The sequence below is a fragment of the Streptomyces endocoffeicus genome (assembly GCF_016741935.1).
GTDB classification, from domain to species: Bacteria; Actinomycetota; Actinomycetes; order Streptomycetales; family Streptomycetaceae; genus Streptomyces; species Streptomyces endocoffeicus.
Genome location: NZ_JAERRG010000005.1, coordinates 396,702 through 452,516, shown reverse-complemented (window position 1 = coordinate 452,516; position 55,815 = coordinate 396,702). Strand labels below are relative to the sequence as shown.

The window sequence follows — 55,815 nt, the reverse complement described above, 5'->3', positions numbered from 1 at the left end:
TACTCGAGGAGCGGGGCCTCACCTGACATCAGACCGCCTATGGGCAGTCCGACAGACGGGTCTCAGCGCATCAGTGCGCCATCACCGGAACAGCGTCCTCCGCCGCACCGTCACCGGAGCCGGCGACCGCGCCGCCGCCCTCCGGCTGTCCGGCGTTGATGAACGTGATGGCGATGACCGCGGCCAGCACCAGGATGCCGACCGCCCACCAGATGGCGGCGGTGTAGCCGTGCACCATCGACTGCAGCTGCAGCGCCGTGCGGGAAGGGGCCCCCGCCGCATGCGACTTCGCGTACTCGGTGGTGGCGCTCGCCGCGATCGTGTTCAGCAGCGCGGTGCCGATGGCGCCGCCGACCTGCTGCGAGGTGTTGACCATCGCCGAGGCGACGCCCGCGTCACGCGGCTCGACACCATGCGTGGCCAGGCTCATCGCCGGCATGAAGGCGGTACCCATACCGAGGCCGAGCAGCAGGAACCCGGGCAGGATCAGCGCCGGGTACGAGGTGTCCAGGTCGATCTGGGTCAGCAGCAGCATGCCGACCGAGGCGACCAGGAAGCCCGGCCCCATCAGCCGCCGCGCCGGGACGCGGGTCATCAGCCGGGCGCCGATCTGCGTCGAGCCGGTGATCATGCCCGCGACCATCGGCAGGAAGGCGAAGCCGGTCTTGACCGGGCTGTACCCCTTCACGATCTGCATGTAGTAGGTGAGGAAGAGGAACAGGCCGAACATGCCGATGATGGCGAGGGCCAGCGAGGCGTAGACACCGCCGCGGTTGCGGTCGGCGACCACGCGCAGCGGCAGCAGCGGCGCCTTCACCCGCGACTCGACGACCACGAAGGCGACCAGCAGCACGGCCGCGGCGACGAACAGACCGATGGTCGGGCCCGCGGACCAGCCGTCGGACTCGGCGCGGGTGAAGCCGTAGACCAGCGAGACCAGACCGGTGGTGGCCAGGATCACGCCGGGGACGTCCAGCCGGGACGAGTTGTGGCTCTCCACCGGCTCACGGATCACGGCGACCGCGCCGATCGCGGCGACGATGGCGAACGGGATGTTCACGAAGAAGGTCCAGCGCCAGTCCATGTACTCGGTGAGCACACCACCGAGGATCAGACCGACGGCGCCGCCACCACCGGCGATGGCACCGAAGACACCGAACGCCTTGGCGCGCTCCTTGGCGTCGGTGAACATCACCGCGAGCAGCGAGAGCGCGGAGGGGGCGAGCAGCGCGCCGAACACACCCTGGAGGGCACGCGCGCCCAGCAGCATGGGGGTGTTCAGCGCGGCACCGCCGACGGCCGAGGCGGCGGCGAAGCCGATCAGACCGACGATGAAGGTCTGCTTGCGTCCCCACAGGTCGGCGATCCGGCCGCCGAACAGCAGCAGTCCGCCGAAGGCCAGGGCGTAGGCGGTGATGACCCACTGCCGGTTGCCGTCGGAGATGCCGAGATCGGCCTGGGCGCTGGGCAGCGCGATGTTCACGATGGTCGCGTCGAGCACGACCATCAGCTGGGCGAGGGCGATGAATATCAGCGCTTTCCAGCGCCGGGGATCCACGAATTGAGCCGTTTCAGGCATGGAAGAGCCTACCTAGCGGTGCGGAGAGTGAGAAATGGGACGTAAGGGGCCGGTCATGGTCAGACCGGCACAGGCCGTTGGGTAAGAGGTAGCGAGAGGCGACGACGCACGTAAGGAAGACGTGTGAACGTGCGCGGAATAAGCGGTGCTCCGGGATCGGCCGGATGCGATCTATGTCACGTCACGGCCGGTGCTGCAGATCCTCCAAGGTCACGGACTTTCCGGGTAGTTCCGAGCGCGCCGGGGTGTGCAGTCCGTCCAGGAACAGCTGCAGATGCCGGTGCACAAAGGGCTCGAAGTCCACACAGGCGCTGCCGGGCAGCGGCCGGGTGAGCTGATTGAGCGCGACCATCAGGTCACCGACGCCGATGTCGGTGCGCAGTTTGCCGTCGGCTTTCGCGGCCCCCATCAGGGCTTCGACAGCGTCCGCCAGACGGTCGCGGGTGGCGATGAGATCAGGGTGCTCCTTGTCGAGGCCGTCGGAGAGCAGCAGGCACAGCGCGCCTATGTGCTCGTCCGCCGCGGCGTGGACGAAGCGCCGCAGCGCCGAGAAGGTGTCGTCCTCCTCGGCCAGGGCGGATTCGGCCTGGTCGGCGACACAGGACATCACCGAGAGCGCCACATGGTGGATCAACTCACGGCGGTCCGTGAAGTGCCGGTAGATCGTGGCATTGCCGACCCCCGCCCGTCGAGCGATTTCATCGAGGGGGATGTGCGCCCCGCTCTCGACGATCACCTCTCGGGCGGCCGCGACAATGCGCTCCCGGTTGCGCAGGGCGTCCGCGCGCAGCCGGGGCTGTGCGGACTTCGCGGTCATCGTGTCGGCGGTCATGACAGCACTCCCTTCTGCGTACGGCTTCCACGCGTACTGTTCTCCGGTGGCCGGTGCTCCGGCGGCTTGGCGGCGGCGCCGCGCCCCGGCCTTGACGTTCGAGCTTCAACTTTTCCGGGGAGTGAGTCCCCGTTTATGCGTTCACTCGGTTAAACGGGGAATGAGTCCCCGGAATTTCTGCGTCCGTACGTGACCTGCCTCACACCTGTCCGGCACCCACCGCCGCCCGGACGGAGCAGGTCATTCCACCGTTCGGCGGCACCCCACGGGCGCCCCGGTCCGCGCCGTCACACCGTGGTCGGCAATGGACCAGACGCATGGGACCACCCGCCCCCGCATACGAATACGCCGACCCCGCAGAGCCGGCGCGTTCGCCGCCGCCGCCGTGCTCACGGTGGCGGTGGTCGCCCCGGCGGCGGCCCCACGTCCCGCGCCCCCCACGCGCCCCGAGCTCGCCCCGGCGCCCTCCGCGCGCCCGGCCTTCGGCTCGCTCGCGCCCTGCGCCCTCGCCTCGGGGCCGGGGCTCCAGATGGCCGAGGGCATACCCACCGGCCGTGGCTACAGCCGCAGCACCGGCACCGTCCACGCCCTCAACCTCATGATCGACTTCCCCGACGTCCGCGGTCAGGGCACCGCCCGCCAGCGCTTCGAGGAGTTCTTCCCCCAGACCTCCCGGTGGTTCGCGCAGAGCTCGTACGGGCGGCTGGACTACCGCCCCGAGATGCCGATCACCCACTGGCTGCGGATGCCGCGACCGTTCCGCGCGTACGGCATCAAGCGCGGCAGCCCCTTCGACCCGGGCTATCGCAAACTCGTCGCCGACATCGCCAAGTCCGCCGACCCCAAGGTCGACTTCCGCCGCTACGACCTGGTGAACGTCCTGGTCACCCCGAACGCCGGGCCACCGGCCGCGCATGCCGTGCTGTCCGTCACCTACGCCGACAACCAGCACGCCCCGACCGCCGACGGCGTTCCGCTGGCCAATGTCTCCTTCGTCTACAGCCGTCAGGACGACGGCTCCGGCTCGCTGCGCCGCACCGGCTTCCGCGTCCTGCCCCATGAGAACGGCCATGTCTTCGGGCTGCCCGACCTCTATACCCACGGCGGCGGCGACAAGGCCGGCCACTGGGATGTGATGTCCGAGGACTGGGGTCCCGGCAACGACCTGCTGGCCTGGCACAAGTGGAAGCTGGGCTGGCTCGGCCCGCGGCAGATCGCGTGCGCCGCCCGCTCCGGGGTCTTCGCCCACACCCTGTCCCCGCTGAGCCGCACCGAGGGCACCAAGCTGGTCTTCGTCCCCGTCTCGCCGTCCACCGGCTACGCCATCGAGGCGCGGGCGACCGGCGGCAACGACGAGGCCATATGCAAGCCCGGGGTCCTGATCTCCCGGGTGAACACCGGTGTCGACTCCGGCGGCGGCCCCGTCACCATCGTGGACTCCACCCCCCACGGCCGCGGCTGCACCCGGGAGCGCAATGTCCACCCCGGACTCAGCGACGCGGCCTACGCGCCCGGCGAGACCTTCGACACCGCGGCGAACGGCATACGGATACGGGTCCGGGTCACCGGCCGGGACGCGGCCGGTGACTACGGCGTGGAGATCACGCGTCGTGCCAGTGGTGGCGCCCGAGGCTGATCAGCAGCAGCTGTTTGCGCGCCGTGGCGGCCACCCGCCGCTCGTCCGCGGCCTCGGTGTGATCGGCCTGCGCCTCCAGGAACGCCGTCGCCGTCATCACCATGTGGTCCACATACAGCTCCGCAAGCATCCGGACATCTTCCGGTGGCCAGGATTCCGCCGGGAGCTGCGGGCAGAAGGCGGTGGCCACCTCGTCCGCGAATCGGTCCAGCTCGGCGGCTATGGCCTGGCGCACGGGGCGCACCCCGCCATGCCGCTCACGTGCGATGAAGCGGATATGCGCGGGGTAGCGCCGGACATGCTCGGCGACCGCGTCGACGGTGGCCTCGATCCGCTCCTCGTCACCGTCCTGACCGGCGAGGATGGCGCCGATCATGTGGTGCAGGCTGCTCAGGCACTCCTCGACCAGCGCGACACCGAGATCGCTCAGATCCCGGAAGTGCCGGTAGAACGCGGCCGGCGCCACCCCCACCGCCCGGGTGACCTCGCGCAGCCCCAGACTGCTCAGGCTCTGGTCCTCCAGCAGCCGCAACGCCGCGTCCATCAACGCGCGCCGGGTCTTCTCCTTCTGGGCCTGCCGGACCCCGGACGTGTGACTCATATCATTCAGTAAACAGCCGTTCGCTGAATTTTTCCAGGGTCCGGCGGAGTACTCTGGAACTCAGTGAACAGTTGTGAATCCAACTGTTCACTGAACAATTACCATCCGCACGCCAACTGCACTGTCATCCGCACGCCAACCGCATCCGGATCGTCACTTCGAGAGAGGCACCCATGCTCTTCATCGTCGCGGCACTCGCCCTGATGGGAGTTCTTCTGGGGGCGGCGGCGCACACTCCGCTCCCCCTGTTCCTCGCCGCCGCGGGCGCCATCGGCGCCTGGCTGCTGATCTTCTTCATCCGCGAACGCACCGGGCACAGCACCGGTCACAAGGGGAGCTGAGACCCATGGCAATCACCGCACCGTCCCGCACCTCACCGGTCCGCACCGCACCGTCCCGCACCTCACCGGTCCGGGCGCGCCGGGACGCCGACGGCATGGCCGTCGCCTCCTTCGTGCTCGGTCTGATCGGTCTGCTGCTGTTCAACGCGGTCTTCGGGCCCTGCGCGATCGTCCTGGGGACGCTCGCCATCGCCCGGGACACCCACCGCAGGGGCCGGGCGCTGCTCGGGATCACCCTCGGCATCGCCGATGTGGTCCTGCTGATCGTCCTGCTGACGCTGAATCACTCCGTCTTCTGGCAGTTCGGCGGCTGACCCGCCCGGCGGTCCACCGGCAGCACACCACCGGAGGTCCACCGCGGCCCACCTCCCCGCGCGGCCCTTCCACCCAGTGGAAGGGCCGTTGCCCGTGCATGACGGGCGTCACCACGCTGGCACGCATGACCGCCTTCGCGAAAAACCAGTGGTACGTCGCCGCCTACGGCCGCGAAATCGGCCGCGAGCTGTTGGGGCGCACCATCCTCGACGAGCCCATCGCCTTCTACCGCGCCGAGTCCGACGACAAGGTCATCGCGCTCGCCGACCGCTGTGTGCACCGCCGCTATCCGCTCACCGCCGGCCGTCTCGACGGTGACACGGTCGTCTGCGGCTACCACGGCTTCACCTACGACACCGGCGGCACCTGTGTGTTCGTACCGGGCCAGAAGCGCGTCCCGCGCACCGCCCGGGTCCGCTCCTACCCCGTCGTCGAGCAGGACTCGCTGGTGTGGGTGTGGATCGGGGACCCGGCGCTCGCCGACCCCAGCACGGTGCCGCGCGCCCCCTGGCTGGCCGATCCGCGCTGGACGACGGTGGGCGGCATGGAGCCGATCGACGCCGACTACGGACTGCTCGTGGACAATCTGCTGGACCTCTCCCACGAGACGTATCTGCACGGCGGCTACATCGGCACCCCCGAGGTCGCCGAGACCCCGATCACCACGGAGGTCGACGAGGGCGCGGGCGTCGTCCGGGTCAGCCGGCACATGGACGACGCCGAATGCCCGCCCTTCTACGCCCGTTCCACCGGCATCGAGGGCCGCATCACCCGCTGGCAGGACATCGAGTACCACGCGCCCTGTCTGTATCTGCTGCACAGCCGGATCGCCCCGGTCGGGGTACTCCCGGAGCCGGACGGCTCCGATCCGAACGCCTTCCATGTAGAGATCACCTACGCCATCACCCCGTCCACCGACCGCCATGTGTACGACTTCTGGGCCGTCTCACGGGACTTCGCACAGGGCGACGAGGAGGTGTCCACGTTCCTCCACGACCTCAACCGGACCGTGGTGCTCCAGGACGTGGCGGCACTGAACGTGCTCCAGAAGGCGCTGGACACCGAGCGCGAGGGCTACCAGGAGCTCAGCATCAACATCGACACCGGCGGACTGGCCGCGCGCCGCATCCTCGCCCGCCTCGCCGCCGAGGGGGAGAAGAGCGCGCCCGTGGTGGCGTCCCCGTGAGCGGCACGCCCACGGCGGAGGTGTACCGGATCGACTGGCTGCCCGGCACCGATGTGCTGCACGGGGTCTGCCACTGCGGCGCCGAGCGCACCGCGGAGGACCCGGTCGAGCTGTGGCAGTGGATGCTCGCCCATCCCAACGGGCACCACCCCGCCGGTCCCTCTGAACACCAGCCCACCGGCCACCGGAAGGAGCCCCGTTCATGAACCCCGGCGGCGAGCACGAGGACACCCTGCTCGTGGCCCGCAGGGAGCAGGTGGCCTCGGACGTGGTGGCGCTGACGCTGCGCCACCCGGCGGGCCGTGACCTCCCCGCCTGGGAGCCCGGCGCCCATCTCGACCTCGTCCTCGGCACGGGCCTGACCCGGCAGTACTCGCTGTGCGGCGACCCCGCCGACCGCGCCTTCTGGCGGATCGCGGTGCTCCGCGCCCCCGCCGGGCGCGGCGGCTCCGCCCAGGTGCACGACACCCTCACCGAGGGCAGCACGGTGCGGGTGCGCGGGCCGCGCAACCACTTCGCGCTGCGCCCGGCGGCCCGCTATCTGTTCATCGCGGGCGGCATCGGCATCACGCCCCTCCTCCCCATGACGGCAGCCGCCGAGGCCGCGGGCGCCGACTGGCGGCTGCTGTACGGCGGGCGCACCCGCGCCTCGATGGCCTTCGCGGACGAGCTCGCCGACCGTCATGGCGGCAAGGTGCGCCTGGTGCCGCAGGACGAGGAGGGGTTGCTCGACCTCATGCCGTATCTCACCACCCCGGCCGGTCCCGGCACCCTGGTCTACTGCTGCGGCCCCGAGCCACTGCTCCAGGTCGCCGAGGAGGCGTGCCGCGACTGGCCGGAGGGGTCCCTGCGCACCGAGCGGTTCCAGCCCCGTACGGACGACGCGGGCGGTGAATCGGGAGGCCGGGCCTTCGAGTTGGTGCTCACCCGCTCCGGGCTGACGCTCACCGTGGAGCCGGAGCGCAGCGTGCTGCGCACGGTCGAGGCGGCGGGGGTACCGGTTTTGTACTCCTGCGAAGAGGGCACCTGTGGGACGTGTGAGACGGATGTCGTCGAGGGAGAGGTGGACCACCACGACTCCGTGCTCACCGACGAGGAGCGGGCCTCGGGCGAGACGATGATGATCTGCGTCTCACGCTGCCATGGCCCGCGATTGGTGCTGGACCTGTGAATCCGCCCTGAACGGCCGTATGAGCCCCTCGATGTGCGGTTCGGAACGACCCCACCCACTGGACAAGCAGGTTGGTTAGGCTAACCTAACTACGTCCTCGGGTTGCCGTCCCGTGACCACGTCCCCGTATGCATCGAGAGAGAGCACCATCATGCGCCAGGCCAGAGCACTCCCCCTCTCCCGCCGCGGTCTGCTCACCGCGGGCGGCGCCCTCGGCCTCGGAGCCCTGGTCACCGCCTGCGGGGACAACGGCGGTTCGGGCTCCGGCGGTGACGGCGACGGCGGCTCCTGGTCGTTCACCGATGACCGCAAGAAGAAGATCAGCCTCGACGGCAGGCCGCGGCACATCGTCGCCTACATCGCCTCGGCGGCCGCGCTCTACGACTTCGGCATCGAGAAGCAGATCACGGGCGTCTTCGGCCCGACCACGCTGAAGAACGGCAAGCCCGACGTCCAGGCGGGCGACTTCCCCATCGACCAGGCCACCTCCCTGGGCAACACCTGGGGGCAGTTCAACGTCGAGAAGTACGCCTCGCTCAGCCCCGATCTGCTGATCACCAACATGTACGACCCGGGCGCGCTCTTCTACATCCCGGACGACAGCAAGAAGAAGATCCTGCAGCTGGCCCCCAGCGCCACCATCACCACCGGCCGGGTCTCCATGCTCGAGCCCATCAAGCGCTACGCCGCGCTGGCCGAGGCGCTCGGCGCCGATCCGAAGGCCAAGAAGGTCACCGACGCCAAGGCGCGGTTCGAGAAGGCCGCCGAGACCCTGCGCAAAACCGCCAAATCGCACAAGATCAAGGTCATGGCCTGCTCCGCCAGCGCCGATCTCTTCTATGTCTCCAACCCGAAGATCAATGCCGACCTGATCTACTTCAGCGAGCTCGGCGTCGACTTCGTCGTCCCCGAAAAGCCCGACAAGGGCGGCTACTTCGAGAGCCTCAGCTGGGAGAACGCCGACAAGTACGACGCCGATGTGCTCTTCCTCGACAACCGCACCGCGACCCTCCAGCCCGAGGCCCTGACCTCCAAGCCGACCTGGTCCAAGCTGGCCCCGGTCAAGGCCGGTCAGATCACCCCCTGGAGCAGCGAGCCGCGCTTCTCGTACGCCGGCGCCGCCCCGCTCGTCGAATCCCTCACCAAGGCCATCCAGGACGCGAAGAAGGTCAGCTGACGGTCAGTTGACGGCCAGACGGCCAGCTGACGGCCAGTCGACCGGCTGGCCCCCGGCCTCCCCCCGGCAAGCGAAGGGAAGACCCTCCTCCCATGACCACCGCAGCCATCAAAACCGCCACCCCCACCGCCATCCCGTTCCGGTTCTTCGACGCGCGGGTCGTACGGACCCGCTCGCTCGGACCGTCCATGGCGCGGATCACCTTCGGCGGCGCCTGTCTGAAGGGCTTCACCAGCGGAGGCCGCGACCAGCGCTTCAAACTCTTCCTGCCGCACCCCGGCCAGACCGCCCCGGTGGTGCCGGTCGAGGCCGGGGACGGCTGGTTCACCTCCTGGCGGGCGATGGACCCGGCCGAACGCGGCATCATGCGCTCGTACACGGTGCGCCAACAGCGCCGCGACCCCGACGAGATCGACGTGGACTTCGCGCTCCACCACGACAGCGGCCCGGCCGCCCGGTGGGCCGCGCGCGCCGAGGCCGGCGACCGCGTCACCCTGCTGGGCCCGGTCGTGGAGGACAACGGCGGGGTGGACTTCCGGCCGCCGTCCAGGACCGACTGGGTGCTGATCACCGGCGACGAGACCGCGCTGCCCGCCATCGCGGGCATCCTCGAATGGCTGCCCGCCGACTTCCCCGTCAAGGTGTGGCTCGAGGTCCAGCACGCCGAGGACATCCAGGAGCTGCGCACCGAGGCGAAAGCCGAGATCACCTGGCTGGTCCGGGACGCCGTGGCCCCCGGCACCCCGCGCTCCGCCCTGCTGCTGAACGCCCTGGGCGCCACCGAGCTGCCCCACGGCACGCCGTACGCCTGGATCGCGGGCGAGGCGGGAACGGTCAAGGCGCTGCGCCGCCACCTGGTGCGCGAGCGCGGCTTCGACCGTAAGGCCGTCACCTTCACCGGCTACTGGCGGCTGGGCGCCTGTGAGGAGCAGCTCGTCGAGGAGGCCGTGTCGGGCACCGGCCCCGCGACCGACGACTGACCCCCGTCGCCGTACCCGCTCTCCATCCCCGCAGCTGAATCCACCACCGCGGCGCACCGCTGAATCCACCACCGCGGCGCACAACTGGATCCTTCGACAGGACCCCACAGGACCGACCACTGGACGCCAGGCGGCCGACCGCTCGGCGCGCCCCCGCGCGCCCTGCCGCCACCTCCAGCGCCCCCGCACGCCCTCCCGCCGCGTCCAGCGCCCCCATCGCGCCCACCAGGCCGTCAGACCACCAGGCCGTCAGACCAGCAGGCCGTCAAGCCGCAGCCCGCCAAGCCGCAGGCCACAGGCCGCCCCTCCCCCACCCAGCCGCATGCCCGCCGCGCCGTCCGCACGCCCGCATGCTCGTTTCCAGAAGGGACAGACCGTGAGTTTCCTCGCGCAGACCGCTGAGGACCCGTCGCCGGAGCCGATACCCGGGGCGGCGGATGGCAGGGCCCACCTCTTCAACGGCCGTACGGCGGAACGCTATCGGCGCTCCGTGACCGACGGCGTCGGCCTGGTGGCCGCCACCGTCGCCCGCGCCGAGCGCCCCTTCACCGGCATCACCCCCGCCGAACTCGCCCCCGAGATCTCCGGAATCGACCTGGAGCGCCCGCTCGGCGATCCGGACGCCGCGCTCAAGGAGCTGGAGAGCGTCTACCTCAAGGACGCCGTCTACTTCCACCACCCGCGCTACCTGGCCCACCTCAACTGCCCCGTGGTGATCCCCGCACTGCTGGGCGAGGCCGTCCTCTCCGCCGTCAACTCCTCGCTCGACACCTGGGACCAGAGCGCCGGCGGCACCCTGATCGAGCGCCGGCTGATCGACTGGACCGCCGAGCGCATCGGCCTCGGCGACGCCGCGGACGGCATCTTCACCAGCGGCGGCACCCAGTCCAACCTCCAGGCGATGCTGCTCGCCCGCGACGAGGCGTGCACCCTGGTCGAGAAGGAGGCCATCGCCGCCGGCGAGACGATCGCCAAATCCGCGATCCTGCCCCGGCTGCGCATCCTCACCTCCCAGGTCAGCCACTTCTCCATCCAGAAGGCCGCCGCCATCCTGGGGCTCGGCTACGAGGCCGTCATCCCGGTCCCCTGCGACCGGGACCGCCGGATGCGGACCGTCTCCCTCGCCCATGAGCTGGACCGCTGCCGCCGCGAGGGCCTGATCGTCATGGCCGTCGTGGCCACCGCGGGCACCACCGACTTCGGCTCCATCGACCCGCTGCCCGAGATCGCCGAGCTGTGCGCCCGGCACGGCACCTGGCTGCACGTGGACGCCGCGTACGGCTGTGGGCTGCTGGCCTCCCCGACCCGCCGCCACCTGCTGGACGGCATCGAGCGCGCCGACTCGGTGACCGTGGACTACCACAAGTCCTTCTTCCAGCCGGTCAGCTCCAGCGCCGTCCTGGTCCGCGACCGCGCCACGCTGAGCCACGCCACGTACCACGCGGACTACCTCAACCCCGAGCGCAGCGTCGAGAAGCTGATCCCCAACCAGGTCGACAAGTCCATCCAGACCACCCGCCGCTTCGACGCGCTCAAGCTCTGGCTGACGCTGCGGATCATGGGCTCGAACGCCCTCGGGGCACTCTTCGACGAGGTGGTGGAGCGGGCCGCCGGGGCATGGGCCCTGCTGGACACCGATCCGCGCTACGAGGTGGTCACCGAGCCCCAGCTGTCCACGCTGGTCTTCCGCTACGTACCGCCCACCGGCGACGGGTCCGTCCCGGACCTGGTCGACCGCGCCAATCTGCATGCCCGCGAGGCCCTGGCCGCCTCGGGCGAGGCAGTCGTGGCGGGCACGGTCGTGGACGGCCGCCACTACCTCAAGTTCACGCTGCTCAACCCGGAGACGTCGCTGCGCGACATCGCGTTCGTCCTCGACCTCCTCGCCGAGCACGCCGGTCAGTACCTGGCCCTGCACATCGAGCCCGAACTCAGCCACTCCCGCGCCAGCTGAGCCGCTGACCGCACGTCCCCCTCGGAGAAACCCGTGTCCACCCCGCACACCCACGACTTCATCGCGGTCGGGCTCGGCCCCTACAACCTGGGCCTCGCCTGCCTCACCGAGCCGATCGACGAACTCGACGGGCTGTTCCTGGAGAGCAAGCCCGACTTCGACTGGCATCCGGGCATGCTGCTGGACGGCGTCACCCTCCAGACCCCGTTCATGGCCGACCTGGTGACCCTGGCCGACCCCACCTCCCCGTACTCCTTCCTCAGCTACCTCAAGGAATCGGGGCGGCTGTACTCCTTCTACATCCGCGAGATCTTCTATCCGCTGCGCGCCGAGTACAACGACTACTGCCGCTGGGCCGCCGCGCAGCTCCCGTCCGTCCGCTTCGGCCACCAGGTGACGAGCGTCGAGTACGACGAGGCCGACGGCCTCTACACGGTGCGCGCCCTGCGTCCCGCGAGCGGCGAGACCACCACGCACCGCGCCCGCCATCTGGTGCTGGGCACCGGCACCCCGCCGTACCTGCCCGAGGTGTGCCGGGGCCTGGGCGGCGATCTGCTGCACAACACGGACTACCTGGGGAACAAGCAGGCGCTGCAGGCCAAGGAGTCCATCACCGTCGTCGGCAGCGGCCAGAGCGCCGCCGAGATCTACCAGGACCTGCTCGCCGACATCGACTCCTGTGGCTACCGGCTGAACTGGGTGACCCGCTCCCCGCGCTTCTTCCCGCTGGAGTACACCAAACTCACCCTGGAGATGACCTCGCCCGAGTACGTGGACTACTTCCACGCGCTCCCCGAGGACACCCGCTACCGGCTGGAGAGCGAGCAGAAGGGCCTGTTCAAGGGGATCGACGCCGACCTCGTCAACGGCATCTTCGACCTCCTGTACCAGAAGAGCGTGAGCGGCCCGGTGCCCACACGGCTGCTGACCAACACCGCGCTCACCGACGCGGCGTACGACGAGCGGTCCGCCACGTACACCCTCGGGCTGCGCCATACGGAGCAGCAGCGGGACTTCTCGCTCACCACCCAGGGGCTCGTCCTGGCCACCGGCTACCGCTACCAGGTGCCCGCCTTCCTGGACCCGGTGCGCGACCGCATCCGCTGGGACCGCCACGGCCGCTTCGACGTCGCCCGCAACTACAGCGTCGACACCACCGGACGCGGCATCTTCCTCCAGAACGGCGCCACCCACGCCCACAGCCTGACCTCCCCTGACCTGGGCATGGGCCCGTACCGCAACTCGTGGATCATCCGTGAGCTGCTGGGGCGGGAGCACTATCCGGTGGAGAAGTCCATCGCCTTCCAGGAGTTCGGCGCACCGGACGGAGCCGTGTCATGACGCCTCCACCGATCTTCGAGCACAAGGACGCGCGCCTGGGCACCTTCGCCCTGCTCGACCTGGACCCGGCGGCCGACGCCGCGCTGCTGCACGGCTGGGTGACCCACCCCAAGGCGTCCTACTGGATGATGCGGGAGGCGGATGAGGCGGAGGTCGCCGCCGAGTACCGCAGGATCCACGAGCATCCGCACCACGAGGCGTTCATCGGCCTGCACGAGGGGCGCCCGGCGTTCCTGGCCGAGCGCTACGACCCGTCGCGCGTGGAACTCGCCGGTCTCTACCCCTCCCGGCCCGGCGACGTCGGCATGCACTTCCTGTGCGCGCCGACCGACACCCCGGTGCACGGTTTCACCCTCGCCGTAATCACCGTCGTCATGGAGTTCTGCTTCTCCGATCCGGCCGTCCGGCGCGTGGTCGTCGAGCCCGATGTGCGCAACGACGCGGTGCACGCGCTCAACGCGGCCGTCGGCTTCGAGATCGTCGAACAGATCGCCAAACCCGAGAAGGACGCCTACCTCAGCATCTGCACCCGCGAGCGGTTCGAGGCGGCGCGCACCGCACTCGCGGCCGATGCCGCCCGGACCGAACAGACCGCCCGCACCGCCCGCGCCGAAGAGCCCGCCCGGCCCGAAGAAGAAACCGCCCGGACCGCCCGGACCGAAAAAGAGACCGACCGGACCGACCGGACCGCCCGGACGGCCCGCGACGCCCAAGGAGTGACCCGATGAGCCCCCGCGACGCCGTCGCCCACCTCACCCCCGACCTGTGGGACCGGGCAGGCCGCCTCCTCATCCGCAAGGCCCTCGCCGAGTTCACCCACGAGCGCCTGCTCGCCCCCGAGCTCGCCCCCGACGGCCGCTACGCCGTGACCAGCGACGACGAGGCGGTGACCTACCGCTTCGCCGCCCAGGTCCTCTCCCTGGACCACTGGCTGGTCGAGGCGGACAGCATCACCCGCCACGACCGGACCGGCGCCGAACTCCCCCTGGACGCACTGGACTTCTTCATCGAGCTGCGCGGGCGGCTCGGCCTGAGCGAGGACGTCCTCCCCGTCTACCTCGAGGAGATCAGCTCCACCCTCTCCGGGACGGCCTTCAAACTGGCCGGCGAGCCGGAGGCCGCCGCCCAGCTGGCCAAATCCGGCTTCCAGGAGATCGAGACGGGGATGACCGAGGGCCACCCCTGCTTCGTCGCCAACAACGGCCGCCTCGGCTTCGGCATCCACGAATACCTCTCGTACGCCCCCGAGACCGCGAGCCCCGTCCACCTGATCTGGCTCGCCGCCCGCCGCGACCGCTCCACCTTCACGTCCTCCACGGACCTGGACTACGACGCTCTGGTCCACTCCGAACTGAGCGAGGAGACCCGGGCCCGCTTCGCGCGGACCCTCACCAGCCTCGGCCTGGACCCGGCCGACTACCACCTGCTACCGGTGCACCCCTGGCAGTGGTGGAACAAGCTGTCGGTCAGCTTCGCCGCCGAGGTCGCCCGGCAGCACCTGGTGTGCCTGGGCCCCGGCGACGACGAGTACCTGGCCCAGCAGTCGATCCGGACGTTCTTCAACACCAGCGACCCGTCCAAGCACTATGTGAAGACCGCGCTGTCGGTGCTGAACATGGGCTTCATGCGGGGACTGTCGGCGACGTACATGGAGGCGACACCGGCCATCAACGACTGGCTGGCGTCTCTGATCGCCTCGGACGAGACCTTCCGTGCCGCGCGCTTCTCCATCATCCGAGAACGAGCGGCGATCGGCTACCACCACCGCCAGTACGAGACGGCCACGGCGAAGGGCTCGCCGTACCGCAAGATGCTGGCGGCCCTGTGGCGCGAGAGCCCCGTCCCGTCCCTGGAACCCGGCCAGCGCCTGGCCACGATGGCGTCCCTCCTCCACACCGACCCCGACGGCACCTCCCTCGTCAGCGCCCTCATCGAGGAATCCGGCCTCACCCCCGCCGCGTGGATACGCCGCTACCTGGACGCCTACCTCACCCCGGTGCTGCACAGCTTCTACGCCTACGACCTGGTCTTCATGCCGCACGGCGAGAACGTCATCCTGGTGATCGAGGACGGCACCGTCCAGCGCGTGATCTTCAAGGACATCGCCGAGGAGATCGCCGTCATGGACCCCACCGCGGTCCTCCCCCCGACCGTGGAACGCATCCGCGTAGACGTCCCCGAGGACAAGAAACTCCTCTCGATCTTCACCGACGTCTTCGACTGCTTCCTCCGCTTCCTCAACGGCATCCTCGTCAGCGAGGGCCTCCTGGAGGAAGACACCTTCTGGCAGACGGTCGCCGACTGCGTCCTGTCCTACCAGCACTCGGCCCCCCACCTCGCGGACAAATTCACCCAGTACGACATGTTCGCCGAGGACTTCGCCCTCTCCTGCCTCAACCGCCTCCAGCTCCGCAACAACCGCGAAATGGTGGACCTCCAGGACCCGGCGGGCGCCCTCCAGCTGATTGGCACACTGAAGAACCCGATCGCGGGATTGGGCGCAGGAGTCTGAGCCACCCGACACCCCCGAGCGAACCACCTCGCCCCCCCGGACCTCCTCAAACCGGCCCCCGGCCCAAGCCCCCGCCACCCCGGAGCACCCGAACGCCCACCCACCCGACCCGCTACACTGTGACGGCGCGCCGCGGCGGCACCACCATGCCGCCCTGACGCCGGGCCTCCGTAGCTCAGGGGATAGAGCACCGCTCTCCTAAAGCGGGTGTCGCAGGTTCGAATCCTGCCGGGGGCACAGAGAAACACCTGGTCAGAGGCCCTTCCGCCCGTCGGACGGGAGGGCCTTCTTCCTCGCAGCACACATATGGCACACATGCGGCTGCGGGCAGAGGTGGGGAGCTGTGCGATATGCCCGCGAAGGACGAGCTGGCCCGGCGCCGGTACGAGAAGCTGGTTGAGCGGCTTGAGTCGCTGATGCGAGGCGCTCTGAAGCCCGAGTATGAGGGCTACTACGGACAGCTGATCCTCGGCGCGGACGATCTTGCAGAGATGGGCGAGCTCAAAGACGTCCGGCGTGCCGCCAGGGAGGCGGGACGGCGTCTCGACTGGAAGACGACCACGCACCTCGTCGACGGGAGGCTCTTCGTCCTCGACGAGCGCGAGGTGCCCGAGAGGATCGAGCGGTTGGCTGGGGATGCGGCCGCTGCTGCGATGGACCGGTTCTGGGAGGAAAGCCGTCGACCGCGACTGACCTGATCCGAGGAAGACGCAAGGGGGCACCCCACCGCATCAGCGCGGTGGGGCGCCCCCTTCGGTTACGGCGCCCCGGCACGGGTTAGGCACACATCACGCGGCGTCTTCCTCCAGGGCGGCCACGGTCTCAGCGGCCTCACGGGCCTTCCGCTCCGCCTTCTCCAGCTTGGCCTTCGCCTTGGCCAGTTGCTTGGAGCGGCGCTTGTGCATCTTCTTCGAGACCTCGTCCAGGCGGTCGGGAAAGAGGTGCCCGTAGGTGTCCAGGGTCAGCGTCGCGGACTTGTGGCCCAGCATCGTCTGTACGACGTTGACGTCCGCGCCGCTGGCGATGGCGAGCGAGGCTGCCGTGTGCCTCAGCTTGTGCGGGGTGACCTTGAGGTGCCCCAGTCCGGCCTTCACGACCGCCGGCGCGAAGAACCGCTGACGGAAGTTGCGGGCCCGCAGAGGCCCGCGCTGCGGGGCGGTGAAGAGCAGTTCCTCATCTCCCCGCCCGTGGACGTGAGGCTTCAGCTCCTCGGCCAGGAACCGCGGGATCGGTACGGAGCGACGCTCGTGGTTCTTGGGGGTGTCGAGGTAGAGCTTGCCGTTGTCCTCGACGTACGCCTCGACGATGTGCGCCCGGCAGGCATCCAGGTCGACACGTCCCACCTTCAGCGCGGACGCCTCACCCCAGCGCAGACCCGTGTAGGCCAGCAGCAGGATGAACACCCGGTAGGCGCCTGCCGCGTTGGCCAGCCCGTCGACCTGCATGTCGTCGAGGTACACGTGGTCAGCGGGCATCACCTTCGGCAAGGGCACGCCGACAGCCGGGTTGACCGCCAGACGACGGGCCTTGACCGCGTAGCCGAGAACACGGCTGAGAACGACGTACGCCTTGCGGACCGACCGAGGGCTCAGCTTCCTGCCGCCGGTCGCCTCGCCGGACAGCAGGTCCGCGAGCCACTCGGCGATGTCCTCGAAATGGATGCGGTCCAATGGCGTGGTGCCCCACTTGGGGATCACGTGGACGTCGAGAACACCGCGATAGCGGCCTCGGGTTGAACGCTTGAGATGGAGCTGCGCAGCCAGCCAGGACTCCGCTATCTCTGCGAACTTCGCCCGCGCGGCGGCTGGATCACGGTAGGAGCCGTTGCTAAGGCGGGACTCCATCTTCGTCCGCTCCGCCTCGGCATCGACCTTGCGGGTGAAGGTCTTCATCTTCGGCTTGCCGTCAGGGTCGTACCAGCGCACGCGGTAGCGCCCCGGTGGCGTACGGCCCGCCCGCTTGGCTTCCGCCGCAGCGCGAACGTAAGCCGCGTGCCCTATGCGGTCCTCAATCCAGACCCGCGCCAACTAGCACCCCCTCCGGTCATCACTGGGCCCTGACGGGAGTGGCAGGAGCAGGGTCGCGGGAGGAACGCCGAGCGCGGTGGCGATGGCGACGAGGTCGTCGATGTCGCAGCGGCGGCGGGCGCGTTCGGTGCGGCTGAGGGCGGTGTTGGCCATCGGGCGGCCCAGTGCGGTGCAGCGGGCGCCAAGCTGGTGCTGGGTCAGCCCGCGCACGAGGCGTAGGTGCTCGATGGCGCGGGCGGTGTGAAGGCCGGCGGGGCCTATTTCGACAGGTCGGTTGGACATGACAGATAGCTGTAACTTGCAGCCGACCGTTATGGCAAGAGTTAGTTCTTAAACTCTCCAAAAGTCGTTCGGGGGCGAAGTGGTGTTCGTCTCGTCGAATTCCGGTACATCACGAGCCGTTTCAGCGAGGAGGTTGTGCTACCTTCCCTCCGCGTCAGAGAATTGGGCGATTTGAGCACCTATCAGATGAGGTGTCCGGCGGGCTGGCCGCGTCACTTCTGACTGCTTGACACCGCTTCTGAGCTGCCGAGGTACCGGATTCCGGCACCTCGGCCGGTTGCTTCGCCGTAGAAAATTTCGGCTTCCACAAGAGCGATTTCGGCAACCGGCGATCCGCCCTTACAGTTTTGGTCTTCCCCGGCGACGCCGAGGGAAGTAACCGGGAGTTTCAGAATTCACTCTGGACGCTTCCCAAGTGGTGTGGCTGTGTCGCCCACGCCTGCCATCAAAAACCCTGATTCCGATATGGAGACCTCATTGCCGAACCACTCCCCGCGCCTTGCCGGCACCGAGCGTGACCAGCTCGCCACTCCCACCGACGTGGCCGCGTACCTCGGGGTACCGGTGAAGACCCTCTACCAGTGGAAGTACCGGGGCATCGGCCCCAGCGTCCACAAGGTCGGCCGTCACCTGCGCTACCGCTGGCGGGAGGTGGACGCGTGGCTGGATGCCCAGACGCCGTACGACCTCACGGCCTGACCCCGCGTCTGGCGCGGACAACGAAGCGGCCCCCGGCGCGCCAACGCCGAGGGCCGAAGACTTCCCAGCTGATTGCCCATCCCTGAACGAATGAGCTGGTGAGGGGCGGGACCTTGCCCGTCCTGCCCCTCACCGGAGAGGAACGCCTATGGAGGACTCTACGTCCCCCAGCTCCACGAACACCTCCCCGCCCGGCTGGCCCACTCCGGCGGTCCCCGGCGAGGGCGTCCCCTGGCGCCGCCGGGATCAGACGGACACACGGTCCCCGGCGTCGGGGACCGTCGAGCATCCGGCGGAGGCGGAAGCATACGGGGACCGTCCCCGGCCGTCTGTCGATGCGGTGTTGGGGACCGTCCCCGCGACGTGCTTGGGGACCGTCCCCACGACGTGCCCGGTACTCGTTCCCCGCACGTCCCGGCCCCCGTATCGGCATCCAGTGCAAACTCGCAGGTCAGCGGCAGGAAATCGGGGACCGGTCCCCAAGAGGCTGCAGTTGCACCAGGGGACCGCCACGGGGACCGTGATCACGGTCCCCGCCAGTCGCCAGCGTCTGACAACCCCGTGGCGGGAACCGCCCAGCAGGAGGGGACCGGTCCCGTCGACGCACGGGGACCGGATCACGGGACCGGCTCCCAGCCTCCTCAGGGACCGGCAGACCCTGAGGAACGAGGTTCCGGTGAGGGTGCGGAACTGCTGGATGAGTTGCGGGCGGCCATCGGCAAGTACGTCGTACTGCCCAGTGACGAGGCACTGACAGCGGTCACCCTGTGGGTGGCGGCCACGCACATCCAGACCGCGTTGCAGCACGCGCCGCGCCTGGCAGTCGTCGGCCCGACGAAGGGCTGCGGCAAGTCCCGGGTACTGGACGTGCTCCACGAGACCGTCCACCAGCCGATCATGACGGTGAACATGTCCACGGCGGTGCTCTTCCGCGTCATCGGCAAGAACCCGCGCACGATCCTGGTGGACGAGGCCGACACCATCTTCAGCAAGGCTGGCGAGAACGAGGAACTGCGCGGCCTGCTGAACGCCGGACACCAGCGCAACCGGCCCGCCTGGCGCATCTCCGGTCCGGAGCACAAGCCGACCCCGTATCCGACCTTCGCGATGGCCGCACTGGCCTCGATCGGCGACCTGCCCGACACGATCACGGACCGGGCGGTCGTGCTCCGCATGCAAAAGCGCAAGCCGGGCGAGAAGGTGACCCCGTTCCGCTCGCGCTACGCCACACCGGAGCTGAACGCACTGCGGGACAAGCTGGCCGCCTGGCTGGGCCCGCTGCGCGGCACGGCCGGCCGCATGGCGCCGACGATGCCGGTGGAGGACCGGGCGGCGGACACCTGGGAGCCGCTGGTCATCATCGCCGACCTGGCCGGCGGCCACTGGCCAGCCAGCGCCCGTGCGGCCTGTGTCGCGATGACCCGGTTCGAGGCCGTCCAGGACGAGCAGACCAACCTGAAGACAAGGTTGCTGCGCGACATCCACCGCGTCTTCGAGGCATACGGCAACCCCGAGGCCCTGTCCTCCCTGGATCTGGTCACCGCCCTGCTCCAGGACCCCGACGCCCCCTGGGCAGAGCACGGCACCAACGGGCTCAACGCCTACCACCTGGGCAGAATGCTCCGGGACTTCGACATCCGCCCGGCCAACTACCGGTTCGACAAGGGCAGGCAGGCCAAGGGGTACGCCCGTAACCGGTTCCTCGACAGCTGGGCCCGACACTGCCCCGACCTCACCGAGACGGCGCCCGCCCCCACACACGACGCCACGCCCCCGCACCGGACGGCTCAGGGCAAGCCGCCCGCCGCCCCGGCGGGCTCGCTGCCCATAAGCCCGCCGAGCGGCACCGCCGGCCCCAAACGCGCCCGCTGACCCGCCTCCCCCTGGGTCCGTATCACTGCGTCGCATCCGTCCCCGCGCAGGTCAGCGCGGGGACGGATGTCCTCACCGGGACGGACTTCTCCGTACCTGCCCGAGTGTCCGTACCTGTCCTGACCAGGCATGGGACGGATGCGACGCACGTGACACATCTCCCGCCCCCTCACCGCCGGAGCATCACCATGCACGAACAGCACCACGAACTCCCCAGAGCTCAACAGCAGACGCCCACCACCTCAGCCCCAGACAGCGCAGCAAGTTGTCGGGTAAGGAGTCCTTACCCGGCCTCCGCCCCTCAGGTGGCGGAGGCACCCGGCGCCGAGGGGGCACCGAGGTCGGTCGGCCCGGGGGTGCCGACCGAGACGGGAACCACCAGACCGTCGCCGAACGCCGCGCAGACGCCGAAGCCGCAGCGCCGCCTGCGTCAGTCGCGCCTGCGTGAGCGCCGCGTCCACCCCCGTTACAGCGACAGCGAGTTCACCGACCTCGCCCACGCCGCCGCACTCAGCCGTATGCAGATCGGCGGCTACGTCGCCGAGGCGTCGCTCGCCGCCGTCCGCGCCGAGGACCCCACCGCCGCGATCGCCGACTACCGCGCCATGGTCAAGGCGCTGATGGCCGCCAACCGCCAGCTGGGCATGATCGGCAACAACCTCAACCAGCTCACCTGGCACCTCAACAAGGACGGCGCCTGGCCCGAGCCGAACGTCGTCCACCGGCTCCTGGCCCGCATCGAAACGTCGATCGCCGACGTGGACACCGCCGTCGCCCAGGTCACCGAGGGAAGGCAGGGCCGGTGATACCGAAGATCATCACCGGCAAGGGCAGCACCCGCCGCCTGATCGCCTACCTCTTCGGCAAGGGCGACGCCAACGAGCACGTCGACCCCCACCTGGTCGCGTCCTGGAACGACTTCGCCCCCGACCCGGGTCGCAGCCCGCACCGCAACCCCAAGGAGGTGGAGAAGCAGCTCTACACGCAGCTCGACCAACCGGTGGCCATGCTCGGGCGCCGGGCTCCCCAGACCACGGTCTGGCACTGCCCGGTCCGCGCCGCCCCCGAGGACCCCATCCTGTCCGACGCCCAGTGGGCGGAGATCGCCCGCCGGATCGTGGCCGCCGCCGGCATCGCCCCCGCCGGAGACACCGAAGCCTGCCGCTGGGTGGCCGTACGGCACGCCGACGATCACATCCACATCGCCGCCACCCTCGTCCGCCAGGACGGCCGCCGCCCCAAGAGGGATTACGACATCCGGGCCGTCCAGCGCGAGGCCCGCCAGATCGAAATCGACTACAGGCTACGGCGCTTGAAGCCGGGCGACGGCACCGCCGCCAAACGCCCCACCAGCAAGGAACACTTCAAGGCCAAACGCCAGGGCCAGGACGCCACCGCCCGCGAGATCCTGCGCATGCGGGTGCGCCGCGCGGTCGCCGCCGCGGCCGACGAGGCCCAGTTCTTCTCGCTGCTGGAGGCGACCGGCGTGGACGTGCGCCTCAAGCTCGCTCCCTCCGGCGACGCGCTCGGCTGCAACTTCGCCCTGCCCGGCAACGTGAACGAGGAAGGCGACCCGGTGTGGTTCGCGGGCTCCACCCTCGCCCCTGACCTTTCCCAGCCCAAGATCCGCGAAAGCCTCGCCACCACCAGCCCCGAGCCGGCCACCATCCAGCCTGGCAACCCGTGGCACCAGGCCACCGCCGCCACCAAACGCATCCCCCACCACCTCACGAAAGGCGACCAGCAGACGGCCCAGGGCCAACTCGTCGCGCTCGGCACGACGCTGGACCTGCTGCCCGTCATGGCACCGACCGTGGCGCGGGCCGAACTCGAACAAGCCGCCGCTGCCTTCGAGCGCGCCACCCGCTCCCGCATCGCCGCCGACCTCGACAGCACCCGCGCCCTGCGCCGCAGCATCCAGACCATCTGGCGCGAGAGGCCACAGGACAGTGACCGCACCGGGCTCACCATGCTCCTGGACGCCGCACTCACCGCGGTCGCCTTCGCGCTGCACTGGCACCGCACCCGCCAGCACGCCCAGCAGGAGGCGGCAGCCGAACAGGCCCTCCTCCACCTGCAGACCGCGTACGCGCAGACCGCCGAGCCCGTCCTGGTCGGCCTCGCCAGCCGGGCACCCGGCCCACAGACCAAGCGCCGCTTCGCCCACCACCTTCAGGATCTGGTTCCGGACCATGCCGAGCGCATCCTCAACGACCCCGCTTGGGACGCACTCGCCACCGTGCTCGCCGAGGCAGAGGCAGCAGGACACAACGCAGCCACCGTCCTCGGCCAAGCGCTGCACCAACGCGCTCTGGACGACGCCCGCAGTCCCGCCCGCGCGCTGACCTGGCGCATCCGCCGCCTCGGCGAGCGCCACGTTCCTGGTCCTTGGGCCCAGGCAGCCAGGGCCCACAGTGCCATGCAACGGCCCAGCGTGCCGGTCCACCCCACGGCAGCTATCGGCCAGCCACCACAGGGGTCACCGACACGGCGGCGCTGATCAGGCGGGGGCGGACAGCTTGGGCGCGAGGAGCTCCAGGGCTTCCTCCCAGCGGTAGCGGTCGGCCCCGCCGCCGGCCTTTGGCCGGTGCGGTTCGTACGAGCCGATCAGGACGCCCATCTCGCGTAGCCGTTCCAGACTCTGGCGGTACGCGGGGTGGGCGGCCTGGGCTGAGTTCAGGTACGGCAGCACGGCGACCGGGATGTCCATGGCGGGTGCTTCGCACAGAACGCCGAGGGCGAGATTGTCGGAGATCCCGGCGGCCCACTTGTTGATGGTGTTGAAGCTGGCCGGGGCCACCGCGATCGCGTCCGCGGGCCGGGTCGGGCGCGGTTCGCCCGGTGATCGCCAGGCCGAGCGGATGGGGCGGCCGGTCTGGGACTCGACCGCCTCCACGTCGAGGAAGCCGTGTCCTTGTGGGGTGGCAATGACGCCGACGTCCCAGTGCCGTTCCTGTGCTGCGGTGATCAGGCGGCCGACATCGGCGGCGACGCCGGCCGCACAGACCACGATCTGGAGGAACGGCTTGTCGGGCTGATCACTCACGCGGGCACTCCCAGTTGGCGGCTGAAGTGGTGCAGCTCGGGCAGTGCCCGGCGGCGGTCGCGGGCTGCCATGTCGGCGACCAGTTCGCGTACGGCCGGGCGGCGGATGTCCTGTGCCGCGCAGCTCTCGGCGATACGCAGGGCCTGGTAGCCGTCGGCGAGCCTGCCCTGCTGACTGTAGGCGCGGGCGGTCTCCACCCACAGCGCGGCCCGGCGCTCGGGGACGGGAATGTGCCGCCGCATGAGCGGCCGTGCGGTTTCCAGGGCGATGCCGGCGTCACCGAAGGAGACGGCTGCGCTGATCTCGTGGAGTGCGACGTTGGTGGGGCTGAAGTTCGCCCAGGCGTCCGGCCGGTCGAAGTCGAAGGCGACGTAGCGGGCCACTTCCTTGGCTTCGGTGAGGAAGTCCTGGGTGGTGTCGCGGTCGCCGTTTCTGCTGGCGGCGGTCGCCCCGCGGAGCAACAGCAGACCGACCGCTGCCAGGTACCGAGGCGAGCGCTGGTCGTAGGAGCCGGTGAGCTGGTCGGCAGTGTGGCGGACCATGTTCACGGCCTGGGCCGTGTGCTTCTCCCGCACGAGGACGTGAGCGTGGACGCGGACACTGGCGGCGAGGACGACAGGGTCCCCGGACCGTTCCGCCTCGGCCATGGCCCGACCGGCCGCGAGCCAGGCGTTGCCCTGATCGGCTCGCTTCAGCAACAGGCTCACCGACGTCTGGTAGGCGGTCGCGAGCAGCCCGGACACCTCTGCCGAGCCGGATGAGCCTCCGGCGGCCTGACGCAGGTCGGCGATCAGATCCGGCAAGGTCTGCTCCAGTTCCGCGTAGTCGCACGTGCAGAACATCCGGCGTACGGCCCGTGCCCGGTCCCGCAGCTCGTCGAGGCCCAGGGCTTGCCCGGTGGCCGCGGGGCTCGTGCCTGGCAACAGGACTTGGATCAGGTCGTGATGTGCCGCGCTCGACGACGGCGGAGCCGCGAGCGCGGCGACGCTCGCGGCAAGGAAGGTACGGCGGTGCATGTCCTCTGTTCCGGGCTCGGCGGGGCTGGCATCAGAAGCGGCGGCGAGGCCGAGACGTTGCGGCGGTATCTCCAGCACCTGCGCGATCTCGCGCAGCACTCGCACCTCCGGTACCCCTGCCGCTCTCCAGGCGGCTCACCTTCGACTGGTGATACCCAAGCGCGGCGGCAACGTCCCTCTGCGAGCGCCGCTGTAACACGCGTGCCTGACGGATCACTTCGCCGATCCGTCTCGCTTCACTCTGTGCCTCGGCCATCTGTGCCACGGCCCCTTCTGCCGTCGCCGATCCTGCCTGCTCAACCGAGAGTAACTGAGCGGCATTTGGCAGTGATGCAGCTCCTGCATAAGTGATGCAGCCCCGGCACACCGACTGGTTCCGCTTACCTCCGGAGCGGTTGCGTGGAGTGGCCGAACCGACCAGGAGGCCGCTCATGGAAGCGCATCACATCCGGATTCCCGTTTCCGGCACGCCAGCTGCCGCAGCGTCCGCGCGCCAGCAGCTCGCGGACGGGATACGGAGTTTCGGCGCCTTCCTCGGCCCCGAACTCCTGGACGCGGCAGAGTTGGTGGCCGCAGAGCTCATCGCGAACGCGGTCCGGCACGCAAACGGCGGCCCGATCACGGCCGGCGCCTGCCTGAGCGACAAGGGACTGCGGATCGAGGTGAACGACGCCAACCCCGCCGTCCCACGGGTCGGCCTGTCGGATGTGGACGAGGAAGGCGGACGCGGGCTGTTCCTCGTCGCAGCGCTGGCGGACCGCCACGGCTTCGATCCGCTGCCGCCCGGCAAACGCTGCTGGGCCGAGTTCAAGGTCAGCACCCCACTACCCACCGCATCACACCTGCCCTTGCAGAGGAGTTGACCGTTGACAGCCGTACGCATTCCCCCCGTCGCCGCAGAAGTGGTCGCCGTGCGACCCGGCAGCCCACTCGCCGGCACCATCACCGTCGACGGCTCCAAGAACGCGGCCCTGCCCCTGCTGGCCGCCGCCGCGGCCCTGCACCGCCCGGTGCATCTGAGCAACGTCCCGTCGAACACGGACGTCGAGACCATGCTCGCCCTGCTCCAACAGGCCGGCTGGCACACGGCCCGTCCGGTCAGCGATCCGCACACCATCGTGATCCTGCCGAGCGACAAGCCCCAGCCAGGCCCCGATCCCGAGGTCGCCGCCCGCATCCGGGCCTCGTACTACCTCGTACCAGCCCTGCTCGGCGCGTACGGGCGCGCCAGACTGCCCTGGCCGGGCGGCTGCCGGATCGGTGAACGCGGGATGGAGCAGCACTTCAAGGTCTACGAGCGCTTCGGTGACCGCACAACCGTAGACAGCCACGGGTACGTCGTGGAAGCAGCCACTGGTGGGACCGAAACGGTGTCCGTGGTGCTGCCTTTCCGTTCTCGCGGGGCGAGCATCGCCGCCCTCCTGCGCGCGGTCGTAGCCGGTCGGCCCCTGCGCCTTGGCCACCCCAATCTCTCTCCTGAAGTCATCAGCGTCGTAGAGGCGTTGCAGGTGGCGGGATGGGCGTGCCGGGTCAGTGAGTCGGTCCTGACGCTGTCACCACCCACTTCAGTCTCGACGGAGACCACCGTCTGGGCGGTGCCCGGCGACAAGGTCGAAGCCGGGACGCTGGCCTGTGCGGTCGCGGCGACCGGCGGGAATGCACAGATCCGTGGGGTACGCGGCGTCGATGTCGCTCCCCTGGTCTCTGCCTTGAACTGGCTCGGAGTGCCTGCCGATGCCGAGGGCGATGCCCTCATCGTCCGGGCCCACGACGCCGAACCGACCGGGCGATCGCTACGCGCCATCGCCTCCCTCTCTCCCGACGGCTTGGACGCCGACTTCGAACCACCGCTGATGGCTCTGGCCCTCGGTCTGCCCGGCACTCACCTGTTCGCCGACGCCATCAACCCCGGCCGTCACGGCAACCTGCTCCCCCAGCTCGCCCGCCTCGGCGCCGAGATCCACGAGCTCTCGCCCACCGAATGCCGCCTCACCGGGCCGCAGCAACTGACCGGCGCCGGCGTGGAGGCCACCGGCATCCGCACGGGCTCGGCCCTGCTCATCGCCGGCCTCACCGCGAGCGGCGTCACCACCCTCGGGGGCCTCGAACAGCTCCGGCGCGGCCACGCCGACCTGCCCACCAAACTGCATGCCCTGGGCGCCGACATCTGCGAGGTCACGCCATGACCCGGCAGCTTCAGCGGATCACCGCCACGACCGACGTCCACTCTTCCTTCGCCCAGGCCACTCCGATGCTCGCCTACCTCCACGCGGCCAGGGCCGAGAGCCTGGTCGTGGACTGCGGCGACTTCTTCGAAGGCACCGGCTTCTACCGCTTCGGCCAGGGGCAGATCGAGCGCGAGGTTCTCACCGGCCTGTACGACCTGCTCGTCCCTGGAAACCACGGCTGGCCGCACTACTTCGAACCGCAGCTGCACGCGATGACCGTGTGCGCGAACGCAGCCGACGGCAGCGGCAGGCCGCTCTTCGACCGCGTGCGCATCGAGCACATCGGTGGCCGGCGAGTTGCCGTCACCGCGGTAATCGGCCTGCAAGCCTTCAACTCGATCCCTGCCAACCAGCGCACGGGCCACCACGTCACCGACCCGGCCCAGGCCCTGCGCGAGGTGATGCTGGAGCACCATCACCGTGCCGACGCCTGGATGGTGCTGTCCCACTCGGGCTTCGACGAGGACCTGAAGCTGGCCGCCGCCTGCCCGTTCGCGGACGTCATCTTCGCCGGGCACTGCCACGGCGACAGCTACGGCCCCGTGCCCGTCGGCGACACCCTCGTCGTCAAGGGCCACGAACTCGGCGTCGGGTACGCCACCGCCGAGCCGGTCGGGGCCGGCTGGGCCGCCCGCGTAGGCGCCTTCCCTGACACGTCCCTGATCCCCGAGGACCTCGCCCTACTGCAGGAGAAGATCGCCCTCGTCGGCAACACCCTGGAGAGCCAGCTCGGCATCGTGAACGAGCCATATCTCAATACCCTGTTGGACCGGCGCCTCCTCTTGGACGAGATCGCCACCCGCCTGCACACCGGCCTCGGAGCGGACGCAGTCATCCTCAACGAGACCGCTCTGCGCCCCGTACCGCTCGGCGATGTCCTCACCCTAGGCGACCTGCTCGCCATCGAGCCCTTCGGCAACCAGCTCGTCCACGCATTCTTCCCCGACGATCAGTCCGAGGACCACGCCAAGCTGCTCGCTCATCTCGTCGAACACGTCGGCCCCTTGGCAGTCGCGCCCACGCCCCTTCCGCCCACAGCGCGCATGGTGCTGACCACCGACTACATCGCCGACACCTATCTCGGCGGCCGCTCTCATCAAGCCGGACTGCGTCTGGGCCAGGCGGTGCGCAGCGTCCTGGCGGCCCCGTTCGCCGACTCTGCCGACGCTCTTCAAGGGGGCGCTCAATGATCCTCACCGGTCCCGAGATCAACACGGCCGTTGCCGACGGACGCCTTCGCATCACCCCGTTCGACCCTAAGCAGACGAACCCCAACAGCTACAACGTCCGCCTGGGCGCCACCCTGCTGACGTACGCCACCAAGGTCATCGACGCCCACCACGCCAACCCCACACACACGATCCGAATCGACACGGACGGATATGTCCTCCAGCCCGGCGAGCTGTACCTCGGCCACACCGTCGAGGAGGTCGGCTCGGACCTCTTCATCCCACTGCTCTTCGGCCGCTCCTCGGTCGGACGGCTGGGGTTATTCGTCGAGATCACCGCCCCTATCGGTGACATCGGCTTCCACGGCCAGTGGACTTTGATGCTGTCCCCCATCCGCCCTCTGCGGGTGTATGCGGGCATGAAGATCGGGCAGATCATGTTCTTCGTCTCCACCGGGGACGTCGACCTGTACCGAGGCAAGTACCAGGGCGCCGCCGGCCCCCAGCCTTCCCGCTACTGGCGGGATGCGGCACACGTGCAGGCGGTCGCCTCGTGATCCTCACCGGCTCCGCCATTGCCGCCGCCGTCAGCGCAGGCGAGATCGCCATCGCGCCCTACGACCCGGCACGTCTGTCCCCCAATGCCTACGACTGGCGGCTGGGCGACACGATCCGCATCTGCGACGGCGACCTGGACGCTGCCGCCCCCACCACGTTCACGGAACTGGTCATCCCCGCTTCAGGATTGGTCCTGCAGCCCGGCGTGCTCTACCTCGGCGTCACGCTGGAGAAGACTGGTTCCGAGACCTACGCCCAACTCCTCAACGGCAACCGCACCATCGGCGCCCTCGGCATCTGGGTCCACGTCTCCGCTCCACTCGGCCACCAGGGCCACGCGATCCGCTGGACCTTGGAGATCCGCGCTGCCAAGCCCGCCCGCGTCTATCCGGGAATGACCTTCGGCAAGCTCGTCTTCCTCACCACCCTCGGCACCCCGGCCAGCTACCAGCAACAGCGCGCCAAGTACGCCGCCACGCACGGCATCGACATCTCCCGCCTGTACGAAGAGATCCCCCAAGGAGCGCTGTGAGCCCCCTCGTCCGCCCGGCCGCGGGGCCGCTGGCCGCCACCTTCCTCGACCTCCCAGCCGGAAGCCCCGGCGGCAGTGTCGAACTCTTCCTCGACCTGTACACCGGCGACAAGCCCCTCATCCCCGCACGGGCCTTCATGCTGGCCCCCACCCGCCCCAAACCCCACCTGCCCGCCGGGCTCGACCTGCTGACGGTCGCCGGCAAGTGCCTGGAGGGCGCCGCCTTCAGCCGATACGTCGCAGCCCTGCGCCGGGCGCTGGTGACCGCGATCGATCCAGCCCAGATCGGGGTACTGCACCTGCAGCACCTCACCTTCGGCGCCACACCCGCCCTGCTCCGGGCTCTGCCGGCCCACCCCAGGATCGCCTTGGTCCACGGCACCGACCTGATCTTCGCCGAGGCCCACCGCGACCAGCTCCAAGTCCTGCGCGAGACAGCGAGGGCCGCCGACGCCATCGTGGTCCCCACCGGCGCGATGGCCGACCACCTTCTCAAGCTCGCCCCGCAGATCGACGGCCGCAAGGTCGTCCGCATTCCGTGGGGCATCCCCGACCATCTGCTCACCGATCCGCCGGCTCGGCCCGCCCGCACCTCCACCAGCCACCTACGGCTGCTGTACGCAGGCAGGCTGACCGCCGAGAAGGGCGCAGAGCACCTGATCACGGGCCTGGCGCCCATTCCAGGAGTCGAGCTGAGCATCGCCGCCCCCAGAGCCCAGTTCCACGCCTTGGCCTCGCTCCTCCAGCGGACCGGAGTGCGGGCCCGGTACCTCGGCTGGCTCCGCCGTCCACAGCTGTGGAAAGCCTTCGCCGAGCACGACGTCCTGGTCATGCCGTCCACCACCCTGGAAGCCATGGGCCTGGTCGCGCTGGAGGCCCAAGCATGTGGTCTGCCTGTCCTGTACCAACCCGTGCCCGGCCTCAACGAAGTCGTCGCCGCGTCCGGACTGGCCACCGACTTCACCCATTCCGCCGCACTCGCCCGCGGCCTCGACCGCCTACGGACTTCCCCCGGCCTGCTGCCCGCCCTGCGACAGGCGGGCTACGCGAACACCGCCCGCTACCCCCTCACCACTACCGCCCAGGCCCTGGCCGACCTTGGCTGCCAGCTCGCCTGAGACGCACACCGATCTGACCCCGCAGCCGACGTCCGACACGCCATTGCCCAAATGGTGCCGCCCGCGTCACTACGCTGATCCGGCGGGTTGGCCACGGCGAACAGGGAGACCATGACGTACAGCACCGACCGCATCGAAGCCCTCCTGAACGAAGGCGTCCGCGACAAGGTCTACCCAGGCGCCGTATGGGCAGTCGGTGACGCCACCGGCACCCGCGCCCACGGCGCCACCGGGGTCCTAGACCCCAACGAGCCGAACGTGCCGATGCAGCCCGACACCGTCTTCGACGCCGCCAGCCTCACCAAGATCCTCGCCGTGTGGTCCTCCATCGGAGCCCTGTGGGAGGAAGGCAAGCTCGACCTCGACACCCCGCTCGGTGGCTTCTGGTCCGAAGTCGACGGCCACCCACTCGGCGCCGTGACCGCCCGCCACCTGCTGACCCACACGGCCGGCGCACCGCTCCGCGCCCAGCTCAAGAACCTCTACGGCACCGACCCCCAGGACATCCGCGACGGAGTCCTCCAAGAGGCCCTGTACCGTCCGCCCGGCGAGGCCGTCGAGTACACCGACCGAGCCGCCCTCATCCTCGGATACCTCGCCGAATACCTCTCCGGACGACGCCTCGACGAGCTCGCCACGGAACGGACCTGGCAGCCGCTGGGCATGCACTCCACCCGCTTCGGACCCCTACCCGCCGAGATCACCGCGCGGTGCGCACCGACCGAACTCGACCAGGACACCGACACCCACCTCAAGGGCGTCGCCCACGACTTCTCCGCCCGCCTCCTGGGCGGAGTGTGCGGGATCGCCGGCGCCTTCACCGTCCTCGACGACCTCGCTGTCTTCCTGCGCTACATGCTGGACACCTCAACCAGCCACGGGCAAGCCGGATTCGGCCCCGACTGGACCAGGCAGTCACTGACCGTCCAGACCGGCGCCCTAGAACCTGTACGCGGCCTGTTCTGGCACCCCGCCCCTGGCACGCACCCCGCTGAGGACATCTGGGTCCACTACGGCTTCACCGGCACCGGCATGTGGGTCTCACCCCACCAGGGGCGCTGGGCCGTACTTCTGACCAACAAGCTCTACTACACCCGCGACCGCCAGCCCCTGACCGACGTCCGCAACACCTTCCGTGCGCTTGCGTTTGTCTGAAGCAGCCTGCGGCGAATCCGTTGAGAGGGGTACGGCCGGCCACGCATTGTGTGGTGCACGGTCCGAGATATACGGCGGGCAGCCCAGCGCCGCGGAGGCGCTCAGTCGGCCCTGCCGGTCGGGACGGCTGAGTATGTAGGGGAGTTCCAGCAACGGTTGTCGTTGAGCGCGGACAACACCGCGAGTTCGCGGGGAACGGTGTTGATGAGTTCCAGCAACACCTGTGGCTTGCGGTGGGAGCAGGAGGGTGCTCCATGCCGATGGGGCCGGCGCAGCTGCTCAAAGTGGACAGCCCACGACGACAGTCGGTGTCGATCTCCCTCTACAAGCGAATGAGCCGCTGTACGTTCGTGGTATTCCAGGCGTGGGAGGAGAGACGTGAAGTACTGGCTGTTAGCCGCCGAGAACAAGACGTCCGCGTACGAGATGACTCGCGGATCTTCCCAGTCGGCCGGGGGCTGGGATTCGTCGCTTTCAACCGTCACCCGTCTCGGGGTTGAGGAAGGCGACGCAGTCCTACTATGGCGGAGGGGCCGAGGCGGCGGCGTAGTGGCGCTGGGGGACATAGCCAGCACGACCCCGGTGGAGTCCGACACGCTTGATTGGTCGCTCGCGCGGCTCGTAGAGAGGGGCGACGAGGGATCGACTCCCCCTCCTGTGAGAGTGCGTATGTCCTTCGGCAAGCTCTCGTTCGCGGCTCCTGTCTCGGCCGAGGTACTCCGGGTTTCGGGCCTTGATCACGTCGTGAAGCGGGCACGGTCGGCCACTAAAGGGCGCCAGCTGGTATCGCTCAATCTGGCCGCCAAGCGATGGAGAGACTTGATTCAACTCGTGGAGGAGGTACCGGCACCGGATGACATGCCCACAGCGTGGAGCATTCCGCCCGGGGCAGTCGTCAAACGGAGCGAGCTGCACGATGTCTACGGAGGCAGCCCACGACTCACTGTCGGTGCCAGTGGAAGGACTCCCAACGCATTCCTCTTCCTCGATCGCTCCGCCACGGGCGAACTTGCTCCTCGGTGGGATGGCCCTGTGCTGCTTGCTTCCGGACAGTCGCAGTGGACAGACACCATATCGGACGACAACCTGGCCGCGCTCGCGCACTTGAGGCGCGGGGTACCACTGCGGGTCTTCGTCGCGCACCGCAGCGAGAGCCTCTACCTCGGGGAGTTCGCGATTGAACCCGAATCACCGGTGGAGTGCTGGGTGGATACCGGCAAACGGGATATCCGGTCCTCTTACGATCGTCGGTCGCACATAGTGGACACTCGAGCACCGCTCTTCCGGCTTCGCCAGCTGAACGGCGTCTCGATGCCAACGGGCGAAGTAGACCCGTTCCGGAACGCCTCTCGCATCAGCCTTCGGCTGCAACCTGCCGGTGACCTGCCAGCTGCGACCGCCATCCGAAAGCTGCTTACCGTTCTGGAAAGCGAGCCAGCAACCGCCACGTCCCTCGTTGAACTCGACGAGGCCCAGCTGCTCGCGACTCTGGTCCAACGCGCTAGACGGCAGGCTGATCTGGATGAGCTGCGCGCCGCAGTCGAGAACCCCGAAAGCAGCGAAGGCGACCTGCAGAGACTCATCGAGCGGATGACCTGGATCTTCGGAGGCGAGTTCCTGCCAGGCACGGTCCGCCGCAACATCACCCTGCGAGACCAGCTCGACCTGGCTCTACTCCGGCCAGACGGCACTCTGCACGGCGTCGAACTCAAGAAGGCCAACATCAAGCGGCTGGTCACCGGCCAGCGGAACCACCTGATCGTTGGCACAGAGGTCAACAAAGCGGTCGGGCAGGCAATGAACTACCTACGCGAGCTGGACGAGAAGCGGCCCCAGATCCTAGTGGACTTGGGTATCGATTGCCGACGCGCGTCGATGACGATCGTGATGGGGCACAGCGGATTCGTGACCACAGACGCATCGCCCCAAGAGATCGACGAAACCATTCGTACCTTCAACTCGCACCTGACGCGTTTGAGCGTCACTACATACGGCCGCCTAATCGAGAACGCGCAGCGGACAATCAATCTGACGGCCTCAGACTGATAGGGGGCTGCGGGTGTGTCGCAAGAGCCTGGACTCTTGAGCGCGAGCCGCCGATCCGTCTCGCCGAGGGATCAGGGGGCTCGTCGAGTCCCGGCGACCGGAATAAGGCCGCGGCGGCTAGACAGTAGAGCAACGTCCTTCGGGTTGCTCATCCGGTCGAGACGCTTGAGAACGGCCTGCTGCGTCTCTGGCGTCCAAAAGATCCGCAGGCGCTCACGCGCCCGAGTGACGGCCGTGTAGAAGATGCTGTGTGTGATGTCATCTTCGTTAGCATCGGTGATGACGATCTTAACGGAGTCGTACTCGAGGCCCTGCGCCTTGTGGATCGAAACTGCATAGGCCACCTGGAACGGCACGGAAGTGTTCAGCGAATCATTGTCCTCATCGCTGATGTCGTACTCGTAGACAGAGAATCGCACAGTCGCGTCTCCCATCCATTCGAGTTCGTCGCCATTGATGTCGAACTCGCTGAACGTTCGATCGAGTTCGACGTCGAACTGAATCCGGCCAGGGAAGCGCTCGATACCGACAATTCGACCCTTCAGATTGTTATAGATCACCGGCCGGAACCGCTCAGTCTCGTTAAAGAGGACCGGATCGCCGACTTTGTACGTCGAAACACGCCAAGTGGTTGCTGCACCGGGGTTGCTGCTCTGGAGAAATCGGTTGATGTTGTTGATGCCGTAGAGACCGTCGTAGTTCAGACATAGGATGATCTCGTCGTCGCGTTGGGCTTCGAACAGTGTCTTATCGAGCACAGTCGAGTATCCGTTGCGAGCAACTACCTCGGCAATATCATCATCGATGTTCCGGACCTTGCCCCAGAATCCCAGGAGCGATTCACTCTTAGTCCTGAAGGGCGTCGTCAGCTCGAACACCGAGGTGTTCGGGATGAAGGAGCGGATGATGCCGAACCAGTTTCCGAACTGGATCGACTCGATCTGATAGACGTCGCCAACGAGCACGAGCAACTTGAAGGATGTCTCCTCCAGCACTTTAATTAGGTCAGTGTTGCTAACCGTGCTGCACTCGTCGATAACTAGAAGGTCGTACTCCTGATCTGCGGCGCTTCTGCGGATCTGGCTACTGATCGTCCGGAAGGTCGAGTTCTGCGCAGTTACTTTGCGCTTGAGGTTGTCGATCGCCGGGTTGGTGTGCGCGAGAAAGAGTTTCGCCTTGTCGTTGAAGTAATTCGCAATGTGATCCACCATTGTCGACTTGCCAGTGCCAGCTGCGCCGTAGATCAACGCGACACGCGACTGGCCAAACAACAGCTTGAGCGCATCCCTTTTGGCCTCGTCGTCGATGCCACGAGGTTTCTCATCGAGCCAGCGCTCAACGGCTTGGCTGTAGCCGTCAATTCCGGACGACGCGCGCTCCTGGAGCTTCTCGACGATGGCGACCGTATCGTCCTCGTACCCAGAAATAAAGACATGCCCCTTGTCCCGTACGAGCCGTCGCCGCTCTTTATGCTTGTAGTAGAGCTTTCTGTTGTAGGCGGAAATCAGCTCGTTAACATCTCCGAGTTCCGCGAGATCGGCCTCGCGCGTGTAGAGAATTCCGTGATGCTCCACGTTGTTCTTCACACGTCGAGCGAGCAGTTCATGGCCTCGTCCGGTCACATCGAGGCTTTCAACAAGATCCCAGTACCGCGGATTATGCCCCGGCAGCGAGGTGCAGAGCGGCATAGTATCGAACGGGATGCAGCCATACTGCATTTTCATCCCGGAGAGGAGGCCACAGCCTTCCCAGTAATACTGCGACTTCAGAACCTGATTGTGCATCCGCAGCATGAGATAACGGATGACGTTGTGCCCCTGACTAGCTGACCATACAATGCGGCGTGCTTCATCCAGCAGTGGGAAGATCTGCGGCTTGGTGGAGCCAGCCGTACCTGCCGCTTTCACCGTCGCATACTTTTCGTCAGGCATATCAATCAAGTCAAGCAGGTTGCCCGAAGTCACTGTGAGACCCTGCATCAGGTAGCGGTACTCCGAAGAGTTGGTCCGAGCGGTGGTGACGACACCAAGAAGACGAGCGAAGTTGTTGAACTCGCATGGCCGGATGGAAACTTCCCACTCGCGGATGATCGTAATCGGCATCTTCTGGCCAAGCACTTCGATCGAGTCGCTCTGGAGCGTAAGCATGGCTGCGTACTCGTCCGTCATGTCGATCTCGCTAAAGGCGATGATGCGGTCAAACTTGCTCACCTTATTGACCGCTCGATAGAAGGTGACCTCGTAGTAGATGCGACCCCCTACGAAGAACGGGCGCGTTCTGTGGATGTAGTACCGGTCTCGCGCCCCAGCGTCCGACAGTGTTGGTGTCGGACGGACCGCCTCGATCCTCGCGGCGATCTTTTCGTGGTACTCCCGCAGCGATGGATCAAGGTCGACCGGGAATGCCTCGAGATTGTCCAGCAATGCGATCCCACAACTGTCCTTGAGCAGGCCGCGGATGCGATGAAGATACTCGTAGTACTTCAGCATCAACCGCTCAGAGGTGTCCCCGTCCAGCGTGTAATGGGAGGCACTCATCTGGATGAGCTTGTGGAACTTGCCGAGGAAGTTGAGCTTTGCGTTGCCCTTAACAAAGATGAGTCCGAGCTCCACAGCTGCATAGTTGAACTCGGTGTCAGACCGGCCAGTATGAAGACGTACCGAGACGCCCTCAACTAGATTGCGGAGCTGGGCGAGGACGTTCTGTGAGAGCAGTGCCCGCTGGTCCGTTAGCGACGCGATATTCCGGCAGATTACTTCATCCGCGCTCTTAATCTGCTCGTAAACGGTTGCCACAAGCGTTTACCCTCCCACTCATAAGCTGCTCGGTTCTCCCGCCTGGTCACTTTCTGTTGGCGGGGTGGCCGTCAGGCCGTCCAACTCTGCGGTCATGGAGATGAGTTTCCTGTCCGGCCTCGGCGGTCTTCACCGTGATGATCCGCGCATTCCGTTGACGGATGTGGCGGGGTCACCCCGCCAGCACGATGGCGTGCGGCGACGGTGCGAGCCGTGCCCGGTAGCGGCGGATCCCCCAGCTGCGGTGCTCCAGCTCTGCCGCCACCAGCACCTCGGCCGTGTTCAGTCGGTCGGGCACGAGTTCCACCAGCGCGGCCACCGGGTGGTCGCCGACCAACGGGAGGCTCTTGACTCGGCGAAACTCCCACTGCGGGTTCGGCTGGGACGCGCCGTGGCCGCGGACGATCCACTCGTCCCTCTCCGACCCCGCGCCCGGTGGCTTCTCCACGCCCACGTCCAGCACACCTGCCTTGACCGTGAAGTTCATGCCCATGCCGGAGCCGACGACCGGGCGGGTGCGCTCGCCGGGGTCGATCAGCCGCGCGACGGGCCGTGCCTGGCCGTCCGGCGTGGACAGTGCCACCCCCAGGGAGGCGTGGCGGAACGCGCCTTTGCCGGTCGGTGTCTCCGGACGGAACGAGCACACCATCAGCAGCTGCCGGAACTCGCGTTCGGGCGTTGCCTTGACGTAGGACGCCCACTCTGCGGGCACGCCCTCGTGGTCGGCAGGCAGCACGTCCCAGCCGAACGTCAGCCTGCCGCGCAGCGGCTCGTCGTCGGCCGGGCTGCCGAGCGTGCGCTCCGGCACGAGCTCGACATCGTGCAACCGGACCTCGGTCATGCAATGGCTCCCTTGCTCCGACCATGCAGGTAGGTGAACGCTCCCCAGTCACGGTAGTGGGGATGCCGAGCACGGGTGGCGAGTTGGGCCTGACGGAAGGCGGGCTCCGGGTCCGTGCCGTGCGCGATCCGTTGGTGCATGTGGTGGTAGAAGTACGTGGCCGGCTCGGGGCGTACGGGCCACAGACACCCGACGACGGCCTGCGCGCCAGCGGTGATCAGTGCCGACGGGATGCCACGGACGTTGTCCGCGCGGTCGAACCGGCCCAGCGCGGACTCGCATGCGGCGAGAGTGACCAGGCGGACACCGCGCAGGTCGGCTTCGAGGAAGTCGTAGGCGAAGACCCGGCCGTCGTCGTCACGGTCCGGAGTGAGGTAGAGACAGTGCATCCACGGCGCGTCCTGGTCCAGCCTCCCGTGTACGGCGATGTGGACCACGTCCGCCATAGTCAGTTCGGCGAGCAGCCTGTCACGCGTGGCCGCAGGCCCGGTGACGGCATCCGTGCCGACCGCGTCGGCGACCTGCCGCGCGTGCTCTTCCAACGCCGGTTCGGCGTACAGCCCGTAGGGCACGCCGCCGTCGGCGGAGGCCAGCACCACGGTACGGCGCGGCCGTACGGGGCTGGCTGTGGGCGTCAGGGCCTCGAGGCCGACGATGGTGGTGACCGTCCAGTCGTCGGCGATCATCCGGTCTCCGGTACGGCACAGCGGTAGCGGCAGGTAATGCAGCGCGCCGTGCGGCCATGCCAGGATGCGGTCCTTGCCCTGGGCCCGCCATTTGTCCCACAGTTCGCCGGCGCCGAGTGGTATGTCGCCCGGCTGCCGCAGCAGTTGGCTGCCTTCCGGTGTCACGTCGCCGAACAGCGGGTCGCGTTGGACCTCCGTCCGGATCGCCTCGACCCGGTCCGCCACCGGGTGCCGGTCGTTGTTCTCGTCCGCGCCGTCGCCCAAGTGCACGGCCAGGGACCGGCCCTGCCTGGTGACCGCGAGAAGCACGGCCGCGCCGCTCACAGCGGCGGGCAGGAACCAGGTGAGCAGTACGGTCCGGTCGTCGAGCAGTTCGTGCGTCTTCGCCCAGAGGTGCTGGTCGTCGATGAGCGGTGCCGAGCGGCGGCTCAACTCGTGGTCGATGAGCGACGAGATGTGCCACCGCAGGTTCCGGGCGATCTGCTGGGTGTCGTGGCCGCCGGGACGGCGGTCGGAGTCTAGTGCGTTCAGCAGGTGCGGCGACGCACCGGACGCACCATGTACGGCGGCGGGCTTCTCCAGGTCGCGCAGCTTGCCGAGAAAGTGCTGGATGTACGTAGGCAGCGCGAGCGGGCCGTCGATCCGCCCCCATGCGCCCAGCTCCGGTCCCTTGCCCGCCTGGTGCAAACCGAGCATCAGCCCCATCGGCAGCCTCTCGGATTCCAACGTGAGCTGCCAGACCGCCGAGTGCACTAGGTCGCGCAGCACCCCGCCGAGTTCGGGCGCGCGGCTCGTGTCGAAGTTCGGCACGTTCAGGGTGATCGCGAACAGCGCTGCCTTGAGTTCGTCGCCGCGGAGATTGCCCATATGTTGCGCGAACGGCACCACGCTCGCCAGCGCCAGTTCCTCGAAGCCAAGAGAGGCGTAGGTGTGTGCCGCGTACGCGTAGCGATCCCAAGGGAACGGGCCAAGACCGGAGACCGTCTCGCCCTCCTTGGCCGACTGGTAGTACAGATCCGCTACCAAGAGCCTGAACTCTTCGCTGGGTACATCGCCCGCCTGCCGCAGGAGAGTGATCCCCAGCGCAGGCCGGCCCCGGTCGCGGGCGTGTGCGGCTGTATGCAGCAGCGCCGCCGACCGCTGTGTCGGAGTCCAGGATTCCGGGAACGACGTCGCGAGTGCATGGTCGGGCCGCGGGCAGTCGGTGGGGTCGTCGGGCAGCACGTGAAGCCGTGCCTCGATCAACTGCCTGCGGTGGGCGGGGCCCCAGCGGACCCCGAGCCGCTCTGCCCAGTCCAGCACGGTGCGCAGCAGCGGCCGGTCGGCCTGTTCCCGGGCCAGGTTGACGCCCTGGCTGATCACCTTCGCGGTTACGTTGCTGCCATGGGCGGCGACGAAATCGGCCAGGGGCGCCCCGAACACCGCCCTGGGCAACCCGTCGACCAGGGCCGGGGGAATCCCGTCCATCACCCTGAGCAGAAACAGGGCGACATCCAGATCGTCGGCGGTTGACGAGTCGAGCCATGACGACAACGCGGCGTCGGCGGCATCTCGATCAACTCCCCCCTCGTCCGCAAGGATCTGCGCCAACGACGCCTGGAGCCGGACCTTTCGCGTCCCACCGTCCAGTTCCAGAGCGCGCAGCACCAGATGTCCCGCCTCCGTCACCAGCCGGTGGGACTCGACCTGGAAGGGCTCCTGGTCGGTGAACCACGTGCGGTACAGGTCAGCCTCCAGCCGAGCGGACCAGACGGTACGTATCCCACGGGCGTAGTGGTCGGCGGCCAAGTCCTCCGCTCCCCGAGTGGCCATCCGCAACCGGGCGGCGGCCAGCAACCCGGTTTCCAGTTCGGCGGGATCGCTCAGCCTGTCGATCAGCCGTGACACCACCGCGTCGGTTTCCTCGAACACCGCGCGATCACACCGGTCCACCACCAGGTCGACGGCCGACTCGACAGTCCGGAGCGCCGCGTCCCGCCAGGCGGCCTCCGCCCCACAGGCGTCGGCAACCTCGGCAACCAGCCTCCAGTAGACGTACATGAGCTCGACCAGACCGCGGTGATCGTGGAACTCGTCCCGGAAAAGCAGTTCCACCATCGTCTCGGCGGGCACTTGGTCCGCGTGTTCCGCCAAGGCTTGTCGCGTCTGCTCCAGTTCGCGCGCCTGTTGCTTCGCCTGGGACAGCGAAAGGATCCGGTCGCACACGTGATGTGCAAGCTCCATCAGCGTGCCGACGGGGTCGATGAAGAACCTGACCGTCGGCGGACCATCCTCTTCATCACGCGATTCGTAGGCCGGCTCTCCGAAGCGCACAGAGCCAGAGCACACCATCCCCTGCCGCGTTTCGAAGTCGAGCGCGCCGATCGGATCGTCCATAGCAGGCAGCACGTGGGAGACGACCAACATGACCGAACCCGAGGCGATCGCCCTCTCCCGCCAGCCCGGCGGCTCTTCCAGCCGGAGGTCATGCACAAAGTACGCGCCGTCTGGGCTGAAGACGGACAGCACGCCTCCGTCATCCTGCGTGACACACCACCTGTGATCGACAGGGTGCCCGAAGGGCAGTTCGTTCAGTGAGAGGAGCACCGGGAGGCCCCACCAGCTGTTCGCGCGGGTGAACAGGCTGCCTCCGGCCCCGTCACCGGCGGTGAACGGGCTGATGCCGGCCAGTCCTACCGCCAGTCCAGCATGCCGGACACCGTCCACCTCCACCATGAACGCCCACCCAGTGATGTCCCGCGACAGCCTCACGCCGTTCCCCCCGCGCCAACCGGTCATCAACCGATTCAACAATGCCACGACCCCCGTCAGAGCCGTTCGTTCCCCGGACCCAGGAGAAATCTTGAGTGCGGCAGCATGCTTGCCAATGCCCGAGCACTCGGCCGCGTACTTAATCGCCGATACCGGCAGACATCTGTCATGGTCCGCCTGGAGGGCCACCTCGTAGGCATCCGAGCAGTACCGGCATTCGCCGTCTCTCACAACGCGAGCACTCCGCGCTTCGAGTATCAAGCCGGACGTTCGGTTTGCACCGTAACCGGTCATCATTCGTCGTGGACTCAACCCTCCGTTCGCATACGCGCAGCACCTCGGATGTAAGCCGGTGCCAGCATCGTCCCCAGCCTCTCCGCAGTGCCTCTCACCTGCTTAGAGACACCTGACGGAACACTGTGAAGCGCCCCCATTCAGCCCCTTCGCACGTACGCGAACAACCGATTCAACGACGTACGCGACGCCGAATCCGTGAAACGAATCCGGTCATCCTGCCGGGGGCTCATTGTTGTGCTCTCAACCGACCCTCATCCTGGAACGTTCGTCAGCAGCCGAGAGGAGAACGGTGAACAATCCGCGACGCCACGCGAGTGACCCCGACGTCATCGGGCAAACAGCAGGGCTGGTCAACTTCCTACGCGACATGGTCCACAGCAGTCACCAGCGGCAGCGTGACGACCGCAACCGTGAACGTCTGTGGCTGGCCAGGCTGCCGGAGCCCGTCCGCAGGCCGGCGCCGCGCCCTGACGGTCTGCTGCTGACGCTCGACCACGTGCCGCAGAGTACGCCGCCCGACCTGCCCGACTCACTGGACGGCTGGGTCGAGCCGACGAGCTGCCTGGACCCCGACGGAGGCGATCCGCCTCTTGCGGAGGAGGGACCAGGAGGCGAACTGGTGCGCGTTGCGGACGACAGGGAACCGCCAGCAGAGGAAGGCGCCCTGCGCCGCGAAGAGGCCGGTGACGTGCTGCGGGCCTATGGAACGTGGCTGGATCGCTGGCGTCGATGGTCGGCGCGGGAGCGCGCGGAACGACCACTCCGCGAGCTCTACGACCGGCTGTACGCGTGGCACCAGAAGCTCGCCCGGGAAGACGACCAGACTGAACTCGTTCTGGGCATAGGGCTTTTGACCTGGGCCACCTCGGACGGTGATGTGGTGCACCGCCATCTGTTCACCCACCGGGTAGAGACATCGGTCGATCGCCGCACGGCGCGGCTTACGGTGCAACTGTCGCCGGAGAGCGCCCTGCGTCTCGAAGACCAGGACTTCCTGGACAGTGATGATGGTTGGGTACGCGAGCGCGGAGCCGCTCTCTCGGAGGAGATAACGGCTCGCGGGATGGACCCGCTGGGGACTGAGGCACTGGAGCAGATCGCGCAGTGGCAGGAGCGGGCGACCACTCGGCCCATGGGCTTCAGCGCAGGGTGGGAGCCACCCCGCGCACCTGAACTGGGCGCCCGTCTCACCTACGCACCGGCCCTGGTCCTACGCCCGCGCAACCTCAACTCGCTGCTACGGTTCTACGACCAGATAGCGGAGACGGTGGCCTCGGAGAGCCGGGCACCACTCGGCCTGGCCCAGATGGCCATGACGATCGAGACCGCCGACCGTTCTGCCTGGGACGGTGCCCGGAAAGCGCCGCTCTTCGGTGACGATCCTCTCTTCCCGGGCAAGACGAACGCTCAGCAGCGCAGCGTGCTGGGACGCCTGGAGCACGACACCGGTGTGGTGGTCCAGGGGCCGCCGGGGACGGGCAAGACCCACACCATCGCCAACCTTGTCTCGGCACTGCTCGCACAGGGCCAGCGGGTACTCGTCACCAGCGCTCGCGACCAGCCGCTCACTGTGCTGCGGGACAAGCTTCCGCAACCTGTAAGGGACTTGTGCGTCCTGCTCCTCAGCTCCACTCGCCACAACGGCGAAAGTGAGGGCGAACTGGAGCGCACCATCAACGCGCTCACCGACCAGGTGGCCGCCAGTGACCCCGCCGAACTACGTGCTGAGATCCGCCGCCTCACCGGGGAGCGGGACGAGGCAAGGGGACGGATCGATACGCTCACGGAGCAGGTGATCTCGCTCCGGGAGGCCGAGTACCGACATCGGAGCGTGGCACCGGGATACGCAGGAACGCTCGCCGAGATCGTGGAGCGGGTCCAAGCCGGTACCGAAGAGTTCGGATGGATCGGCCGTCTGCCCGACACCGCCGAGGACGTCCCGCCGCTGGCCTCCGAACAGGCCCACGAACTGCTCGTCCTGCTGCGTGACGGCGCGGGTGAACCGCGGGCTGGCGGCGCGCTTCCCGTGCCTGGCGATCTTCCCTCGCCCCGGCAAGTCGCGGACGTATTCGCGGCCAGCCGCCTCAGTGATGAAGGTCTGTCCGCAGAGGCCGTCGAGATCCGGAACGTACTCGCCCATCTCGACGTGTCCGTGACCTCCGAGCTGGCTTCGCTGCTCGATGCATGCGAGACGGCCCTTCATCACCTCGGAATGCCTGCCGACGCCACACGCTGGGATCCCGGTTCCTGGATCACCAGGGCGTTGACGGACCGGCTCTGCCGATCCGACCTCGCACTGTGGCAGCGGGTGGCAGCCGTCACCGGCGACATCCGCATAGTCGCAGGGGACGTGGATGCGCTGGGTCTGCGCCTGGTGACCATGCCCGAGGACCTGACCGCCCAGAAGGCAGGCCAGCTGACAACCGCCGGTGTCGCTCTCCGGGATCACCTGGCTACAGGCAAGACCCTGCGGTCCCGGTTCCCGGGCAAAGTGCAGAAGAACGCACAGGAGTTGCTGGACTGCTGCACTGTCGACGGCCGTACACCCCAAACGACTGAGGACCTGGACGCCGTGCTGGCCCACCTCCGGGCGCACTCCGCGATCGCCGGCGCGGCCACGCGCTGGCAGCAGGTGAACACCGCCGTCCCGCCGGGGGACGTGGAGGTGCGGCTGGCCGAACTGACCTCGCGCGCCGAGCGCCTTGAGCACATACAGGCATTCGGCTCGGCCCGGGACTGCGTCGACGCGCTTCTCGTGCGTCACGGGGTACGGCTGACGACCGCCTCCTGCCAGGCGTGGCAGGACTTCAACGCCGGTGTCGCCGCGCTCCGTGGCCGTCGGGCCGCCGACGAGGCCGTTGCGCAATTGGCCGCGTGGGACGAACTCCTTCGTACCCCCGTCAGCGGCACGCAGCTGGCCACGGAGTCCATGGCCCTGGTCCAGGCTCTCCGCAACCAGAACGTGGAGGCTTATGCCGAGGCCCTGGAGGCACTGGCGGCCGCGCACCGGCGGGAGCACCGTACGCGTCGGTGCGACGAACTGCTGGGCGCCCTGCGCGCCGGCCACTCCCTGCTCGCGGGCCGCCTCCTCGACAACGCCGACGATCCCGACTGGGAGGAACGGCTGGGCTCCCTGGAGCGGGCGTGGGCGTGGGCGAAGGCTTCACAGTTCCTGGACAGGCAGCGCACACCCGGTCTGGAGCGCAAGCTTGAAGGCGACCTGAGCGAGCACGAAGACCGGCTGGAGCAGGTGACCGGCGAACTCGCCGCGGCCTGGGGTCGGTTGCACTGCTTGGAGCGGATGACGCAGGAACAGCGCTCGGCGCTCCAGGCGTACCGGACCCACATGGCGTCCCTCGGCAAGGGCAAGGGGAAGAACACCGGCTTCTTCAGGGCCGCGGCACGCGATTCGATGTCCGTGGCCCAGGACGCAGTGCCCGCGTGGGTCATGCCCATCCCCCAGGTCGCCGAGATGGTGCAGGCGAGGCGGGATGCCTTCGACGTCGTCATCGTGGACGAGGCCAGTCAGGCGGGCATGGACGCGCTCTTCCTCCTGTGGCTGGCTCCCCGTGTGATCGTCGTCGGTGACGACAAACAGTGTGCGCCCGCCCTCACACGCAACGGCCGTCACCAAGCTATCCGGGACAAGCTGGCCGCCCATCTGCCGGACATGCCCAGCCGACTGCGCGAGCTCTACACGCCGCACACAAACCTGTACCAGTTGCTGTCCACCTTCTTCCCAAAGGTGATCCGCCTCGAAGAGCACTTCCGCTGTGTGCCGGAGATCATCAACTGGTCCTCCAACACGTTCTACAACAACAAGCTCCTGCCCCTGCGGCAGTACGGCGCCGAACGGCTGGACCCGCTGCGTACCCACTTCGTCGAGGGCGCCGTGGTCGCGGGCCGCGAAAGCCGTGTCCACAACCCCAAGGAGGCCGAGGCGATCGTCGACTGTCTGGCCCGTCTTGCCGAGGACCCGGCCTACCAGGAAAAGACCATGGGCGTGATCGTGCTCCAGGGCTTCGGACAGATCAAGCTCCTGGAGACCCTCATCGAGCAGCGGCTGCCGGCCACCGTACGCGAGCAGCACCAGATTCGCGTCGGCAACGCGGCCTCGCTCCAGGGCGACGAGCGTCACGTGATCCTGCTGTCAATGGTCGTGACGAACCCGCCGCGCGCAGCGGGCGGGAACAAGAGCGAGCAGCAGGCATACAACGTCGCCGCCAGCAGGGCTCAGGATCAGATGTGGCTCTTCTACTCGGTCCCGCCGGACCGTCTCAAGCCGCACGATCTACGGCTCAACCTCCTGACATACATGGAGAACCCGCCCGCCGCGATGGAAGCCGCCGACGACATCGGACCGGTGCTGCCGGACGTCCGCAGGGCTCCCTTCGACTCGCTCTTCGAACAGCAGGTGTATCTGGAGATCAAGAAGCGGGGCTACCACGTGATCCCGCAGTTCCCGGCCGGCAGCAAGCGCATTGACTTGGTGGTCGTGGGGGCACGCGGCCGTCTCGCCGTGGAGTGCGATGGCGACGCCTTCCACCACGCCACGCGAGAGCAGATCGAGAACGACCAGCGGCGGGACCGCGAACTGAAGCGCGTGGGCTGGGAGTTCTGGCGGGTACGGGAGAGCGAATTCCGCTTCGATCCCGAAGCGGCGCTCGACGGCCTGTGGGAGGAACTCGACCGCCAGGCGATCCGCCCCGCCAGCTATGCGCGCTCCACTCCAGCTGCCCAGGTAGCCGGCTCCCAAGCCGAGTGGAAGCCGCTCGACCTCTCCTCGGACGACGGGCTCACCGACGACGAGGACACCGGGGATGAACAGACCGACGACCGAATCGACGACGACACTGCAGAGGACGACGCAGCATGATGCAGGAAGCCGTTCTGGGCCCGCTCGACGGCAACACTTTGAAGGAGCTGGCCCGCGTCATCTGCGGTGACGACCACCTCTATTACCGCAGAGGCTTCGAGATCGCCCAGTTCCTGGAGAACGCCGGGTGGCTCAATGTTCCCGAGTACGACGGCGAGTACCGGGGCGAGTGGACTCTCCAACTCCTCACTGCTCGTCGTGACAACCCCACCGAGTTGGAAAAGGTACTCGTCAGACTCGCGGACGCACGCGAGTACCTCGATGAACCCGGTGTCCTCGCGACCGTCGTCAACGCGGTCAACACCTTCCTCGTCCACGAGGGCTTCCGTCTGGAGAATCCGGGCGGCCGACCCAGGATCGTTGTCTGCGACCCGGCTATGGCGCACCCGGGCCAGCAGGCGCCGGTCGAGCTCAAGGCCACGATGGCCGAGATCATCCGTGAACCAAGGATGGCCGCACTGCTCCAGCGCCGACTTGACGAAGCCCGCACCTGCTTCGCCAACGGCGCTCATGTCGCGGCCATCATCATGCTGGGCAGCCTCCTCGAAGGCGTCCTGCTTACGGTGATCGAGGAGCGCGACGCCTCACTGCTGAGCAACAAGGACCCTAACTTCATCGGTCTCAAAGCCCTCATCGACATCTGCCACCAGGCGGGCTGGATCGACGTCGACATGGAGCGCTTCAGCCAGGCCGTCTGCAAGTACCGCAATTTCGTCCACCCGCGGCGTGAGTTCCGCGAGGCGCACACTCCCGATCGCGACACGCTCACAGTGTCCTGGTACGTCGTGAACGGTGCCCTCAACGACCTCGCGGCTAGCCAGCCCCAAGCCGACACATAGGCCGTCACGCAAGAAATCTGCGGCGTGGCTGTCGGGCCACAAGTGCTCAATCCAGGCACATCGGATCACGAGGGGGAGCAGATTGAAGATCACGGCAGAAGTGCTGAGGGACCTTGCGGAGCCGTCCAACGTCGCGGTCCACTCGAACACGGAACTGGCCGGGGACGTGAGCATCGCGGCGGCGGACGACGACAAGCAGAGAGAGGAGAAGGAGCTCGACCGGCTTCGCCGGAAGCCTGGGCTGGACCCGATACCCGCAAAGGATCTCGGCCGACTCGCACAACTCACGCCCTGGGATGTGCTGCACTCTTTTGGACGGGCAATCACCTTGGCACGACGCGGAGCGGGACGCGGCCTCGCCGAGCACTGGGGCTGCCTGAAGTACAACCAAGCTCTGACCGGGAACGCGGACTCCTTCATGGCGCTCTCCGCCGAGGGCAAGGAGACCGCGGAGTACTACAAGGCGCTTCAGTCGGGAGAACTCGGCACCGGATTCGCGCTGGCTCTCGCTACACGGCTCCTGAGTAGGCGCTATCCAAACCACTTCGTCTCGATCGTGCCGGCTGACACAGCTCTGCGCGCAGGGTGGGCCTTAACCAGCAGGGACTCCGGTCCAAAGTCGGGTTACCGATACCGACCGCAGTTCTTCGCCGAAGTATGGAGGCCCGGCGAGCCCTCTCGCGTCTTCCCGATCGCTTGTAAGGGCAACCACAGCGGGCTCTCCGCCTCTCACACTCAGCTTGCCTCGGCTTCCGCCCACGTGGAGGCAGTGCACATCGGGGCGTGGGACGAGACACCGTGTCTGGTGTTCAGCACAGAACTCCCACTCGACGGCCCGCTGGCGGTTCACACCCTGGAGGCGGGTGGAGAGGGAGGTTGGCTGGACGCTCCGGAGCGCGTTCTTGATCACCCGTTGGAAGACGAAAACGTGTATCCCGGCATCCAGCCACCCTCGCAAAACGACAAGCCCGCGGAGCCCGAACCCGGCTATCACGTGAGTCCCGAACTGTACGGGTGGTTTCAACACGTGCTTGCCCACACAGCCGCAGCCGGCCTTACGGCCTTCGCTGGAGACACAAGTGCGACCGTCCAGTACCTGACGAAACGGCAAGGGCAACGACACTTCGCAAGGTTGACCCATGCGGCCACGGACAGCGTCCAGGACGCACGGCATCGGTTCTTCGGCATCGACTTCGTCGGCACCGACCATGTCTTCCGGCTCAACCGGAAGCGAGTCGAGGCGTTCTCCGGAGTCGCGGAAGATCTCTTCCGTCACCTTGAGGAAGGACGGGTGGAACAGTACCGCCGGGAAATCTACGCCCGCCGGTCCACATGGCCACGCGGCATCTGGGCCCCACGCTGGAACGGTCCCGTCTCCATCCATCCGGACGGTTCCGTACTGGCTATGCGCCTGCTGCGCGATTAGTCCACGTTAAACGTAAGCACAGGCGTCACTCTGCCCTTTCACGGGCGCAGCTCGTGGGTCTGATCCGGTCCACGGAACAGGCTCACGAGCGCCGGCACGGGGCTCACGCCTGGGCACCCCGCAGGGCTAGGCATCCGACCGAAGAGCCGTCTCCGCACCCGAACGCTGGTTTGTTGGCCCGACCTAGCCGACAGAGTGGATCCGTAATGCGACCACCGAACCAAGCCTGGACTCCATGCCGTCAAATCGGTCCCCACGCGGAACGGATTCAGCACACATGAGGCCAGGAAACCCCGCGAACACGTGAGAACTACGGAGGGGTGTTTTCCCAGACCAGGGGCCACACAGTCGACGTTTTCGCAGGTCACAGCTGCGCTCAGGGAAAACTCCTAAAGCGGGTGTCGCAGGTTCGAATCCTGCCGGGGGCACCATGCGTTAAGTCGCTGACCTGGAGTTTCTCCCTCAGGGAGGCGCCCTGTTCGGCCTCGGACTCCGCGTCCGGGGCCGTTTGCGTGAGCGGTGCGTGAGCGGACGGGGGGTAGATCTCCCGAAAATCTCCCAATGGATCAGCATCATCCGACACTGCCTCCGCGCCGGACTTCTCCGTGCCGTCGGCCTTCGACTCCGCGTCGGAAGCGGTGTCCTCGGAGGCGGCGAGTGCGCGCGCCACGAGCCGGGCCGCAGTCTCGGCCATCGCCAGGTCCGCCTCGGGGAGCAGGCTCGTGTACGCGTCCGGCGTGATGGTGATCGAGGAGTGGCCGAGCATCTCCTGGATGTCCTTCAGGTCGGCACCGGCCGCGTGAGCCAGAGTCGCGGCACCATGAATGACGGAGGTCGTGGAGCCGGGACCGGCGGGAGGCCGATCTCCTCCATACAGCTCGATGAACCGCCTCGTGACATTAACGGGGTGGAGCGGTTAGCCGTTCTCACGGGTGAAGACCCTTCCGGTTTCCACCCGTGGTCACTCCCGAACTCGCGCCGAGAGTCGAACCGCTGTACTGCGTTGCCCAAAACCTTCTCCCGGAAGCGGAGTTCCGCTGGGGACGCGGGCGCTGTTCCTCTGCGTCCTCTGCGCTGCGGCAGGTCTCGGGGTGGGCATCGGCGCGGGGTTCGCCACCAGGACCGAGGCCTTGGAGGAGCCCCCCGTCTGCTGGCTCCTGGCAATAGCGGTCACGCACGGGATCGTGTGGATGCCGGTCTTCGCGATCTGGCACATCACCCAACTGGGCAGCGACGATTCGCTCCTCACCGGCGCCACGGGGTTGTTCATGGGCACGGTGGGGGTCATATTCGCCGCGGGCTGGGCACGGCTCCGGCCCACCTACGCGCGCCCTCCGCTCCGCGATGCGTTCTGCACCGCAGCCGTGTGGGGAGCTCCCGCAGCCGTCACCGCGGCAGTAGTGGCCCACGGGATCCTCGGCTTGGAACGGCCTCTCCTTCTGGGCCTGTCGGTCGGAGGTGTATGCGCGGCTGTCCGGGCGCTGGGGGAATTGGCCCGTGACAGGCCCGAGGACATCGGAGAGCGCGAAGCCCGGGAAGCGCGGAGAGAGTGGTTGGAGGAGCTGGGCAGACCGGTGCCGGTGCGCCCTGCTCCGCGTCCGCTGCTCGACGATGCGGCCAACACCATGCTTGCTCTGTGCGCCGGCGGGATCCCGGTCCTGGCAGTCTGCTGCTGGGCGTTGAACGGCTTCGTGACAGAGCCCCCCGAAAGCTTCGCCGCCTTCATCGCCCCCTTCGCGAGGCTCGCCGCGGTCCTGGTCGCCGTGGCACTGGCGTCCGTTCTCAACGCCGTACGGCTGCGCTGCGGCGTATTCCTGGCGCTCACCCCCAGCCTGAGCCAGCTGATCGCAGCCCCGCGACTTGCGTATGGGGAATGGCAAGGCCGATCAGCGTGCGGGACGTGGCTCATTCCTGGGGAGTCGATAAAGGCCCGTCCGGGCCCTCAGTGAGCTGGGGATCTGCCGCAGCCAGCCAAGCGAGTAACTGGCCGAGTCGGAGACGGCGTGGAGAATGGGTATTCGGGTCTTCGATTAGCTCGCGCATCCAGCCTGCGGCTTCCTTGGTTGCCTCGGCTGATTGCAGATCCATCATCAGCCGGAGCTCCACCTTTTCCGGTGGACAGGGAAGGCTGATGAGATGCCGCCACAACTCCAGGGCGTAAGCACGCTCTCCGAGCGCGGCCAACCCTTGAGCGATATTGCATTTGTCCGTCCAGGAGAGTCCGGAATGCGTTTTCGTTGTCTCCAGGATGTACGGAAAAAATTCACGTCCGCCGACTAATACGAGCGCCCCTAGCGCAAGGACGACGTCTTCGTTCTTTACGGCTCCGAGCCCGATGAGTTCCCGTGCGAGGCGACAGACTGCGGCATCCGAGAGGGCAGATTCTGCACTTTGGTCGGAGCATGCGTCTAAGACGCCGGCCAGCCAGGAGCTGTTTACGTCCAAACCGGATGAACTTTCCCAGATGTTCTCCATCTGGATTGCCGCGTGGTGGCCCTCAATTTTGAGCAGCACGCTGGCCGCCTGCTGGTATCGAGCACGGGAGAGATTGGGAGTGCGCAGAGCTCTCTCGGCAAGTTCTCCTGCCTCCTGCCGTGCCCCTGAATTAAGGAATGTCTCTGCGGTTTCAGCCCTTGCGTAACCCTCAAGGTATCGGCCCCGGCCTATCCTCTCCATGACCGCCCCGACCCTGGTTGTGCCCTCGGCCGCCAGCCAGGCGGACACCACGCTACCGCCCTCGAAGGTGCCCCAACGGTGTGCGCCAAGTACGTTGTGGGCCCAGTCGGCGATCTCCGTTCCCTCCGAGAACGCGGCTACAGACTCCAGGAGAGCCGCTGGAGTGTCCAGGTCATGCCCCAAGTCCGCGCTGCTGTTCGCAAATGCCGCCATCACCGTGGAACGGCCCTCTGGACCCCGCACATTGGTCCATGTGCGAACTGCCGATCGCAAGGCCACGGCGTCGGGCGTATTCGATCCAAGCACCTCGCCCGCGATGCACGCAGCCGTCTCCGGCTCGCCGAGTTTTTCCAGTACCTCGGCGACGGTTGCCCTCCCCCGTTGATCAAATGGTGGGCGGCTGAGTGCCAGTTGCGCGACAATTTCCACCTCTGCAGGGCGCGCTTTTATCCAGGATTCCACGGCTCGCTTCAGATCGGCCGCTTTGGCTTGGGGGCTCTCTAACACTTTGCGGGCAACTTCCGCCGCTTCGTGTGGATGTTCAAGATGCTCAAGAGCAACGGCCGCCCGCGACAGCACGTAGATGGTTGTCGTTGGATTCTCTGCGAGAGCCTGGGCCCGCCGATGCACTTTCTCGCGTGCGCCCTCGCCAATTGAGCAGGCTACGTGTGCAGCCCGATGGATCGCTCCGTATATAGAATCCAGCAGCGAGCCGAGTAGCTGTTCTGCCGCATCTGCGTCGCCCGCCTGGCTGAACGCCTGAACCGCATGGAGTCGCAGCATGGGTTCCAGTATCTCCGATGCGGCCATGCGTTCCAGTCGCTGGAGAACGCCTGGCTGCCCACCCAGAGCCCCTAGCACCTCACATGCCTTCTCGCATTCATCGTCTTCCTCGTTGCGCGCGATGGCTTCAAGGCGATCGAGTATCAGTGCACGATTCACCTCTCCGAAGGGAACGCCTTCGGCCAGTAATAACCCCGCCAGCAACGGCCGATCATACCCTCCTGATGCGCCATGTAACAGGTGGTTCGCGATGCGGTCTGCCTCGCACTCCTTGCGCTCGGACCACATGCAAAAGAGAAAAATCGCGAAGGTTCGCTCGTCGTCTTTAAAGGCCCGTCGAATCCATTCCTCGACGTCCGAGAAATCCGGCGGGATCTCCAGCGCGTACGACTGTGCGGCAATGAATTCCGCGAAAGAATAATGCAGGAACCTATAGTCCCCTTCTTCGGTTACCAGTAGGCCCGTTCCCTGGAGAAACTCTCGGACATCTGCCTCCCAGCCCGCCAGCAGACGCTGCTCTTGGGAGTGTTCCCGCACCCAATTCAGAGCCGCCTCCGACAAGAGCTCCTCACCATTGAGGCGGCACTTGCCCAGTGCGCCCAAAATCTCAGCCTTGTGCTGGTCGAGCCACAGGTGAAACGAGCACCGTTCGGGATCATCGCGATAGCGCCGGTTCAGCTCGGTGCGGACTGTCGCGGCGCTCGCCCCGCGCGTCAACAGGTGTTCGCAGAAACGCTGGTAGAGACTGAGACGGCTGGTGGGCAGGGGGCGGGACCAGTCGACGGTGGCGTTCACGGCGGCGATCGTGGCGAGTAGGGGGTTGCGCACGAGTTCGCGCAGGCGGCCGTCCTCAGTCTCCTTCAGGAAGCGATCGGCCGCGGCCAGGGCTCGTTCCTTGTTGTCCTCGTACTGCGCCGCGAACCACTTGCCTGCGAAGTCCCGCAGCTCAGCTGCGTCGAAAGGCTCCATGCCATAGGCGCCGATGAGCGGACTACGCAGTGGTGCGAGTTCACCCTCGGGAAGCGGACGGCTGGTTACCATGAACCGGTAGTCGCTGCCGGCACGTGCGTGTTGGGCGATGGTGCGTATGACGTCCGAACGTGTGTCGCGATCGGCTATCTCGTCGAGTCCGTCCACCATGACCAGCCACCGCGCGCCCTGCACCCGACCGCCGAACAGGCCCGGATCGGGGTCCGCGACAAGGCTGCCGCCGAGGCTGCGGCGTGCCGCCTGGCCAAGCGCTCCGCTCCACGAGCCGCTCTGGTCGACGAGGGTCCGTGCCGCGATACGGATCGGGATGACGGGTTCGGAGATCGGTGCGTCAAGGCTGCTGTCCTGGCCCAGCCAGATCCTGGAGAGGGCCCACGCCACCTGGCTGGAGAGCGTGGACTTGCCCGCACCTGGCTCTCCCGTGATCAGTAGGTGCTCATGCCGTGCCAGCGCGTCCGGCACGGGCAGTAGGGAATCGAGGACTTGGCCGTCGTTGCCCCCGGCGTCCGTCATCCGCTGTGCGCTGTCATCGTCCGCCCGTACGCCCCCACGGTTGGAGCTGTCTCCCGTGTGGATTGAGGTGCGTATCCGCTGTCGTACGTACACCGCGGACAGCGGTGGCTCCTCGACCCCGAGCTTGTCGTACGGCAGCCGCTCAACGGCTCTGCTCTGCGCATCCATCAGATTACGCAGAGCGAGATCCGGCAGGGGTAACTCTGCCCAGGAGGTGAGGTGGGGCGTCTCGGCGGCGCGGCGGGCCGCGGCGGCCCGGTCCACTGCTTCCTTGGCCTTGGTCCACAACGGCACGACCTCAGCAGGATCACGCCGCAATCCGACGGCCAGCGCCCGGACGACTTCTAACTTGAGGAACCTGGAGGCACCGTGAATGCCGTACACAACGTTCTTGTGGGCGATCTCCGCGCGGACGACCGCGTTTGGGCTCTCGTACCCCGCGTCAGTCATCGCCTGGCGGAACCAGGCAGCTAACTCTTCGAGTTCTGGGTAGCGCTTCTGCCCGCCGTCCTTCGGTGGGCGTCCTCCGGCCATCAGTCCCCCACTGCGTCAGCGATCCGGTTTCCCGGAGTTTCTCCAGCCTAGATGGAAATCCGTGCCTGATTGGAGAGTTGAGGTATCGCCAACCGGCCACCACCTCGTACTCCGGGAGTTCGCCATGGGAACGCTGGACGCCCCGCACCCCGCTTTGCTTGCCGCACTCACCGCGCTGACCGCCATCGTCACGCTGCTGCGAACCTGGATCCGTCATCGCACCGCCGTGCGGGTGGAGGAGGAACACACACGGCGAGTGCGGATCGCCGTGGAAGGCTCCGCCAGGGGGCAACGAGCGGAAGTCGTCTGGGCCTGTGCGGAGTTGGAAGCCGCGTCATGGGAGGGGGCGGTCCGGCGGAGACTGCGGCCCGTCGAGAGAAGCTGATGAAGCTCAGAGCTCAGCCGCGCGCGCCCGAAACCGTTTGGCTACTGGAAGTCGCAGCCAGGGTTGGGGGCGTCCTCCGACAGTGGTGCACCATGAGGGAGGACATACAGCACGTTCAGGACGACCGGCGTGGTACCGAGGTTGCGCCCGATGTGCACTTGCTGGGAACCGGAGGGTTCAGTCAACGAACTGCCCGACTCGTAGGTGCCGTCGGACTCGCAAGTGGAGTCGAAGTGGCTGAGCGTTCCCTGCTCGACGTAGCCGTACAGAGTGCCGTCATGGAAGTGCCAGCCGGTGCTCTGACCGGCGGGGATGGTTATCTGGCGCAAGATGTAGTCCTTGCCGCCCACCGTTGTCTGCGAAATGATCTTGCCGGTCACACCGGGACCACTCGGTGTCGCCTCGGCCGTGGCGACGCCCACCAGCGTTGCTGTCGCGGCGACAGCCGCGATCACTCCAGCCCGTATGCGCTTGTTCATGTCGATGTCCTTCTTGCCGACGGTTCTCGCCCGCCGCAGAAGACGCGGCGTCGGCGAGCTGCCTGTGCGGCGCGGCCCCGGGCATGCCCGGAACCCACCTGTCAGTGACACGTAGGGCATGGCGACAAGGTTCAGTAGTGACGGTGGCAGCCATCTCGCCGGTGCTGGTCCGCCCCGTGGAGCGCCCCGCAACGAGCGGTGACGTGGGTCATACGGAATCCCGTGAACCACCCGCCTTTCGGCGCCGTGGCGGTGGGCCCTCGCCCTCGCCCTCGCCCTCGCCCTCGCCGCGGCAGGCCGTTGGGGTCTGCTGAGCGCGGCCCCAGCGGCGTCATTGAACCGCTCCCGGTGTCCATCCGTTCGTTCTCTGCATATGGCCGCTCCGCGCAATGGAGCGGCTCAGGGAGAGATGCCGTGGGCCACCGTCCGCCCCGGGGCTCTCCGGACTCACACCACTTCCGGGTCGAGGGGAATCACATGGCACTTTTCGAACATCCATTCGTTGCGGCTGGTTCCGCAAGTCCACCTGTGGGCGACACGGGACGGATGATGCAGATGATGACCGGCTACTGGGTCACCCAGGTGGTGCGGACCGCGGCCGAGTTGCGCATCGCCGACCATCTCCACCCGGGTGGGGCCACCGCGGCCGAGGTGGCCGCGTCGGAGTCGCTGGACCCCGACGCGACGTTCCGGTTCCTGCGGGCGTGTGCCTCGCTCGGGCTGGCGACGTCGACGGACGGGGAAAGGTTCGAGAGCACGTCCCTGCTCGGCACCTTGCGTACCGACAACCCCGACTCCCTGCGTGATCTGGCGCTGTGGGGTGGTGCCGAATCGCACTGGCTGCCCTGGGGGCGGCTGGCCGACGCGATACGCACCGGCACCACCCCGGCACGGGCCGCCCTCGGCGCGCCGTTCTTCGACTGGCTCGCCACCCGGCCCGGGGAGGCAGAGGTCTTCACCAACTCCATGACTGCCATGACTCACAACCTGGCCCATCAGCTGGCCGATGTGATCGACATCAAGGATGCCGAGGTCGCCGTGGATGTCGGGGGCGCCGGCGGAAACCTCGTCCAGACCCTGATGCGGCGGCATCCGGGACTGACCGGGATGGTGCTCGACCTTCCGCACGCGGGCACCGAGGCGGATGCCTCCGCCAAGAGTCTCGGCGTCACGGACCGGTTCAGCTTCGTGGGCGGCGACTTCTTCGACCAGGTGCCGTCCGGCGATCTGCACCTGCTGAAATTCGTCCTCCACGACTGGGACGACGACTCCTGCGTACGGATCCTGCGCAACTGCCGGGAGGCGCTTCGGCCCGGCGGACGGGTGCTGGTGATGGAGCTCCTGATCGACAAGGTCGGCAAGCCGGGTCTGGAGCCACTGATGGATCTGAACATGATGGCGCTGTCGACCGGACGGGAACGCAGCGCCGAGGAATTCGAGGCCCTGTTCCACCGAGCCGGTCTGGAATTCGTCAAGGTGTCGTCCTCCGCGTCCCTGGTCTCCGTGCTCGAGGCCGCGCGATGACTCCGCCCAGACCCGCCCCTTGACGCGCATACCGTAAGGAAGACCAT

At 67.7% G+C, this 55,815-nt stretch carries 43 protein-coding genes, 1 tRNA gene and 2 pseudogenes (1 of these 46 cut by a window edge); 33 read left to right on the top strand and 13 right to left on the bottom strand.

Annotation, left to right across the window (positions count from 1 at the left end; all coding sequences use genetic code 11):
• Positions 1 to 70: 70 nt before the first annotated feature.
• Positions 71 to 1,579 carry an MFS transporter gene (locus JK364_RS16865; protein ID WP_201851878.1) on the bottom strand — a complete coding sequence of 503 codons (1,509 nt, stop codon included), beginning with the start codon at positions 1,577 to 1,579 and terminating at the stop codon, positions 71 to 73.
• Between the two features lie 181 nt (positions 1,580 to 1,760).
• The gene (locus JK364_RS16860; protein ID WP_201851877.1) at positions 1,761 to 2,411 is read right to left on the bottom strand and encodes a TetR/AcrR family transcriptional regulator; all 651 of its coding nucleotides are present in this window, start codon (positions 2,409 to 2,411) and stop codon (positions 1,761 to 1,763) included.
• Positions 2,412 to 2,715: 304 nt separating this feature from the next.
• Here JK364_RS16860 and JK364_RS16855 point away from each other — a divergent pair, with 304 nt between their 5' ends.
• Positions 2,716 to 4,047: a M6 family metalloprotease domain-containing protein gene (locus JK364_RS16855; RefSeq protein ID WP_201851876.1), complete on the top strand. Its 1,332-nt coding sequence runs from the start codon at positions 2,716 to 2,718 to the stop codon at positions 4,045 to 4,047.
• On the opposite strand, the gene JK364_RS16850 is transcribed toward JK364_RS16855, so the two are convergent.
• Entirely contained in the window at positions 4,013 to 4,648 is a 636-nt protein-coding gene (locus tag JK364_RS16850) for a TetR family transcriptional regulator (RefSeq protein WP_201851875.1), read from the bottom strand. The two genes, JK364_RS16855 and JK364_RS16850, sit on opposite strands and share 35 nt — an antisense overlap.
• A gap of 173 nt (positions 4,649 to 4,821) precedes the next feature.
• Between JK364_RS16850 and JK364_RS16845 the strand changes: the two genes are divergently transcribed.
• The 13 genes and pseudogenes from JK364_RS16845 to JK364_RS16785 all read left to right on the top strand — a co-directional run bounded on the left by JK364_RS16845 (position 4,822) and on the right by JK364_RS16785 (position 16,323).
• Complete coding sequence (locus JK364_RS16845; protein ID WP_201851874.1) at positions 4,822 to 4,989, top strand: hypothetical protein; 168 nt, start codon at positions 4,822 to 4,824, stop codon at positions 4,987 to 4,989.
• Between the two features lie 5 nt (positions 4,990 to 4,994).
• Positions 4,995 to 5,303 (top strand): DUF4190 domain-containing protein, encoded by a 309-nt coding sequence (locus JK364_RS16840; RefSeq protein WP_201851873.1) that lies wholly within the window; start codon positions 4,995 to 4,997, stop codon positions 5,301 to 5,303.
• Between the two features lie 125 nt (positions 5,304 to 5,428).
• Positions 5,429 to 6,490, top strand: a complete 1,062-nt coding sequence (locus JK364_RS16835) for a Rieske 2Fe-2S domain-containing protein (RefSeq protein ID WP_201851872.1) — start codon at positions 5,429 to 5,431, stop codon at positions 6,488 to 6,490.
• Positions 6,487 to 6,696, top strand: a complete 210-nt coding sequence (locus tag JK364_RS16830; RefSeq protein WP_201851871.1) for a hypothetical protein — start codon at positions 6,487 to 6,489, stop codon at positions 6,694 to 6,696. Before JK364_RS16835 ends, JK364_RS16830 begins: the two co-directional genes overlap by 4 nt.
• Positions 6,693 to 7,661 (top strand): PDR/VanB family oxidoreductase, encoded by a 969-nt coding sequence (locus JK364_RS16825; RefSeq protein ID WP_201851870.1) that lies wholly within the window; start codon positions 6,693 to 6,695, stop codon positions 7,659 to 7,661. Before JK364_RS16830 ends, JK364_RS16825 begins: the two co-directional genes overlap by 4 nt.
• 151 nt (positions 7,662 to 7,812) lie before the next feature.
• Positions 7,813 to 8,838: an ABC transporter substrate-binding protein gene (locus JK364_RS16820; protein ID WP_201851869.1), complete on the top strand. Its 1,026-nt coding sequence runs from the start codon at positions 7,813 to 7,815 to the stop codon at positions 8,836 to 8,838.
• 92 nt (positions 8,839 to 8,930) lie between these two features.
• Complete coding sequence (locus tag JK364_RS16815) at positions 8,931 to 9,818, top strand: siderophore-interacting protein (protein ID WP_201851868.1); 888 nt, start codon at positions 8,931 to 8,933, stop codon at positions 9,816 to 9,818.
• 376 nt (positions 9,819 to 10,194) lie between these two features.
• Positions 10,195 to 11,772 (top strand): pyridoxal phosphate-dependent decarboxylase family protein, encoded by a 1,578-nt coding sequence (locus JK364_RS16810; RefSeq protein WP_307841305.1) that lies wholly within the window; start codon positions 10,195 to 10,197, stop codon positions 11,770 to 11,772.
• Between the two features lie 33 nt (positions 11,773 to 11,805).
• On the top strand, positions 11,806 to 13,113 hold the full coding sequence (locus JK364_RS16805; RefSeq protein WP_201851867.1) for a lysine N(6)-hydroxylase/L-ornithine N(5)-oxygenase family protein: 1,308 nt from the start codon (positions 11,806 to 11,808) through the stop codon (positions 13,111 to 13,113).
• Positions 13,110 to 13,664: pseudogene (locus JK364_RS16800) on the top strand (GNAT family N-acetyltransferase); the annotation flags it as partial. The gene JK364_RS16805 and the pseudogene JK364_RS16800, both read left to right, overlap by 4 nt.
• 173 nt (positions 13,665 to 13,837) lie before the next feature.
• Positions 13,838 to 15,625, top strand: coding sequence for an IucA/IucC family protein (locus tag JK364_RS16795; protein WP_201851866.1), 1,788 nt, complete (start codon positions 13,838 to 13,840; stop codon positions 15,623 to 15,625).
• Positions 15,626 to 15,789: 164 nt separating this feature from the next.
• A tRNA-Arg gene (locus JK364_RS16790) sits at positions 15,790 to 15,862 on the top strand.
• A 113-nt stretch (positions 15,863 to 15,975) separates the two neighbouring features.
• Positions 15,976 to 16,323 carry a hypothetical protein gene (locus JK364_RS16785; protein ID WP_201851865.1) on the top strand — a complete coding sequence of 116 codons (348 nt, stop codon included), beginning with the start codon at positions 15,976 to 15,978 and terminating at the stop codon, positions 16,321 to 16,323.
• Positions 16,324 to 16,413: 90 nt separating this feature from the next.
• Here JK364_RS16785 and JK364_RS16780 read toward each other — a convergent pair whose 3' ends face one another.
• Both JK364_RS16780 and JK364_RS16775 read right to left on the bottom strand, forming a co-directional pair.
• Positions 16,414 to 17,550, bottom strand: a complete 1,137-nt coding sequence (locus tag JK364_RS16780) for a tyrosine-type recombinase/integrase (protein WP_201851864.1) — start codon at positions 17,548 to 17,550, stop codon at positions 16,414 to 16,416.
• Positions 17,551 to 17,652: 102 nt separating this feature from the next.
• On the bottom strand, positions 17,653 to 17,934 hold the full coding sequence (locus JK364_RS16775) for a helix-turn-helix domain-containing protein (protein WP_201851863.1): 282 nt from the start codon (positions 17,932 to 17,934) through the stop codon (positions 17,653 to 17,655).
• 477 nt (positions 17,935 to 18,411) lie between these two features.
• Here JK364_RS16775 and JK364_RS16770 point away from each other — a divergent pair, with 477 nt between their 5' ends.
• The 4 genes from JK364_RS16770 to JK364_RS16755 all read left to right on the top strand — a co-directional run bounded on the left by JK364_RS16770 (position 18,412) and on the right by JK364_RS16755 (position 23,005).
• Entirely contained in the window at positions 18,412 to 18,633 is a 222-nt protein-coding gene (locus tag JK364_RS16770; protein ID WP_230992013.1) for a helix-turn-helix transcriptional regulator, read from the top strand.
• 702 nt (positions 18,634 to 19,335) lie between these two features.
• Positions 19,336 to 20,505, top strand: a complete 1,170-nt coding sequence (locus tag JK364_RS16765) for a DUF3631 domain-containing protein (protein WP_201851862.1) — start codon at positions 19,336 to 19,338, stop codon at positions 20,503 to 20,505.
• A gap of 305 nt (positions 20,506 to 20,810) precedes the next feature.
• Positions 20,811 to 21,311: a plasmid mobilization protein gene (locus tag JK364_RS16760; RefSeq protein WP_307841304.1), complete on the top strand. Its 501-nt coding sequence runs from the start codon at positions 20,811 to 20,813 to the stop codon at positions 21,309 to 21,311.
• Positions 21,308 to 23,005, top strand: coding sequence for a relaxase family protein (locus tag JK364_RS16755; protein WP_201851861.1), 1,698 nt, complete (start codon positions 21,308 to 21,310; stop codon positions 23,003 to 23,005). Before JK364_RS16760 ends, JK364_RS16755 begins: the two co-directional genes overlap by 4 nt.
• Here the strand turns inward: JK364_RS16755 and JK364_RS16750 are convergent, their stop codons facing one another.
• The gene (locus JK364_RS16750) at positions 23,006 to 23,551 is read right to left on the bottom strand and encodes a flavoprotein (RefSeq protein WP_201851860.1); all 546 of its coding nucleotides are present in this window, start codon (positions 23,549 to 23,551) and stop codon (positions 23,006 to 23,008) included.
• Positions 23,548 to 24,823, bottom strand: a pseudogene (locus JK364_RS16745) (helix-turn-helix domain-containing protein). Before JK364_RS16745 ends, JK364_RS16750 begins: the two are co-directional and overlap by 4 nt.
• Positions 24,824 to 24,998: 175 nt before the next feature.
• On the opposite strand from JK364_RS16745, the gene JK364_RS16740 reads away from it, so the two are divergent.
• The 8 genes from JK364_RS16740 (at position 24,999) to JK364_RS57555 (ending at position 33,373) form a co-directional block, all read left to right on the top strand.
• Complete coding sequence (locus JK364_RS16740) at positions 24,999 to 25,430, top strand: ATP-binding protein (RefSeq protein WP_201851859.1); 432 nt, start codon at positions 24,999 to 25,001, stop codon at positions 25,428 to 25,430.
• 39 nt (positions 25,431 to 25,469) lie between these two features.
• Complete coding sequence (locus JK364_RS16735) at positions 25,470 to 26,753, top strand: carboxyvinyltransferase (RefSeq protein WP_201851912.1); 1,284 nt, start codon at positions 25,470 to 25,472, stop codon at positions 26,751 to 26,753.
• Positions 26,750 to 27,985: a bifunctional UDP-sugar hydrolase/5'-nucleotidase gene (locus JK364_RS16730; protein WP_201851858.1), complete on the top strand. Its 1,236-nt coding sequence runs from the start codon at positions 26,750 to 26,752 to the stop codon at positions 27,983 to 27,985. Before JK364_RS16735 ends, JK364_RS16730 begins: the two co-directional genes overlap by 4 nt.
• Positions 27,982 to 28,521 (top strand): dCTP deaminase, encoded by a 540-nt coding sequence (gene dcd / locus JK364_RS16725; protein WP_201851857.1) that lies wholly within the window; start codon positions 27,982 to 27,984, stop codon positions 28,519 to 28,521. Before JK364_RS16730 ends, dcd begins: the two co-directional genes overlap by 4 nt.
• Positions 28,518 to 29,054 (top strand): dCTP deaminase, encoded by a 537-nt coding sequence (locus JK364_RS16720; RefSeq protein WP_201851856.1) that lies wholly within the window; start codon positions 28,518 to 28,520, stop codon positions 29,052 to 29,054. Before dcd ends, JK364_RS16720 begins: the two co-directional genes overlap by 4 nt.
• Complete coding sequence (locus JK364_RS16715) at positions 29,051 to 30,172, top strand: glycosyltransferase family 4 protein (protein ID WP_201851855.1); 1,122 nt, start codon at positions 29,051 to 29,053, stop codon at positions 30,170 to 30,172. Before JK364_RS16720 ends, JK364_RS16715 begins: the two co-directional genes overlap by 4 nt.
• A 111-nt stretch (positions 30,173 to 30,283) precedes the next feature.
• Positions 30,284 to 31,327, top strand: coding sequence for a serine hydrolase domain-containing protein (locus JK364_RS16710; RefSeq protein WP_201851854.1), 1,044 nt, complete (start codon positions 30,284 to 30,286; stop codon positions 31,325 to 31,327).
• Between the two features lie 378 nt (positions 31,328 to 31,705).
• Positions 31,706 to 33,373 carry a Shedu anti-phage system protein SduA domain-containing protein gene (locus tag JK364_RS57555; protein ID WP_201851853.1) on the top strand — a complete coding sequence of 556 codons (1,668 nt, stop codon included), beginning with the start codon at positions 31,706 to 31,708 and terminating at the stop codon, positions 33,371 to 33,373.
• A 71-nt stretch (positions 33,374 to 33,444) separates the two neighbouring features.
• Here JK364_RS57555 and JK364_RS57550 read toward each other — a convergent pair whose 3' ends face one another.
• The 3 genes from JK364_RS57550 to JK364_RS16690 all read right to left on the bottom strand — a co-directional run bounded on the left by JK364_RS57550 (position 33,445) and on the right by JK364_RS16690 (position 40,743).
• Entirely contained in the window at positions 33,445 to 36,168 is a 2,724-nt protein-coding gene (locus JK364_RS57550) for an ATP-dependent DNA helicase (RefSeq protein WP_201851852.1), read from the bottom strand.
• A 172-nt stretch (positions 36,169 to 36,340) separates the two neighbouring features.
• Entirely contained in the window at positions 36,341 to 37,009 is a 669-nt protein-coding gene (locus tag JK364_RS16695) for a hypothetical protein (protein ID WP_201851851.1), read from the bottom strand.
• Positions 37,006 to 40,743 (bottom strand): CHAT domain-containing protein, encoded by a 3,738-nt coding sequence (locus JK364_RS16690; protein ID WP_201851850.1) that lies wholly within the window; start codon positions 40,741 to 40,743, stop codon positions 37,006 to 37,008. Before JK364_RS16690 ends, JK364_RS16695 begins: the two co-directional genes overlap by 4 nt.
• A 289-nt stretch (positions 40,744 to 41,032) precedes the next feature.
• Here JK364_RS16690 and JK364_RS16685 point away from each other — a divergent pair, with 289 nt between their 5' ends.
• The 3 genes from JK364_RS16685 to JK364_RS16675 all read left to right on the top strand — a co-directional run bounded on the left by JK364_RS16685 (position 41,033) and on the right by JK364_RS16675 (position 47,884).
• Positions 41,033 to 45,619, top strand: a complete 4,587-nt coding sequence (locus JK364_RS16685) for a PDDEXK-like endonuclease domain-containing protein (RefSeq protein ID WP_201851849.1) — start codon at positions 41,033 to 41,035, stop codon at positions 45,617 to 45,619.
• Entirely contained in the window at positions 45,616 to 46,458 is an 843-nt protein-coding gene (locus tag JK364_RS16680; RefSeq protein ID WP_230992011.1) for a hypothetical protein, read from the top strand. Before JK364_RS16685 ends, JK364_RS16680 begins: the two co-directional genes overlap by 4 nt.
• Positions 46,459 to 46,540: 82 nt before the next feature.
• Positions 46,541 to 47,884, top strand: coding sequence for a hypothetical protein (locus tag JK364_RS16675; protein ID WP_201851848.1), 1,344 nt, complete (start codon positions 46,541 to 46,543; stop codon positions 47,882 to 47,884).
• Positions 47,885 to 48,260: 376 nt separating this feature from the next.
• On the opposite strand, the gene JK364_RS55300 is transcribed toward JK364_RS16675, so the two are convergent.
• Complete coding sequence (locus JK364_RS55300; RefSeq protein ID WP_230992010.1) at positions 48,261 to 48,650, bottom strand: hypothetical protein; 390 nt, start codon at positions 48,648 to 48,650, stop codon at positions 48,261 to 48,263.
• Between the two features lie 424 nt (positions 48,651 to 49,074).
• On the opposite strand from JK364_RS55300, the gene JK364_RS16665 reads away from it, so the two are divergent.
• Complete coding sequence (locus JK364_RS16665) at positions 49,075 to 49,833, top strand: hypothetical protein (protein ID WP_201851847.1); 759 nt, start codon at positions 49,075 to 49,077, stop codon at positions 49,831 to 49,833.
• On the opposite strand, the gene JK364_RS16660 is transcribed toward JK364_RS16665, so the two are convergent.
• Positions 49,790 to 53,380, bottom strand: coding sequence for an NACHT domain-containing protein (locus JK364_RS16660; protein ID WP_201851846.1), 3,591 nt, complete (start codon positions 53,378 to 53,380; stop codon positions 49,790 to 49,792). The two genes, JK364_RS16665 and JK364_RS16660, sit on opposite strands and share 44 nt — an antisense overlap.
• Before the next feature lie 124 nt (positions 53,381 to 53,504).
• On the opposite strand from JK364_RS16660, the gene JK364_RS16655 reads away from it, so the two are divergent.
• Positions 53,505 to 53,765: a hypothetical protein gene (locus JK364_RS16655; protein ID WP_201851845.1), complete on the top strand. Its 261-nt coding sequence runs from the start codon at positions 53,505 to 53,507 to the stop codon at positions 53,763 to 53,765.
• 41 nt (positions 53,766 to 53,806) lie between these two features.
• Here JK364_RS16655 and JK364_RS16650 read toward each other — a convergent pair whose 3' ends face one another.
• Positions 53,807 to 54,244 carry a cupin domain-containing protein gene (locus JK364_RS16650; RefSeq protein WP_201851844.1) on the bottom strand — a complete coding sequence of 146 codons (438 nt, stop codon included), beginning with the start codon at positions 54,242 to 54,244 and terminating at the stop codon, positions 53,807 to 53,809.
• A gap of 528 nt (positions 54,245 to 54,772) precedes the next feature.
• Between JK364_RS16650 and JK364_RS16645 the strand changes: the two genes are divergently transcribed.
• Both JK364_RS16645 and JK364_RS16640 read left to right on the top strand, forming a co-directional pair.
• Positions 54,773 to 55,768: a methyltransferase gene (locus JK364_RS16645; protein ID WP_307841303.1), complete on the top strand. Its 996-nt coding sequence runs from the start codon at positions 54,773 to 54,775 to the stop codon at positions 55,766 to 55,768.
• A gap of 45 nt (positions 55,769 to 55,813) precedes the next feature.
• A protein-coding gene (locus JK364_RS16640) for a hemerythrin domain-containing protein (protein ID WP_201851842.1) crosses the window boundary here: on the top strand, positions 55,814 to 55,815 show a 2-nt sliver of it. The gene runs 664 nt beyond the window's last position; only 2 of the gene's 666 nt are visible here; only part of the start codon is in view: it crosses the right edge, with 2 bases visible at positions 55,814 to 55,815; its stop codon lies off the right edge, out of view.

Excerpts from the sequence above, each read along its gene's own strand:
- JK364_RS16865 (WP_201851878.1), bottom strand. The coding sequence starts at position 1,579 with ATGCCTGAAACGGCTCAATTCGTGGATCCCCGGCGCTGGAAAGCGCTG.
- JK364_RS16860 (WP_201851877.1), bottom strand. The coding sequence starts at position 2,411 with ATGACCGCCGACACGATGACCGCGAAGTCCGCACAGCCCCGGCTGCGC.
- JK364_RS16855 (WP_201851876.1), top strand. The coding sequence starts at position 2,716 with ATGGACCAGACGCATGGGACCACCCGCCCCCGCATACGAATACGCCGA.
- JK364_RS16850 (WP_201851875.1), bottom strand. The coding sequence starts at position 4,648 with ATGAGTCACACGTCCGGGGTCCGGCAGGCCCAGAAGGAGAAGACCCGG.
- JK364_RS16845 (WP_201851874.1), top strand. The coding sequence starts at position 4,822 with ATGCTCTTCATCGTCGCGGCACTCGCCCTGATGGGAGTTCTTCTGGGG.
- JK364_RS16840 (WP_201851873.1), top strand. The coding sequence starts at position 4,995 with ATGGCAATCACCGCACCGTCCCGCACCTCACCGGTCCGCACCGCACCG.
- JK364_RS16835 (WP_201851872.1), top strand. The coding sequence starts at position 5,429 with ATGACCGCCTTCGCGAAAAACCAGTGGTACGTCGCCGCCTACGGCCGC.
- JK364_RS16825 (WP_201851870.1), top strand. The coding sequence starts at position 6,693 with ATGAACCCCGGCGGCGAGCACGAGGACACCCTGCTCGTGGCCCGCAGG.
- JK364_RS16820 (WP_201851869.1), top strand. The coding sequence starts at position 7,813 with ATGCGCCAGGCCAGAGCACTCCCCCTCTCCCGCCGCGGTCTGCTCACC.
- JK364_RS16815 (WP_201851868.1), top strand. The coding sequence starts at position 8,931 with ATGACCACCGCAGCCATCAAAACCGCCACCCCCACCGCCATCCCGTTC.
- JK364_RS16795 (WP_201851866.1), top strand. The coding sequence starts at position 13,838 with ATGAGCCCCCGCGACGCCGTCGCCCACCTCACCCCCGACCTGTGGGAC.
- JK364_RS16785 (WP_201851865.1), top strand. The coding sequence starts at position 15,976 with ATGCCCGCGAAGGACGAGCTGGCCCGGCGCCGGTACGAGAAGCTGGTT.
- JK364_RS16775 (WP_201851863.1), bottom strand. The coding sequence starts at position 17,934 with ATGTCCAACCGACCTGTCGAAATAGGCCCCGCCGGCCTTCACACCGCC.
- JK364_RS16740 (WP_201851859.1), top strand. The coding sequence starts at position 24,999 with ATGGAAGCGCATCACATCCGGATTCCCGTTTCCGGCACGCCAGCTGCC.
- JK364_RS16730 (WP_201851858.1), top strand. The coding sequence starts at position 26,750 with ATGACCCGGCAGCTTCAGCGGATCACCGCCACGACCGACGTCCACTCT.
- dcd (WP_201851857.1), top strand. The coding sequence starts at position 27,982 with ATGATCCTCACCGGTCCCGAGATCAACACGGCCGTTGCCGACGGACGC.
- JK364_RS16710 (WP_201851854.1), top strand. The coding sequence starts at position 30,284 with ATGACGTACAGCACCGACCGCATCGAAGCCCTCCTGAACGAAGGCGTC.
- JK364_RS16695 (WP_201851851.1), bottom strand. The coding sequence starts at position 37,009 with ATGACCGAGGTCCGGTTGCACGATGTCGAGCTCGTGCCGGAGCGCACG.
- JK364_RS16690 (WP_201851850.1), bottom strand. The coding sequence starts at position 40,743 with ATGATGACCGGTTACGGTGCAAACCGAACGTCCGGCTTGATACTCGAA.
- JK364_RS16680 (WP_230992011.1), top strand. The coding sequence starts at position 45,616 with ATGATGCAGGAAGCCGTTCTGGGCCCGCTCGACGGCAACACTTTGAAG.
- JK364_RS55300 (WP_230992010.1), bottom strand. The coding sequence starts at position 48,650 with ATGCTCGGCCACTCCTCGATCACCATCACGCCGGACGCGTACACGAGC.
- JK364_RS16665 (WP_201851847.1), top strand. The coding sequence starts at position 49,075 with ATGCCGGTCTTCGCGATCTGGCACATCACCCAACTGGGCAGCGACGAT.
- JK364_RS16660 (WP_201851846.1), bottom strand. The coding sequence starts at position 53,380 with ATGGCCGGAGGACGCCCACCGAAGGACGGCGGGCAGAAGCGCTACCCA.
- JK364_RS16655 (WP_201851845.1), top strand. The coding sequence starts at position 53,505 with ATGGGAACGCTGGACGCCCCGCACCCCGCTTTGCTTGCCGCACTCACC.
- JK364_RS16650 (WP_201851844.1), bottom strand. The coding sequence starts at position 54,244 with ATGAACAAGCGCATACGGGCTGGAGTGATCGCGGCTGTCGCCGCGACA.